The sequence below is a fragment of the Maridesulfovibrio zosterae DSM 11974 genome (assembly GCF_000425265.1).
GTDB classification, from domain to species: Bacteria; Desulfobacterota; Desulfovibrionia; order Desulfovibrionales; family Desulfovibrionaceae; genus Maridesulfovibrio; species Maridesulfovibrio zosterae.
In genome coordinates, this window is record NZ_KE384342.1 from 930,931 (window position 1) to 988,601 (window position 57,671).

The window sequence follows — 57,671 nt, forward strand, 5'->3', positions numbered from 1 at the left end:
TATTTTACAAAAAAGCGGGCAGCCATTTTTCAAAAACTAACGTCATTATATACGCTAAAAAAAATCAGGCTTAAATATCTATTTAAGCCTGATTTCTAAAAAATTTATTGATCACTTTACTTTTTATCTTCCAAAACATCTTTAAATTCTTGTCCGTATATATGCAGCATAACCATTAAAAAGCTCAAAATAAGAGGGCCATAAAGTATACCGATAGGCCCGAAAGAACTCAGCCCGCCCAAAATAGCCAAAAAAACATATACAGTTGAAACTCTTGCTGACTCCCTCACAATTATAGGACGAAGCACGGTATCAATACCAGTAACCAGAATACCACACCATAGCAGAAGAAAAACAGCCAGTTTCATCTTACCAACTATAAGTAAGTAAATAATAGCCGGTATCCAGATAATTCCAGTTCCAAGAACAGGAATCAGAGATGTGAAGCCCATCATGGTTCCCCAGAATATTGCAGGAATACCTGCAATAGCCAAACCTATTCCACCAACAATGCCCTGTAATACCGCAATAAAGAAACTTCCGAAAAGAACTGATTTAGAAACTTTACGTAAACTTGAAATTATAAATTCTTCCTGCTCAACTTTTAGAGGCGAAAGAGCACTTATTTTCGCAAAAAAATGATCACCGTCTTTAAGAAAAGTAAAAACAAGAAAAATCATAATAAAAAAATGAGCAACCATACTCGCCATGTTTCCGGCAAGCCATGTTCCAGATGTAAGCATAGACTGTCCAAATGTCCGAGATATTTCCAAAATTTTGGTTTGTATATCACGGGAATTAACCTCAATAAACGGAAAATGCTCTTCAAACCACTTAATATAGGAATTGTAATGCTCAGTATTGAGCAATGTAGAGAAATCAGTGCTTCGTATCCAATCATTAATGGCAGATACAGAATGGATTCCCTGCCCGATAAGTCCTAAGAAAAAAACAACCGCAGGAATAATTATAGCAAAAACAATAATACAAACAGTCAAAGAGGCTGCCAGACCCCTGCGATTTCCTAAGCGGTTGCTGATTTTACTGGTCAAAGGATAAAAAATGACAGTCAGCACCATAGAAAAAATTATAGTGTTCAGAAAAGGCTTGGCAACTGAATATCCTAACGCAACAGCTGCGATGAATAATAGAACCAGAAAAAGTGTATAAATTTTTGGAGACTTGATAATCTCATTATCTGGAGGAGTCATATACCGATCCGTTAATCGTGTTGATATAAATTGGAGTTATTTTTTTCAGATAATGAGCACTGGCACAATTAAAATCAGGATGATCTGAAAATATAATCAGCCATTGCTGTTAATGTATTATCCGCTTCACTTCTTAAACTTGAGACTAAAACTTCAACTTTGGAGATATTTTCATTTTTTAGATATCTTTCTATCTCATCGGCCAGGGAACTTATTTTATACGCACCAACATCAAGAGCAAGCCCTCTTAAAAGTATAATTTCATTATGTAACCCGTTCAAATCACATTTATTGGCATATGACTCTACTTCTCGAATATGCTTGGGAACAAGTTCAATAAAATGAACATAAATATCACGAACAAGGGAATCATTGCCATCCATCCGGGCAATAGTACCACGAAAGTCCAGACAAGAAGACCCATCAAAGACTTCAACATGATTATCTTTAATTATATTCTTGCGGTTATCCCCTTTCATAACAGCCACCATTGCCTCCATAAGGCTAGATGAACTAAATGGTTTTGAGAGATACCCATTCATTCCCACTTCAAGACACCGCTCCCTATCGCCTTTCATGGCATGCGCTGTAAGAGCCAATATAGGAGTAGATGGATCGATGTTCTCAATATGTCCGGAACGGATCAAACGAGTTGCCTCAAGCCCGTCCATCACCGGCATCTGAACATCCATAATAACCAGATCACAAGGTCTTTCCTGTATGGCATCAATAGCATCTCTACCATTTTCTACCATTTCAAGTTCACAATTTGCATTTTCCAGAAAAGCAGAAACCACCCTGCGTGTGATAATATTATCATCAGCAAGAATTACCCGTTTCATATTCTTAAAGACCCGACACTCATGAACAAGAAGACCGTTATCATCCGCATTCTCGCGCTGAACCTGCTTGAAAACGGCTGTAAACATAAAGCTACTGCCATTTGCCGGAATTGTTTCAAGCCACATAGACCCTTTAAGCATGTTAACAAGACTATAAGAAATTGTCAGTCCAAGACCTATCCCGCCATGCTTTCGGGTCATATAATCTTCAAGCTGTGTGAAACTTTCAAAAATACAATCTGCTTTATCACGTGAAATACCAAGACCGGTATCGCTGACGATAAAAAGAAGTCTGGTACAACCTTCAGGGTATGGATCAGATTCAAAATCATCCAGCATTACCTCAACTATAATTCCACCCTCATCTGTATATTTTATAGCATTACTGACCAGGTTATTGAGAACTTGCGTAAGTCTGCCGGAATCGCCCTGCAATTCACTGGAAATATCTGGATGAACACAGCATTCAAGATGTAAACCTTTCTTTATAGCCAGCGTGTTATGAGTACTCATAACCATACCAATTATCTGACGTACATTAAAACGACCTTCTCTTAACTCAAGAATACGGCGCTCAATTTTAGAATAGTCAAGCAGGTCATTTAAAACACGCAGCAATGAATTGGCTGAACCTTTAATCAGTTCAACGTACTCCAGTTGTTCAGTATTAAGTTCGGTACCAAGCAATATTTCGCTAAGCCCCAGAATTCCGTTCATAGGAGTTCGAAGTTCATGGCTTATAGTTGCAAGAAAAGAACTTTTCGCTTCGTTAGCAGCTTCTGCATCATGTACAGCCTGCCTGAATTCCTGCTCCATACCGTGTTTATATAGAGCGATTTCAATAGCAGAGCGCAAATCACGCTCTTCAAAAGGCTTTAAAAGATAACCGAAAGGTCCGGATAATTTTGCTCTGTTAAGAGTCTGATCGTCTGAGTAGGCTGTAAGAAATATGACTGGTATATCATAAGATTTGATAATAAAATTTGCAGCTTCAACCCCGTCCATTTTACCACGGAGTTTAATATCCATGAGAACCAGATCAGGTTTTAACTCAGCTGCTTTTTCAATGGCTTCAGCACCGGATACAGCATCACCTACTATCGTATAGCCAAGACGCCTGAGAGTCGCTTGAATATCTAGATTTACAATCAGCTCATCATCAACGACCAGTATCCGCTTCCCTTCCATCAACAACTCCACATTACTATAAAATTAAATTTGATGTTTCGATGATATAATAGATATTCCAAGAAAAGCAAAGATCTTCTGAGAGTTAGAAATAAAAAAGCCGGATCTGAAAAGCAGAACCGGCTGAAGCTGACACATTATAATTTACAGAATCTGATCCAGAAACTGTTTTAATCTGGGATGTTCAGTATTATCAAAAAACTCGCTGGGAGGAGCATTCGCAATCATCCGACCATCTTCCATAAACACTATCCTATCTGCAACTTCACGGGCGAATCCCATTTCATGGGTTACAACTACCATAGTCATACCTTCACGGGCAAGATTCTTCATAACATCAAGAACCTCGCCAATCATTTCAGGATCAAGTGCAGACGTAGGTTCATCAAAAAGCATTATCTTAGGATTCATAGCCAAAGCACGGGCAATAGCGACCCTCTGCTGCTGTCCGCCGGAAAGCTTTGATGGATATACATTGGCTTTTTCACGGATACCTACTTTTTTAAGCAGATCAACAGCAATAGCTCTTGCATCTTCTTTTTCGAGTCCTTTAAGCCTGATCGGAGCCATAGTCAGGTTTTCCAGAACTGTCTTATGCGGAAAAAGGTTAAACGACTGGAACACCATACCAAGCTCCTGCCTGATACAGTTAATATCATTATCTTTATCATGAACATCGAGACCATCAACGATAATCGAGCCTTTGTTGATCTCTTCCAGACGGTTGATAGAACGCAGCAGTGTACTTTTACCTGAACCGGAAGGGCCAATGATTACAACTTTTTCACCTTGCTTAATATCAAGAGAAACATCACTGAGCGCAGCCAGATCACCAAAGAATTTATATACATTCTTTATTTCAATAATAGGATTAGCGGTCATAGTGGTTCAACCTCGCTTCCATGTGACTTACACCTTTTGACAATATCAATGTAATCAGAAGATACAATAAGGCGATCATTGTATATGTTTCAAAATACTGAAAACTTTCTGCAGCAAACTCGCGTCCACGCCTTAAAATATCGGCAACAGCAAGAATGGAAACCAGAGAAGAATCTTTCAGCAACGCAATAAATTCGTTTCCAACAGGTGGCAGAATGGTTCTCCAGGCCTGAGGCAAAATAACAAGAAACATTGTCTCTCTTTTGCTAAAACCAAGAGATCTGGCAGCTTCAGTCTGACCTTCGTCAATGGATTCAATACCAGCACGGAACACTTCGCCCATATATGCTCCATAACATACACTCATAGCAAGAATTGCCGAAAGCATATCCTGAACCTGTAACACCCTTCCCATTGCGTAATAAATATAAAAGAGCTGTACTAAAAGTGGAATACCCCTAACCACCTCAACATACGTAGAGGCAATGAGGTTAATAAATTTATTACTCGATATTCTTCCAAGTCCTGTAAAAAGACCGATTATCAATGCTCCGATAATTGAGCAGATTGTAACCTCAAAAGTTACTATAATTCCATCAGGAACAAAAAGGAGAATATTCCTGTATGGATCTGGTTTGCTTATTACCAGATATGCAATCATCCCGATAGCACCTATAAAAGAAACCCACCACGCATTAAACATACTGGGATCCTGGCTATCAGGAATACTGGCTCCATCCGTTACTTCAATTTTAACTTTTTTTTCGCTCATATTTATTTTTACCCGACCTGCAGAAAAAAGCCGGGATCATGTCGACCCCGGCTCATGTTTATACTCAAGCCTTAAGTTTTAGCAGTTTAGTTACTGCCGAACCATTTAGCTTTAATTTTATCATAAGTGCCGTCAGCTCTAACAGCTGCAAGCCCTTTATCTATAAGGCTGAGAATTTCTGTATTGCCTTTTCTCACTGCTACGCCAAGATATTCAGCTTTATCACTTTTTACAGTAAAGGCAATTTTAAGTCTTTTAGCATAGTCTGCTTGCTGTAAAGCAAAGTCAGCTGCAATAGGATCATCACAAACAACAGCTGAAATACGACCATTATAGAGGTCTTCCATTGCAAGGCCGATTTCATCATATGATTTAGGTGTAACACCTTCTACTGTTTTAATCGCAAAATATCCTGTAGTACCGATCTGAGCACCAATATTTTTACCCTTAAAATCATCTAAGGTCTTAGCATTAGAATCTTTGTTGGTGACTACAGACTGCTGTACTTCAAAATATGGAGCCGAAAAATCCATTACTTTTTTACGTTTTTCGTTAATTGTAACGGAGGAGCAGATAGCATCATATTTTCCGGCGGCAAGTCCGGCAAAAATGCCATCCCAGGCAACGTTTTTAATTTTCACATCATAACCGGCCGCTGTAGCACAGGCTTTCATAAGATCAACTGAAAAACCAACAATCTGCTTATCCTTGTTTACAAACTCCATTGGTGGCCAGGTGCAGTCAGAAGCGATTGTAACGACAGGAGCTTTACTACCTGCCATAGCCGGGAAAGCAGTAAAAATAGTCAGCATCAGAGCGACGATGATCTTCTTCAACATAAATATTCCTCCAAAAAAATTGTTAAAACACCCTTAAATAACGCAGATAAAAATTATATAAATTGCGCATTCTGTCAATATAGGTTTACTGACACGAACTAACTTTATAGTATTCTTAGCGTTGTAAAAAAATGATATCTTGAATTTTATTCTTAAAAAGGTTAGTTTTCCAGATTATTTTTTCTAAGGGGCATTACTCATGAAAAAGAAAGTCAAAGAAGAAAGACAGGAAGCTGTAGAGGTGATCTGTCCTAAATGTCGAGAGACCCGTATTGTTTACTTCCCAAAAGAATCAATGCCGATCTGCTCTCTATGTAAAATAGAAATGATTGTTAAAGAAGTTCTGACTGAAGGTAAGTACGGTTAAATCGAAAACCTTATTGATGTACTTTGACTTACTTTAAGACAATAATTTTAAGGAGAAAGCTATGAAAAAAATTTGCATGATGCTGATGGCTTTAGTGCTCTGCTTTGCTATGAGTGCTAATGCTTCTGACATTGATCTCGCCAAAAAATCTACTCTCAACTCTATACTGAAAAGTGGAGAACTGCGTTGTGGTATCGCTTCCGGTTACATCCCTTTTCAGATGACTGACAAAAAAGGCCGCATCGTTGGTTTTGAAATTGACCTTGCCCGTGAAATGGCAAAAGCAATGGGAGTTAAATTTGTTCCGGTCAATATGGAATTTGACGGAATTATCCCTGCACTGCTTACCAATAAAATTGACGTTATCACAGCAGGCATGACAGTAAACCAGCAGCGCAACCTGCAGATTAACTTTGCAGAACCTTTCATGGTTGTCGGACAGACTGCACTGGTTAACAAAAAACTCGAAGGTAAAATCAAATCTTACAAAGATCTGAACAGCCCAGAATACACCATTGTTTCCAAACTTGGAACAACAGGTGAACAGGCTGCAAAACGTTTTCTACCTAAAGCAAAATATAAATCTTTTGACCTTGAAACAGATGCTGCACTTGAAGTTCTTAACGGAAAGGCATCAGCTCTTATTTACGACCTTCCTTTCAATGCAATCTTCATGGCTGAACAGGGTAATGGAAAACTCTTTTTCCTTGACAAACCATTTACATTTGAACCTCTTGGCTGGGGTGTACGTAAAGGTGATCCTGACTTCCTTAACTTCCTTAATAACTTCCTGCATCAGATCAAAAATGACGGACGCTACCAGAAGCTGTACAATAAATGGTTTGAAAGTACTGCATGGCGCAAAAGCATCCAGTAACAACTTTATTGCTTGAAATTATTCCGGGGGCGGATTTTCCGCCCCTTTAATTTTTTCAACGAATGTTAAAATTATAAAATCGGCTTAAATATTATGAGTGAAACATCACTAAGGGCTCCCGGCAAAGGCCGCAGCTACGAAATTTTCTGGAAAACGGTATTTTATATAGGCCTATTTGCAACTATTTTAGGGCTATATTGGGCAACACAGCAAGTTGACTATGTCTGGCGCTGGAAACAGATCCCAAACTATTTTTATTACGAAGAAGAAATAGATATAACATCTATGATTGAAGGCTCTGTATCTTCAATTGCTGAAAATGGTAAGACAGCAATAATCCTCGTAAAAGGCGAAGGAACAGACTCCGAACAATACGAAGTGCCTGTATCCGGGGTACGTGTCTATGAAGGTGATACCGTTTTCGCAGGTGACACTCTCGGCATTAAAAAAGAGTGGGAAATGGGTGTCATCCTTGAAGGACTTCTAGTCACGCTCAAGGTCAGCGCCATAGCAATAATTTTCGGCATCGGATTAGGCCTTTTTACAGGACTAGCCAGGATTTCACAAAACCCGGCACTAAGGCTTTCAGCCATTACTTATATAGAACTGATTCGCGGAACTCCGCTGCTTGTACAAATGTTTATCTGGTACTTCGTTCTTGGAACGCTAATAAACAATCTGCTGGACAAATATGCTATCCCCCAGATTCCACCTTTGTGGTTCGGAGTTGCATCCCTTGCTATTTTCGCTGGAGCTTATGTTGCGGAAATAGTTCGCGCCGGGATTCAATCGGTTCACAAAGGACAGATGGAAGCAGCTCGTTCACTTGGTATGTCAAAATATCATGCAATGAAGCAGATCATCCTTCCGCAGGCGTTCAGAAGAATTCTGCCACCACTTGCAGGTCAGTTTATCAGCATGATTAAAGATTCATCACTACTTGGAGTTATTGCAATCAGAGAACTGACCAAAGCAACACGCGAAGCAGTCTCTACAAGCCTGCAGCCATTTGAGTTCTGGTTTCTTTGTGCGCTACTCTACTTAGTCCTTACTTTTGCTTTCTCAATGTTTGTTCAATATCTTGAGAAAAGAATGGTGCAAAGATAATGATAGAAGTAAAAAATATATACAAAACTTTTTATGTACCTCACGAAGTACAAGCTTTGTCTGATGTTTCACACACAGTCAAAAAGGGTGAAGTTGTTGTTGTCGTTGGTCCTTCAGGGTCAGGAAAATCTACTTTCCTGCGCTGCCTGAACAGGCTTGAATACGCTGATTCAGGTCATATATATATTGATGGGGTTGATATCCTTTCCCCCAAGACTAATATCAATAAGATCAGGGAAGAAGTAGGAATGGTTTTCCAGTCTTTTAATCTCTTCCCTCATAAGACAGTACTTGAAAATCTGACAGTAGCTCAGACTGTAGTGCGTAAAAGGTCTAAAAAAGAGGCTGGCGAAATAGCCATGCAGCTACTTAAAAAAGTAGGAATTCATGACAAAGCAGGAGTGTACCCCACTCAGCTTTCTGGCGGTCAGCAGCAGCGTGTAGCTATTGCAAGATCGCTTGCAATGGAGCCTAAGGTTCTGCTGTTTGATGAGCCGACTTCAGCTCTCGACCCAGAAATGGTCGGTGAAGTTCTTGATGTAATGAAGACTGTAGCAAAAGAAGGCATGACCATGGTGGTTGTAACTCACGAAATGGGATTTGCCCGTGAAGTAGCTGACGAAGTTCTTTTTATGGACAGAGGGATGATTCTGGAAAAAGGAACCCCGGAGCATTTCTTCACCAACCCAGATTCAGACAGAACCAAACTCTTCCTCAGTCAGATTCTATAAAAAACAAAAAGGACCGCCAAGTTAGTACATGGCGGTCCTTTTTTAAAATATAAATACAGAGAGAGAATAAGACTAAACCTCTGTATCTTTTTTATCCCTGACATTCTTCATTGTAAGCCCACCAATACATCCAACCAGCATACCAAGCAATAAAGCCCGCTGAAAATCCATAAAAAACCATCCCGCAATGGCTCCTACAGAACCTCCTACAAGAATCCCGCGAGCCATACATTCCAGCAGTCTTTCGAAATTTTTATCTACCTTCTTCTCACTCATTTCACACCTTCTTGCCCTGAATCAATTTTTCCAGCTGTTCAGACTGTCCATCAGAGATATTTAAAAATTCAACTCCGATACCGGGAATATTTGAAGTCTTTCCCCACACCACAACTCTTTTCACCTCGGCCTTGATTGGAGTTTTATCTGTAAGTTCTTTGAAAATTGCCCATACAGGATCTTTTTCTTTCCATATTGCTACAGAATAAAAAAATGCCCCTTCTGATGAAAAATTAATAGTTATACTTTTTTCAACAGCCCCTGCAGGAGAATGAAGGTTTCGATTCAAAAGGACATTCAAAACATTTGTCCCACGCCGAGTTCCGCGCAAAGAGCGCGGGATAAATTTATAACAATTGTTCAGCAAAAATTCTTCTAGAGAATTTCCATACCCGGAATACTTTCCAGTCGGGATACAGCGTACTCCGTTAGAAGAAGTATAGCTGACTCTAAGCACAGGAAAATTATCAATCAAAAGATTAATTTCAGATTTATCTACAGCCTTTAAGCGCAACAAAGTAGGAACATCCAGTAAGAAACCGTGATACCTTACTTTGCCATAATTCTCATACACTTCATAAATAGAACTGACAACATCTACATGAACACCAAAGCTTTTGATAGCTTTCAGATACACTTCTCTGCTTTCCCCTGCAGCGGCAATCAGAATAACATTTATATTTTCCACGCAGCAACACTCCAACCTTAAATCAGTACTTGGCTATTGGTTCATATCTATATATACTGATAAAATAAAAAAAAGGCATTATTATTAGAACTCTCAATGTTTAATTTTTATTAAACATCAAAAGTATGTGATGTTTCTTAAATAATACTGCAATCAGACCGTTTTGCAAGAATAAGTCAGAAACCATACTGCAAATGGAAAAGTTAATGGAAGAGTCAACTAAAATACTGACTATTGATGATGATGAAAGTGTTAGAATTTCCATAGCGCACTATTTAGAAGATAGTGGGTATGAAGTACTTCAGGCAAGTAATGGCTCTGAAGGACTGAATATATTTAGAAAAGAAGAACCGGAAGTAGTCCTCCTTGACCTGCGTATGCCGGAAATGGATGGTCTGGCTGTATTGAAAACACTTGGACAGGAAGCTCCGCAAACCCCGGTAATTGTTGTTTCCGGAACAGGTTCATTTGAAGATGTTATAGCAACCGTCAGGCTGGGATCGTGGGATTATATTCCAAAACCGATTACCGACTTAAGTGATCTTGAAAATGCCGTTGAACGCACCAGAACACGTGCCAGGCGTCTTGTTGAGAACGAACGCTATAAAGAAGAGCTCGAAAAGAAAATCAGTGAGCGAACTGACGAACTAGAGCGTATGAACAAAATTCTTTCCGAAGAAATCACTGCCCGCAAAAATTCTGAAAAGCTGGTCCGAGCATCACTTGCCGAAAAAGAAGTTATGCTTAAAGAAATTCATCATCGTGTTAAAAATAATTTGCAAGTAATTTCAAGTCTTTTGAGTCTGCAAAGCGGTTATACCGAAGACATTGAAGCGAGTAATTTACTACGTGAGTGCCAGCACAGAGTCAGGTCTATGTCCATGCTGCACGAAAAGCTATACCGCTCTGAAGACCTTACACGCATTGATATGAATGAATATGCACTGACTCTTATCGATTTCCTGCTACGCTCTTACTCAGTAGATGGTAAAATAGAACCCAATGTTGATATTCAGGATATTCATCTCAGCATTGACTCTGCAATTCCGTGCGGGCTTATCATCAATGAACTGGTCTCAAATTCCTTGCGCCATGCATACCCTGGCGGCGAGAATGGTGTTTTAAGAATTTCAATGCGTAAAATCTCCGGCAAAATCAAACTCGATGTTTCAGATGACGGTATAGGTATTCCTGATGCATATACTATAGGAAGCACAAAAACCCTTGGCATGACTCTTGTTGATACTCTTGCGCAGCAGCTTAATGGGGAGTTTAAATTTTTTAATAGCAATGGTGCTACGTTTGAAATAATTTTTCCGTGCGAAACACATACTTGCTAGAATTTAAAAGGAGGTGTAGCTTCCTACACGTGATCCTTTTAGTAGAACCACATCATAATAAGGAAGAAAAATGGAAATTAGCTTTAAACAGATTGATGAAATAACCGTCGTAAAAATTAACTCTCAGGAACTGAACCATGTAGTCAGCCATGAATTCCAGCGCCAGCTTACTCCTCTTTTTGATGAGAAAAAATTTAATGTTGCTCTAGATATGGGCAGTATAGATTTCATGGACAGCATGGGAATTGGGACCCTAATCACCCTGCGAAATAAACTTATGAAAGAAAAAGGCTGTATTGCCATGTTCAACATAAGCGATCGGGTAAAGAAAATAATCGATATCGCGGCCCTGCATAAAGTTTTTGATCTGTACGACACAGAAAATGACGCAATTGAAGGCCTTAAAAGTCAAATGCTGGCCTAATTTTTTTGCTAAAACCGGGCAGGCACTATTGCTTAGCCCGGTTTTTTATTTTCCTGCCTAGTATCAAACCTACCCAGAACAATGACAAAACCGCAATCACTATTATCCGTTGCCACTTCTACAATTAAAGATGCTATCCGTATCAGCCTTGACCTATTCAAAATCATGGTTCCAGTTATAATTATTGTTAAAATTCTACAAGAACTGAATCTGATAGGTTATCTTGCCGCCCCTCTTGCGCCATTCATGAAACTGGTAGGACTACCGGGAGAGATGGGCCTTGTATGGGCAACGGCTCTGATCAACAATATATACAGTGGACTGATCGTTTTTTTAAGCCTTGTTCAAGATCAACCTCTGACTGCGGCGCAAGCAACAATACTTGGAACAATGATGCTGGTTGCTCACGCTCTACCGGTTGAACTGCGTGTTGTGCAAAGCTCCGGGCCTAAATTAATTTTTCAGCTTATCACCCGCTTTGCAGGGGCATTTATTTTCGGCCTGCTACTTCATTTGATCTATGACAATTTTAATCTTTTACAAAGCCCAGCCAATATTATTTTGACACCTGAGAATGCTGCTGTAGATAAAACAATCTTACAGTGGGCATTTGGTGAGATTAAAAATTTAATCTCAATTTTCGGGATTATTTTATCACTACTAGCTGTAATGAGAATTCTGGCAAAGCTCAGGATTCTTGCAGCAATGGACTTCCTGCTACGCCCGCTACTGACCTTAATGGGCATTGGCTCTAAAGCCTCAGCTCTAACCGTAGTAGGACTGACTATGGGGCTCTCCTACGGCGGTGGTATGATCATTCATGAAACTAAATCAGGTCGTATTGATAAGAAAGACGTATTCTACTCACTTACACTCATGAGTCTTTGCCATAGTTTAATTGAAGACACTCTACTCCTCACCATGATAGGCGGACACATTTCCGGCCTTTTCTGGGGACGTTTGATTTTTTCAATTATTACAGTAGCAGCCATTGTGCAAATAACAAAAATTATACCGGAGTCATTCTCCGATAAATATTTATGGGGACTTCCCAAAAATCTTGTTACTGAAAGAGGATAAAAAAATGATCGTAACGACTGTAAATACTGAAAATGCTCCTGCGGCAATTGGCCCCTATTCACAGGCAACAATTTACAACGGACAGGCTTTCGTAAGCGGTCAGCTAGGCTTATCTCCTGCAACAGGAGAGTTTATTGCAGATGACGTTGAGGCTCAGACCCGTCAGGCTCTCGAAAATTTAAAAGCAATACTTACAGCATGTGGTTCATGCCTTAATAAAGTAATATCGGTTGATGTTTTCCTCACCAACATGGACGATTTTGCTAAGGTTAATGCAATATATGCTGAATTTTTCTCCAAACATAAACCAGCCAGAGCTGCAATTGAAGTAAGTGCCTTGCCTAAAGGCGGACTTGTTGAAATTAAATGCATTGCTGCAATTTCTTAGACATATTTAAAAATCCGGCAATACATATCTTCCCTAATCATGCACTATAAAAGCTTGATAAAACGGCCTGACTTAAGTTTAAGTCAGGCCGTTTTATCAAATGTCATTTTTTAGACATTTTTTCCTACATGCATCTAACAGATATTTTTTTGCAAACATATTACAATGCAATTACAATATATTATGTTTTAAAAGTAGTATTTGGCACACTACATGCTTAATAAAAAATAAGACGAGTAAAAAGAACTGACTAAACACAATATAAAAAAAGGCGAAAGCCATTAAAAATAAGAGTCATTCTTAAATCCGTCTTCAAAAAAATGATCTGGAACAATAGGCGAGTGCAGGACTCGGCAGAAACGAACAGCTTAGAAAAATATAATTAACACAAGCGATTCTGCCTCCCTCCCGCGATTGATCCGGACATTTTTTATTTCAAAAAAATATGATTTTATAGTACTGATTTACAAAACAGCTAAATCAAATATTGCCCTGATTAAATTCTCCTGATATCGATTCCTGCCATGACACAGGAAAAATTTACAAATCCTTTCAGCATCGTACTTTTCGAACCTGAAATTCCACCGAATACAGGAAATATTGCCCGACTCTGCGCCGGAACAGATACTCCTCTTCATCTGATTAAGCCTCTTGGATTCTCTATCTCAGATAAACACCTTAAGCGTGCAGGCCTCGACTACTGGCCAAGCGTAAAACTATCTGTATGGGAAAACTGGCAGGAATTCAAAGATAACGCTGAAATTGGCAGGCTCGTAACCACCAGCTCTAAACGCGGAACCTCTTTATTCAAATTTAATTTCGAAGCTGGTGACTGTCTTGTCCTTGGACCGGAAACCCGTGGTCTGCCAGAGTGGATGTTTGAAGAACTTAAATATGCAGTCAATATACCCACCACGAACAATGTGCGTAGTCTCAACCTTTCCACTTCAGCAGGAATTCTGCTCTATCAAGCGCTATCCTGCCTTGATGTAGATGTCAGCTTCAAGTAGAGTTAACAACTGCTTATGCTGACTTTTTTAGCTCATAAAATGGCCAGGAAAAGCTTAACAACTCTTCATAATATATAATATATTCAGTATATTGAACTTAATATTGCACTTTCTTGCATAACATAGCTTCAAGCGGTATGTTGCCCTTTGTAATCAAATTCATTCTGGAGATTTTATGCGACTTCTTATTACCGGCGGATGTGGTTTTATCGGGACAAATTTTGTTTACCTCATGCAGGAGAGACACCCCGACTGGAAGATTTTCAATCTTGATAAGCTGACCTATGCCGGGAATCGCAAGAATCTGCTGAAGCTGGAACAAGACAATGACTCTGACTACACATTCATTCAGGGTGATATCTGCGATAAAAATTTTGTTACGTCCGTATTACACGATTATAAAATCGAAGCGGTTGTAAACTTTGCCGCGGAATCACATGTAGATAGATCAATTAATGATCCAGCACCTTTTTTGACCACCAATACCCTCGGTGCGCAAAATATTATGGAATGTGCGCGTAAAGCAGGTATTGAAAAATTCGTCCATGTTTCAACGGATGAAGTATATGGCACACTCGGCCCAGATGATCCGGCATTTACTGAAGAAAATCCGCTGGTACCGAACAGCCCTTATTCCGCATCCAAAGCTGGTGCCGATCTCATGGCCAGAGCGTACTTTGAAACATACAAATTTCCTGTATCCATCACTAGGTGCTCCAATAACTACGGTCCCTACCAGTTTCCTGAAAAACTTATCCCGTTAATGTTCATCAAAGCTACAGCAGATGAACAACTGCCCATATATGGTGACGGCTCTAATATCCGTGACTGGATTTATGTTGATGACCACTGTACAGGCGTAGAACTCACCCTGCTGAAAGGTAAACCCGGCAGCGCTTATAACTTTGGCGGAGCAGCTGAGAAAACAAATCTTGAGCTGGTTAAAGAGCTTCTTACTATTCTCGGAAAAGATGAATCTCTGATAACCTATGTCAAAGACAGACCCGGGCATGACATGCGTTATGCCATGGATTACACTCTGGCAGAAAAAGAACTTGGCTTTAAACCCGCCATCTCGTTTGAGCAGGGCATTCGTAAAACAGTTGAATGGTATCAAAACAATACAACGTGGCTTGACGATGTTCGCAGCGGGGCATACCGCGAGTTTATGGACAATTGGTATGGAGAGCGATAATGATTGATTTAGCAGGTAAAAAGGCAGTTATTTTAGGTGGACGTACAGGACTTCTGGGACAATCCCTGACAGAAAAATTACAAGATCATAAAGTTATAACTGTCCCCCTTTCCCGTAAAGACTTTGATCCCTCAAATATGGACTCTCTGGCAGCACTTCTCGAAAGAGAGAATCCTGACTTTATCTTCAATACTGTGGCCTATACAATGGTCGATCAGGCTGAAGATGAAGAAAACAATGCCCACCTGCTAAACACAACCCTGCCCGTAACGATCGGAAGACTAGCCAAACAATGCAACTGCAAACTGATTCATTACAGTACAGACTTTGTTTTTGACGGTAAAAAAGATTCACCATACACTGAAGAAGATAAAACAAATCCGCAATCTGTATACGGATCAACCAAGCTTGACGGAGAAGAGAAACTTCTTGATCTAAATTATGATAACATCCTCATAATCAGAACTGCATGGCTGTTCGGCCCTAATAAAACAAATTTCGTACACAAAATTTTGAACTTCGCCAGAGAACGTGAAAGCCTGAGCGTTGTTCATGACCAAACAGGTTCTCCAACCTACACTCCGGACCTTGCGGAGTACACAATCGCACTTATTAAAAATGAAGCTGCCGGAGTCTTCAATGTTGTTAATTCCGGCAAGGCCAGCTGGTGCGAACTGGCTACTGAAGCGGTCAATTGTTCCGCAATTAACTGTCGTGTTGATGCTGTACCTACAAGTGCCTACCCAACTAAAGCAAAGAGACCGCCCTACTCAGTTCTGGATACCTCAAAATTTACAGAGGTAACTGGAATTACTCCGCGCCCGTGGGTTCAGGCTATGAGAGATTACATCTACAACGATCTCAAAAACCATCCAGAAGATCGATGAATTAAAAATGAAAAAAATATCCCCTAAACTTCTGCGGGATTCTATCCAGCTTGCAATGACATTGTTCTGCATCTGGGTAGGATACCGCTTTTATCTTTTCTACGAGTTCATGATTGGAAAATCAGACATAGCCGTAGCAAAACCGGGTGCAGTAGAAGGTTTTCTTCCGATCAGCGCCCTTTTATCACTTAAACAACTCATAACAAAAGGCGTATTTGATGAAGTTCATCCCGCAGGACTGACTATCTTCATTGCCGTCATAGTCATGAGTCTGATCGTGCGCAAAGGTTTTTGCGGTTATCTATGTCCTGTTGGATTTATTCATAACCTGCTCAACAAAATCGGTCGTAAGATGAAAAAGACCGTAACAGTCAAGGGCAAAATTGAGTTAATACTTCTAATTCCCAAATATATTCTTATAACCCGCTTAGTTTACGGCATCTTCGTAAAAATGAGCGGCCGTGAACTGGATACTTTTATCCATTCCTCATACAATTTCACAGCGGAAGCAAAAATGATGCTTTTCTTCGCTGACTTAAGCATCAAGCCTGCTATAGTAATCTCTATTCTGCTAATTCTTGGTATAATTATACCGTACTTCTGGTGCCGATTTATTTGCCCTTACGGGGCATTACTCGGCATTTTTGCCAAAATATCACCCGTCGCAATAAAACGTGATACGAAGTCTTGTATAAGTTGTGGAAAGTGCAGTAAGGCATGTCCCGGGGGCATAGAGGTAGATATTAAAGATACTATCAATTCAGCTGAATGCATAGGCTGCGTCCAATGCATAAATGCCTGTCCGGTTGATAACTGCATAACACTGACAGACAGACTCAGCCGTATTAAACTTCCGTGGTACACCGTTGCCGCAGGATCAGTATTCATACTGCTGATATACTACTTTGCTGCAAGAATAACTAATCACTGGGACTCTCCATATCCCATAGAGATGTTACGTAATTACTATATGCAACTTTAATAAAATGGGCAGATTCTGAAATTATATTTCAAAATCTGCCCTTCTTTATGTCTCACATTCTAATGTAGAATCACCTCGAAACGGCCCAGTTTAAACTGGGCCAAACGCTCTTAGCAAAGTCTACTTAATATTTTCACTACGCCATGCTTCAAATAATTCCATAGCGCGTTCACCGTAAAGTTCTTTGCGAATTCGTTTAGGTGCTCGTTTTTTAAGTGCGGGCATCAATCCGAATTGTACATTTGAAGGCTGAAAATTTTTCTTTTTCTCGCGTAAATGGCCAAGTAAAGCTCCCATGGATGTTTCCTGCGGAGGAGCTGGCAGTTCGTTACCTTTAATTTGCTCAGCCAGCATTAACCCAACCCATAAACCGCATGCAGCAGATTCAAGATAACCTTCTACACCTGTAATCTGTCCAGCGAGATGAATCCTCGAATCAGATTTAAGGGCTAAGTGTTCATCAAGAACCTCAGGAGCATTTACATAAGTATTACGATGGATAGATCCCATACGTAAAAATTCAACATTTTCAAGACCGGGAATCATACGAAAAATTCGTTTCTGCTCGGGATATTTGAGTTTTGTTTGAAAACCCACAAGGTTGAAAGAAGTTTTCTCTTTATTTTCAGCACGAAGCTGGACAACAGCATAAGCCTGCTCTTCAGTACGAGGATCGATGAGGCCCACGGGTTTAAGTGGACCGAATGAGAGAGTCATATCGCCGCGATCAGCCATTTCTTCAATAGGCAGACATCCTTCGAAATGAATTTCTTTTTCAAATTCGCGTGGCACAACTCGTTCACCGGATTTAAGTTCTGTAAGAAACTCAAAATACTGCTCTTCTGTCATGGGACAGTTTAGATAATCATCATCTTCAGGCTTGTAACGTGAGCCATAAAAAGCAACATCCATGTTAACGGAATCACGGCTGACAATAGGAGCTATGGCATCATAAAAATATAAACGCTGATTACCTATCTTTGAAATCAGGCTGTCAGTAAGCGATTTAGAAGCAAGCGGTCCTGCGGCAACTACAATCTTAGCGTAATCAGCCAGAGCAGGGTCATCAATAGAGGTTATCTCTTTCCTGATGACGTTGATAAATTCTTCTGCTTCAATGGCTTCAGTAACCAGTTTTGAAAAGATTTCCCGATCAACGGCAAGAGCTGAACCGGCAGGTACACGGGACTGCATAGCGGCTTTCATAAGCACAGAATCAAGAGATTCCATTTCTTTTTTAAGCACACCGATAGCTGTGTTCAGCTCGCCTGACCGCAATGAATTTGAGCAGACAAGTTCAGCCAGTCCCGGCAGATGGTGAGCCTCCGAATATTTATCCGGCTTCATTTCATAGAGATCAACATAAATTTGAGCTTTTGCAAGCTGCATAGCACATTCACACCCGGCCAGACCGCCACCGATTACAGCAATTTTATCCACTTAACGTACTCCAAAGTCGATTGAATTTTTCAGTTATCTAAATTACTACTTAGCTAAGAAGTAAAAAGTTTGTACATTCGCCTTCTGCGCAGCAAAAAAAATTTAAAATACAGGCATATTTTGTTTATGACCGCACCAATATTACAAATTAAAAATCTGACAACATCATTTGCAACTCCTAACGGGATCATCAAAGCTGTGGATAATGCCACTATCGACTTAGGGCAAGGAGAAACTTTAGCTGTTGTCGGTGAATCGGGCTGCGGCAAGACAGTTCTCTCACTTTCCATCATGGGGCTTATACCCGATCCTCCGGGTAGAATAACAAATGGAGAAGTCATTTATCAAGGTAAAGACCTTGTTAAGCTCAGTGAGAAAGAAATGCAGAAAATCAGAGGAAATTATCTTTCCATGATTTTTCAGGAACCCATGACTTCGTTAAACCCAGTTTTTAAAATAGGTGATCAAATCGGTGAAACACTAAGACTACACAAAGGTCTTACGAAAAAAGAAGCTCAAGATGCAGCCGTTGATGCCTTAAAGCTGGTAGGTATGCCCAATCCTCATAAACGTGTAAATAATTTCCCTCATGAGCTTAGCGGCGGTATGCGCCAGCGGGTCATGATTGCTATGGCTCTGGCCTGCTCTCCTGAAATACTTATAGCTGATGAACCGACCACTGCACTTGATGTAACCATACAGGCTCAGATATTGCGATTGCTCGACGAGATGAAACACAAAATGAACGGTTCACTCATGCTGATTACTCACGATTTAGGAGTGGTAGCCAGAGTCGCGACACGTGTTGCTGTAATGTATGCTGGACAACTGGTTGAATGCGCGAACATAAGAGATCTTTTCAAAACCCCGCTGCACCCATACACACAAGGATTACTGACTTCGGTTCCCGTACTGGGGAACAAAGCAGAACTAAAGCCCATACCGGGAAATGTTCCAGCTCTTAACAATCTCCCAAGTGGATGCCGATTTAACCCGCGTTGTAAAGCTGCCATGGATATATGCCGTGAGCAAGCCCCGCAATTACAAATGAAAGAAGGCAGAACAATACGCTGCTGGCTTCATGAATAGGTATACTGGAATACATAATGAGTAAGAATATCCTCGAACTTAAAGATATTAAAAGACACTATCCTGTTAATAACGGTATTTTTTCACTATCAAAGGCAACGGTAAAAGCCGTTAACGGTGTTACTTTAGTTGTCAAAAGCGGTGAAACACTCGGACTTGTAGGTGAATCAGGGTGCGGCAAATCCACTCTAGCACGTTTACTTACAGGACTGGAAGTACCGAATTCAGGCTCTATCATTTTTAAAGATAAAAGTCTGAGTGACTGGCCTGCATCAGAACGCAGCTCCATGATACAGATGGTATTTCAAGACCCATACTCGTCTCTCAATCCCAGACAGAAAGTTGGTAAAATTATTTCTGAAGGGATGCGCATCCATCACACAGGAAGCAGAAAAGAAATTAACGAACGAGTGGAAGAATTGCTGATACAGGTAGGTCTGAGGCCTGAGCATTCCAAGCGTTATCCACATGAATTTTCAGGTGGTCAACGCCAGAGAATCGCAATTGCCAGAGCAATAGCCATGAATCCTGACCTGATTGTATGCGATGAACCTGTCTCAGCCCTGGATGTTTCAGTGCAGGCTCAGGTACTTAATCTGCTGAAAAAAATTCAAAAAGAATTTGACCTCAGCTACGTTTTTATATCTCATGACCTTTCCGTTGTTTCACATATAAGCGACCGCGTAGCAGTTATGTATCTGGGAATGCTTATGGAGATTGCCCCGGTCGAAGAGCTGTACACTACCCCGCTCCATCCATACACACAGGTATTACTTAAAGCCGTGCCGATTCCTGATCCTGATTTGCCGGCTGACGATGTAAAAATTTTGGGAGACATGCCCAGTCCAATTTCACCGCCTTCCGGCTGTCCATTTCATCCACGCTGTCCTAAAGTTATGGGAATATGTTCTCAGAAGCCGCCTGCGTTAAAAGAAATGGAAAACGGTCATTCAGTATTCTGCCACTTGTACTAAGTAAAATTCAAATAATTTTAAAAATATTACCCCAGAAACAGGAGAAGCAAATGATATCCAGAGATGATGCGTTTAAACTGCTTAAAGACAATACTCCCGAAGAAAATCTGATTCATCATGCTCTTGAATCAGAAGCTGTAATGGGTGCGCTGGCAGAAAAACTTGGGCAGGACATTGAATTATGGTCAAGAACAGGACTCTTACATGATCTAGACTACAGTTCAACATCTGACCAGCCGGAAAAACATGGCCTTATCTCAGCTGAAATGCTCGAAGGTAAATTGCCTGAAAATGCTATTAAAGCCATCAAAGCACACAATGGAGAGATGACCGGGGTTCAACCTGAAAGCGATTTTGATTATGCCTTACGCTGTGGTGAAACCGTAACAGGATTGATTCACGCCAATGCACTAATTCGCCCTGAAAAGATGGAAGGGATGAAAGCAAAGAGCTTAAAAAAGAAAATGAAAGCCAAAGCATTTGCTGCCAGTGTCAGCCGTGAAATTATAAATGAATGTGAAAAGATAGGTCTGGAACTTAACGATTTTTTCACTATTTCCATTGCAGCTGTAAAAAATATCGCACCGGAAGTAGGTCTCGGATAACGAACGAAAAGCTATGAACGAAAAAGTCCCCGGAAGCTTATGCCTCCGGGGACTTTTTTTAGAATGTCTGCTTAAACAAATCTTCACTTGAACCTGTTCCGCTGCCTCCGGAATCACCATCCGCTCCGACAGACGTCTTGGTCGGTTGCGTTCCTTCCTTAAAAGGCAGAAAGAATGTTTCTTTAGAGTCCGGTCCGGCAAGAAGCCCGGAAGCGGAATCAATTTTGGATATGACCACTCCGTCAGGCTGCGGAAAATCAGCATAAGGATAATCTTTTTCAACTTTCTTACGGTAGGAAACCCAGATAGGGCTTGCTGCACGTGATCCTGTTTCCCATTTCCCCATCGGGGTAAGCTGATCAAATCCGACAAAAACTCCAGTCAGCAGATAAGGAGAAAATCCCATATACCAAGCATCCTGCTCATTATTTGTCGTTCCGGTTTTACCTGCAACAGGTCGTTTAAGAACTTTAGCGCGCCACCCAGTTCCGTGCTGCACAACCTCTTTAAGCAAAGAGCACATGATATATGCAGTCTGCGGGCTGATAGCTTCGGTAATTTCAGGCTTGGATTCATACAAGAGATCTCCCCATGCGCTATTTACAGAAAGAACCAAGCGTGCATTTACCCTTGATCCACCTCTTGCAAAGGTTGAATATGCTTCAACCATATTAATAAGTGTTACGGATGCTGAACCGAGTGCAACAGATAGATCTCTTGGAAACTCGGTTTTGAGTCCCATATCTTTTGCCCGCTGAATAATTTTATCAATACCCAGCTTACGGGCCAATCTGATGGTTACCAGATTTCTGGATTTTACCAGAGCTGTTCGCAGTAATGTCGGGCCATAAAAGACACCTTCAAAATTTTCAGGCTTCCAGAGCTTTCCGGCTTCCATATCGGTATAAACAAACGGCGCATCCATCAGAATTGAAGCCGGAGTAAAACCATTATCCATTGCTGTTGAATAAACAATTGGTTTAAAGGCAGATCCGGGCTGTCGTTTAGCCTGTACAGCTCGGTTAAACTGGCTTTCGCCAAATGAATACCCACCGACCATAGCAAGAACTTCACCATTTGTGGGGTCCATGGAGACAAGTGCGCCCTGAACAACAGGCTTTTGAACAAGAGATACAAGCCAGCTCACATCACCAAGTTTATCTGTATCAGGATCAACCTGATTAAAGTTTACTTCGCTGCCGTCTTTGAAAAAGGCTTTATCCAGCTTTGCCCATACAACATTACCTTTTTTCAAAACCTTAGTTGCATCTTTGACAGGACGGACATCTTCCGGTGCTTTTTTAATATCAGGAGTACGGCACCATTTCATGGATGTAACAGGCATTTTTGCCGCATATTTACCGAATTTAACTAAAGCTTCTTTCTTGGAAACCTTGGTGACCAGAACTTGAACCCATTTTCCGGGCCGAAGTTCAGATTCAGGAACGATCTCAGAGCTTAAAAATCCAGCATACTCAGCAGGCTTGAGTTCCTTAAGAGGACCTCTGTACCCACGACGCAAAGCCGAATTTTCAAGTCCCGCTTTTACTGCAGCTTCCGCAGCATCCTGATGCTTCAGATCACAGGAAGTATAGACATTGAGTCCGCCGTTATAGACAGTGTCCTCGCCGAATTTCTCAATAAGCCAGCGACGAACTTCTTCAAGGTAGTATGCTCCATGTTGCCATGAAGGATCTTCCATACTCTTATAAACCAGCGGCTGATCGACGGCGATATTATACTGGTCTCGACTGATCCAGTTATGTTCAAGCATCTGGCCCAACACATAAAGCTGGCGGGCTTTTGCCTTTTCAGGATGCTTATACGGGTCATAGCGACTCGGAGCCTGCGGTAAACCTGCAAGAAGAGCGCACTCTGCAACAGTTAACTCGCTGACGTGTTTACCAAAATAAATCCGCGAAGCAGCTTCAACACCATACGCCCCTGCACCAAGATAAATCTGATTAAGATAAATGGTCAGGATTTCATCTTTTTCAAGATAATGCTCCAACCGAAAAGCTAAAATAGCTTCTTTAAGTTTGCGTTTATAACTCTTTTCAGGAGAAAGCAGTAATCTTTTGATAATCTGCTGAGTTATTGTACTTCCTCCCTGTGTGCGGGAACCTTTCTTAAGGTTAGCCACGAATGCACGAGAAATAGCAGTAAAATCAACGCCATCATGGATATAAAAAGAAGCGTCTTCAGCGGCGAGAAAAGCCTTAGGCAAAAGCGGTGTCATTTCATCCATACGGACCAGAAAACGCTTCTCTTTATAAAAATATCCCAAGACATTGTTGTTACGGGAATAAACGGTAGTAACCAGAGGGGGATTGTAATCGGTAATATTTTTAAAACCGGGCAGATCACTGGAAGCCCAGTAATATAATCCGCCAACAGCACCTACTCCGAGGATTCCCATTATCAACAGAAAAAGAAGTGAAATCTTATATATTTTTTTCATCTGTAATTCTCATAGAGAAGCTGTGAAAAGACAGCTTTCAGATACAGTATTAAATTTGAGCCAGAAATTTTTATGCAGCGTTATTATTCTGAATGCGGCGCAAAGCCCCATGCAATTCGAAGCTCGCTGTGTAGTAAACGAACTTTTGACTGTGAAGTTGCAAAGGCGTTAAAAAGTTTCCCCGGACTTTTATTTTCCTGCTGTGCGAGACATCTATCAATCTCAAGAATTGTTATCTGTCCATTTTCAGCAGTCCAAAAAGGAAAAAGACGACAGTATAAAGGACGAGCCTTCTGCGGTATCATACACCCCTGCTCACCTAAAAAAACACATCGTCCCATTCTGTCCACTTCCAGCCGGTAATGCATACCGCCCGGAGGGAAAACATCCCTGATCGTTCGGCGCTGATCAGGAAAAAGTCTCAGTAAATTTTCAATAAACAATGCGGTATTCGGCTGCGAAGCAAAACCGCCTAAATCGGGAACGCATTCTTGAATGCGTTCCCGTTCATAATCAGATACAGGAAAACAGACTTCCTCAGTTCCAGGAGTAAGTTCACAGCATGTCGGCCCCTTGGCTCCACAGCGAGCACATACAAATGGGTCTTTCATCTAGATAACCACCCCTCAAAACCTAAGATTACATTCCGTCCTCAAGACACATCTTACGATGCCCTTTACAAGGAGGAATAGGATATTCACCGGTAAAACAGGCAAGACAATATGAATCACGTTCTCCAACAGAACTCAGTAAACCGTCAATGGAGAGGTAGTGCAAGGAATCAAGTCCGAGGAAACGTGCAATTTCCTCTTCAGTGCTGTTTGCGGCTATAAGTTCACCCTTGGATGAAAAATCGATACCGTAGTAGCATGGAAAGCGGATTGCCGGGCAACTTACACGCATATGAATTTCACGTGCGCCGAGTTCTCTAAGCTTTTTGATTCTTGTACGGGTGGTTGTTCCGCGCACAATAGAATCCTCAACAATCATAATGCTTTTACCCTTAATCATGGACTTAACAGGATTAAGCTTCACGCGTACGCTGAAGTCACGCATATCCTGAGAAGGCTGAATAAAAGTTCTGCCCACATAGTGGTTACGAATCATAGCCAATTCGAGAGGCAGACCTGATTCCTGAGAATAACCGACTGCGGCATAGTTTCCCGAATCAGGAAACGGCATGACGAAATCAACATCCTGCGGCATCTCGGTTGACAGAACTGCCCCCATCTTCTTGCGACGCTCATAAACAACTTCACCGAAAACAGTGGAGTCCGGGCGGGCAAAGTAGATAAGCTCAAAAATACACTGACGCTTAGGAGCAGATTCACAGTAAGTATAAGAAGTCAGTTTACCGCCTTCTACAACAACCATTTCGCCCTGATTAAGAGGACGAATTTCTTCTGCATCGATAAGATCAAATGCACAAGTTTCAGATGCAAAAACATAATTATCACCAACACGGCCGATTGCCAGAGGGCGGAAACCATGCGGATCTTTTACAGCGATCATTTTATCATTGGCCATAATCAACAGTGAAAATGCACCCTTAACCTTGCGGCAAGCCATCATAATAGCTTCTTCGATGGTGTTTTCACCAAGATTTTTGGCAATAAGATGAACAAAAACCTCAGAATCCATAGTGGTCTGAAAAATAGACCCCTGAGCCTCAAGTTCTTCACGAAGTTCCATTGTGTTCACAAGGTTTCCGTTGTGAGCGATAGCCAGACGCAAATCACCGAAACGGACAATGAAAGGCTGAGCATTTCTAATGAGAGATGCCCCGGTAGTGGAGTAGCGAATATGGCCGATGGCGATATCACCTTTAAGCTCTTTACCCAGATGACGTTCATTAAATACGTCCGCAACAAGGCCCATACCTTTCTGTTCACGAATTGTACCGCCGTCCCAGGTTACAATACCGGCAGACTCCTGTCCGCGATGCTGCATTGCATAAAGGCCGAAATAGGTCATTCTTGCTGCTTCGGGATGTCCGTAAATTCCGAACAGTCCACAATATTCTTTTTTCATCTTCTTTGCTCTTGCATTAACTGCGTGTTAGAAAATATTATTCCGCTTATCAAGATAGTCTTAAAATTATAAATTTAAGTGTCCTGACAAAAAAAGGAAAAGGACCGGAGCTTTACGCCCGGCCCGTTATTTTCCAGTTTATAAATTTTAGCTACATGTTGTGATAGCGCTGCAGGCACTGCACATCAAGTCCCTTACCGCGTTGCTCCTTGATTGCCAAACTCATGGCATGAGCACCCGCGACAGTCGTCGTATATGCTAACCCGTATAGCAAGGCAGTCTGTCTGATTTCTTTCGAGTCAGTAACTGTCTGCTTACCGGATGGCGTGTTAATTAATAAGTCGATATCGTTATTCTTAATAAAGTCAACGACATGCGGTCTTCCTTCATTCACCTTAAGAATTTTTTCAGTTTTAATGCCTTTTTCATTAAGAAAATCAGCAGTTCCACCTGTTGCCAGAATCCTGAAGCCAAGTTCCTGAAAGTTTTCCGCTGTGGGCAGAACGGCATCTTTATCCCTGTCTTTTACAGAGATAAACACTGTTCCCTCAAGTGGCAACTTAATTCCTGCTCCAAGCTGTGCTTTCATGAAGGCCAGTCCGGGAGTGTAGTCCATACCCATGACTTCGCCTGTAGAGCGCATTTCAGGTCCGAGCATTACATCAACGTTAGGGAATTTATTGAAAGGGAAAACCGCTTCTTTAACAGAATAAAATCCTTCTTTACGCATGGACCAAGGGTCGAGATCTTTGAGTTTCTCGCCCAGCATCACTTTAGTTGCCATCTTGGCAAGCTGGATTCCAGTGGCCTTACTAACAAAAGGAACGGTCCTTGAAGCTCTGGGATTAACCTCGATGATGTAAACAACATCATCTTTAACAGCAAACTGAATATTCATAAGACCGACAATATCAAGTTCTTCAGCCAGAGCTATAGTTTGCCGTTCAATTTCTTTTACGATTTCATCACTCAGAGTATGCGGAGGAAGTACACAAGCGGAGTCACCGGAATGAATTCCAGCTTCCTCGATATGCTCCATAACTCCTGCAACATAAGTCTGCTCACCATCAGAAAGAGCATCAACATCAACTTCAACCGCATTCTCAAGAAATTTATCAATGAGAATTGGATGCTCAGGTGACAGAACCGCAGCTTCACGGAAATAGGTATCAAATTCTTCATCGCTGTATACGATATCCATACCACGACCGCCAAGAACGTATGAAGGCCTTAGCACCAGAGGATAACCGAGGCTTTTGGCAATTGTCTGCGCGTCATCAAGCGACATTGCAGTACCGTTCTCAGGCTGTTTGAGATCCAGTTTTTCAAGCAGTGCCTGAAATCTTTCCCTGTCTTCCGCACGGTCAATTGAATCAGGAGAAGTTCCGAGAATGGGAACTCCTGCCTTGAGGAGCGGAATTGCAAGGTTAAGCGGAGTCTGACCACCGAACTGTACAATTACACCTTCAGGTTTTTCAAACTCAATAATATTAAGCACATCTTCATAAGTAAGAGGCTCAAAGTAAAGTCTGTCTGAAGTATCATAGTCAGTCGATACTGTTTCAGGGTTGGAGTTAACCATGATGGACTGAACACCCATTTCATTCAGTGCAAATGAAGAGTGGCAGCAGCAGTAGTCAAACTCAATTCCCTGTCCGATCCTGTTAGGTCCGCCGCCAAGAATCATTACCTTACGGTCAGCCATTGCAGCAGCTTCCTGACCTGATTCGTATGTGGAATAAAAATATGGTGTATATGCTTCAAACTCTGCAGCACAGGTATCCACCAGATAATATGTGGGGATCAATCCGAGATCTTTTCTGAAATTCCGGACATTCTCCTCAGTTTCTCTCCACATGGATGCTAATTGCGGATCAGAGTAGCCATATTCTTTGGCCTTTTTAAGCATGACAGGAACCTGTGCATCGCCTGAATACATACCAACTTCGAGAGTAAACTTCTTAAGTTCATTCTCAAAAGTGATCAAATCTTCAAACTGATGCAGGTACCAAGGGTCGATTCTTGTTAGATCAAAAATCTCTTCAAGGGTCATGCCGCAAAGAAAAGCTTCGCGTACAGCAAAGATACGCTTGGAATTAGGCTTACGCAAAAGTCCGGTCAGAACTTCGCGGTCATAATCACATTTATCAAATTTCTTACCGAAGCCTGGCATTCCAACTTCAAGAGAACGCAAACCTTTCTGTAGGCATTCTTTAAATGTACGGCCGATTGCCATGGTTTCACCGACACTCTTCATGGCGGTGGTGAGGTAATCTTCAGCTCCGGGGAATTTTTCGAAAGTAAATCTTGGGATCTTGATTACGCAGTAGTCAATGGTAGGTTCAAAAGAAGCCATTGTCTCGCGGGTAATATCGTTAGGAATTTCATCAAGAGTATAACCCACTGCCAGTTTGGCTGCAATTTTAGCAATCGGAAATCCTGTTGCTTTGGAAGCCAGAGCAGAAGAACGGGAAACACGGGGGTTCATCTCAATAATTGCAAGCTCACCATTTGCAGGATTCACTGCAAACTGAACATTGGACCCGCCGGTTTCAACACCGATTTCGCGCATAATAGCAAGAGAAGCGTCTCTCATAGCCTGATATTCAACATCAGTCAGGGTCTGAGCAGGAGCAACAGTAATTGAGTCTCCGGTATGAACACCCATTGCATCGATGTTTTCAATAGAACAGATAATTACGCAGTTATCCTTGCGGTCACGCATAACTTCAAGTTCATATTCTTTCCAGCCGAGGATAGACTCCTCAAGCATGACTTCACTTTGCAGACTTGCAGCAATCCCATTCATGGCGATTTCTTCAAGATCTTCCATATTATAAGCAACGCCGCCGCCAGTTCCGCCAAGAGTAAATGCAGGACGGATAATAATGGGAAAACTGATTTCCTTTCCACAGCGACGAACATCATCAATATTGCGGGCAATTCTGCTGGTAGGAACTTTAAGACCTATTTTGTCCATAGCTGCGCGGAAAAGTTCACGACTTTCAGCCTTCTCAATAACATCTACAGATGCACCGATAAGCTCAACGTTGAATTTTTCCAGCACACCCATCTCCGCCACAGCAAGAGCTGTGTTCAGAGCTGTCTGACCGCCAAGAGTAGGCAGAAGAGCATCCGGTCTTTCCTTCTCAATAATTTTAGCAATTGTGCCCGGTTCAATGGGCTCGATGTAGGTTCGATCCGCGAGGTGCGGATCAGTCATAATTGTAGCAGGATTCGAGTTTACGAGAATTACCTCGTAACCTTCTTCTTTAAGAGCTTTAAGAGCCTGAGTCCCGGAATAGTCGAACTCACAGGCTTGACCGATGACAATCGGCCCGGAGCCGATGAGCATAATTTTCTTGATATCAGTGCGTTTAGGCATGAACTCCACCCAAATAATGGTTTGAGATATTGGCTTTGCTGTCCTGTTCAATAAATAATACAGACTGAAGCCTGTGTAGGACTTGTGAAGAGACAACGAGTCATAAATTATTATTTAAAGATGAGCAAGTACTGTCTTGCCCATTCAAATTAATAATTAATACTGTCCCTCCATTGACAATCATCAAAATTGAATTTAAATATCAATTGCAATGAACGCACTAGCAAATACAACTAAACCAAGAGCACTCTGTTGCTACGGCAACGGAGTTACAGTCCGTGTCACCAGTCTTGAAGGTGAAAAATGCTGTAAGAGCAGGATGTTAGCTCTTGGGATCATTCCTGGAACCATTGTAAATATCCTTAACAGTTGCGGCAGAATGACCATACAGGTTCGCTCTTCTCAGTTTGCAATAGGATGTGAGATGGCGAAAAAGATTATGGCTATCCCCGTATGTGACTGCTGCGAGTGCGTCGATTCATAAAATTATACACATAAGCTTAAATTAATAAACCCTATTAAGAGATTTTAACATGGATTCAAATTTCAAATGGAGATCCATAGAAATCCTTGCTAACGACACCACACGAACATCTCTTCATCTTCTTGAGATGAAAAAACTTCACGACCGCTTACAAAGTACTTTCGGAGTCTGGTCCAGCACTCAGGACACTGTTGCCACACTGAACTCTCTCAAAAATTATAAAGAATTTATCGAGCGCACTGAGGGGAGAATAGTCAACATCGTTATAAACGGTGCAGACGTCCCTTACGATCTCCCCAAAAAGACAAAAGCATAACTCCCGCCGTCCTTACCTCTTTATATAAAGTAAGCTTCTGTTTGCTAATGGCTCTCTCTTCTGGCATTTTCATTTCTATGAGTGATACCAAACAAAATGAATTAAGAATCGAAAATCTTGAAATGGCTCTGGCACTTCAGGATCAGACTGTTGAAGAATTGAATAAATTCATCATTGCCCAGCAAAAACAAATTTCTGATCTTGAAAAAAAGGTTGAAATTATGATGCGCCACATGAAAGAACTAAGAGAATCTGTGGCACACGAGTCACCCTCTGATGATGTTCCTCCTCCACATTATGGGCAAGTTTAATTATTATAAAATGAACCAAGCTGCTATTTCCCCAGCAAAGCTCTATGGACTGCCATGCCATGAATAAAATAGATGTGCTTATCAATGCATATGGTAAACCATATCAAACAGCCCTTTCACTTCTTTCTCTTAATAAACACAGTGGGAAATGGATTGATAAAATATGGTTCGTTCGGGATCGGCCCGAAGAGACAAAAGAATACGGGAAGCAATTTATCTTACAACTGCTTCCCAATATTATTCTTTATGAACCTACAGACTGGCGCTGGATTAATCACATTGATGAAAAAATGCTGACTGATACAGATTACCGTCATTCTATCCGTTATCAGTATGGTTGGGAAAAAACAGATAAAGACCACGTACTTACCATTCACAATGATGTATACTTTACAGGTGATGCTGTAAGCATCCTTTTCAGTGCACTAGGTGACCACATCGCTGCAGGAGAAATAGGTTTATGCTGCCAGTGTCCTGCATTTCATCACAAAAAATGTTCACCGGAAAAATATCTTGAGTACCGCCCGACACTCAAAGAATTCCTAATCATGGCTAAAGATCCGCAAGGATATATACCCACTGACGTTACAAATTACATGGTTTGTCCCAGTCTGCGCAAGCAGCCCTGGCCTTTGCCTTCATGCAGGGTAAATGAATGGTGTGCATTGGTTGATCTAAAAAAAGCAAGACCAATCACGTCTCCCTTCGGCCCGGCCAGACCATTTGGAGCTCATGTCTTCGATGGTATCATGGGAGAACGTGAAGAAAACGAGCCATGGGTGGAATTTAAGAATAATTTGGGAATTGTCTTTGATACAGCTATGGCATGGTTCCGAGATGTCCATAGACTCGGCCATACATGTGCTCATCAAGATCTAAAAAGTATTACCCAACACTGGAGTGGGCACAAAGCATTGTTTAATATGGAGCTGTATAAAATAAACGAAGAACGCGCCAAGAATATCCTTGAAAAAGAATTCAACCTTAAATTTTCTTGATAATCGCCGATAAAATCAAAATACACTGATCATATCTTGTACATGACCATAAAAAAGGCAGCCCATCTGGACTGCCTTTTTTTAATTACTTATAAATCAGCTGTCTATGATACTTTACAACCATTTCCAACAGGTGCAGTAACAGTCATAAGCTGCATTTCTTCACCATTGCGAACGGCTAAAATCATGCCTTGTGAAGTTTCACCACGGAGCTTGCGAGGCTTAAGGTTTACAACAACGATAACCTGACGACCTTCAAGTTCTTCTGGTTTGAAAAATTCAGCAAGCCCGGCAACAACCTGACGTGGTTCTTCATCACCAGTATCAATTTTTACCAGCAAAAGTTTATCTGCGTCAGGATGCTTTGCAACAGAAAGTACTGTTCCAACACGCATATCCACTTTCTGAAAATCAGGAAACTCAATTACACCGGGAATCTCAGTCTGAGCTTCTGCTGATTTCTTTTTGGACGCTTTAGATTCTTTCTTTTTCTTAGGTGCAGTTTCCTTTTTGTCGAGTTCAACTCGGGGAAACAGGTTAGACTTGCTGGCTACTTCAGTACCGTGTTCAAGAAGTCCCCAAACATCAATTTCACCCTGCAGGTTAACCTTTTCAGGAATAAATTTAATACCCAGCTGTGCCAGCATCTGTTCACTTGCTTCCGGCATGACAGGCCAGAGATGTACAGCTATTTTACGCATATTTTCAAGCAACACATACATTACTGTACCAAGTCGGGACATGTTTTCTTCTTTAAAGAGAGTCCACGGCTGAGTTGTATCAATATACTTATTAAGCCCGCGTACAAGCTCCCATAGCCCTTCAAGGCCACGTGAAAACTTGGCTTCAAGGAAATTATTTTGAAAATCAGCCATAGCTTTACGGCCAATATTTTTAATATCGCAATCTTCATCGCCTTCTTCACCGGGGGCGGGAACAAGACCGTTGAAATACTTATGGGTCATAGACAAAGTACGACTGAATAGATTGCCCAGATCATTGGCAAGATCAGCATTAAGACGGCCGACCAGAGCATCTTCAGAAAAACTTGAATCATTACCGAAAACCATTTCACGCAACAAAAAGTATCTGAAAGCGTTTACACCGTACTTATCAGCCATTTCAAGCGGTGATACTACGTTTCCAAGAGATTTTGACATCTTAGTATCTTTAATAAGCCAATAACCATGCACGTTAAGGTGCTGGTATGGTTCAATTTCAGCAGCTTTCAGCATGGTAGGCCAAAAGACAGCATGAGGCTTGAGGATATCTTTTGCCACGAGATGGTTAGCACTGGGCCAGAACTTTTTATATTTCTCACCTTCAGGATAATCAAGAGCTGTAATATAGTTGATAAGAGCATCAAACCATACATAAGTCACAAAATTTTCATCAAAAGGAAGTTCAATGCCCCACTCAAGGCGGGTCTTAGGACGGGAGATGCAAAGATCTTCAAGAGCACCGGACTTAAGCAGACTCAGTACTTCATTACGGTATCTTTCAGGACGGATAAAATCTGGATTGGTATTAATATGACCAATGAGCCAATCCTGATATTTGGACATTTTGAAAAAATAGTTCTTTTCGGCAATATATTTAGGAACAGTTTCATGCTGAGGGCATTTACCATCCACCAGTTCTTTTTCAGTATAGAATCTTTCACATCCGAAGCAGTAATGACCACCGTATTCACCAAAATAGATGTCACCTTTATCGTAAACTTTCTGCAAAACTTCCTGAACACATTTAATATGCCGCTCTTCAGTTGTTCTGATAAAGTCATCATTTTCAATCTGCAAACCGGGCCACAATTCGCTGAACATTGAGCTGATTTCATCAACGTATTCACGTGGTGTCTGTCCGCCCTTTTCGGCAGCCTGCACGATTTTATCACCGTGCTCGTCTGTTCCGGTGAGAAAGAAAGTTTCATCTCCCAACAGCTTATGAAACCGATTCATGGAATCAGCAAGAATTGTTGTATAAGCATGCCCTAAATGAGGTTTGGCATTAACATAATAAATGGGAGTTGTAATAAAAAACGAATCCAAAATCGGTGTCTCCTGTTATGGTGATAACAATCGAAATTTTCAGATTTTAATCTCAGTAAATAATTTCAGCTGACAAATAAAAATCCGAATCTATACGGCATTAAAAATCCGGCAGCCGGGTGAGAATAGTGATATTTTCATCCGGCCGCAAGATTGTGTGCGCTACATGCAATGAGCCCTATAGCGGACAACTCGAAGATTAGCAAATTTTACTTGCTCTTAGGTCCTGAAGGCTTTTTCCGGCGTCTACGTCTTGAAGGACGACGCCCCTTTGAAGAAGGTTTTTTATCCAAATTACCAGAGGATTCATTCTTCTCAATAGCCCCTGCATTTGCATCAGTAGCAGGTCCACTCTGAATATCTGTATGTTGCGGACTACCTTTCGGCTTTATTGGACGTTTCTTACGTTCCGCCCCGGAACGATCAGGTCTGGACTTATTTAATTTAGGTCGGTCTGACCTGGAACGTACCGAATCCGAACGTTTCTGATTGCCACGCTCAGGTGTAGAGCTATCCATCTGTCCGGAACTGGATATACCTGATCCATCTAAAGGAGTATTATCTTCAGGGCTAGATGTCCCGGCAACACCGGGCTTTAAATGCCTAGGCCTGGGACTGCTTTCTTTATCAGCAGAAATAAGGCTCTGTTTTGCCCTTTTGAAATCTGTACTAGACTCATTTGGTAAATCCGCACGAGAACGATTAGTTCCCCCACTTTCTGTAGAAGGCTGACGTAATACATCTGGCCAGTCATCAAGAGAAATTTCGATTTCATCACCCTTTTCAGGAGCCACAGTCAGAGCATTACTGAAAAAATTTGTTCTGGTGACACGAACACTTCCATGAATTGTGTTATACCGTTTACCTATTTTAGGACATTTTTTGTGGAACTGCTCATAATTTTCCTGCTCAAAAGACAGACAGCATAAAAGACGACCACAAATACCGGAAATTTTGGTAGGATTCAAAAATAAATTCTGCTCCTTAGCCATCCGAATTGTCACCGGCATAAATTTACGCATAAATCTTCGGCAGCAACAAATCTGTCCACAGTTACCAATGGCTCCCAACATCTGGGTTTCATGGCGGACACCGATCTGACGCAATTCAATGCGTGTACGATATTCTTTAACTAAATCCTTAACCAATTCGCGAAAATCAATTCTTCCCGGAGCTGTAAAATAAAAAATTATCTTGCTTCGATCAAAAAAGACCTCAACATCAACAAGCTTCATCTCCAGCTTTTGCTGGTCGATACAGTTCTTGCAGAATTTATGAGCTGCACGGGCCAACTCTCTATTTTCGGCATCGGCAGTAAGGTCTTCTTCACCGGCAAGGCGATAGATAGTTTTGACAGAATCCTCGGTCACATCTTCCGGCAGATCCTGCTGTACAACAGAAACCCTGCCAAGCCCCATGCCCTGCTCAGTCTTAACAAGAACAGAATGACCTTCTCGCACCACAAAAGGACCGGACGAGAAATAATATATCTGCCCGAAATCATTAAACTTAACACCTAAAATTTGAGACATTATTAAAAACCTTATATAAAACCGTCATTATCTGACGGATAAAAACTTGATATGAAGCCAACACAATAGACCACTTCCAGATGAACTTCAATTGTGTTTTTAAGCTCTAATCACTTTGAATAATACAATATATAATATTTAGCAAAAAAAATCCGCAGCAACTGCTGCGGATTTACTAAGCTTTTATCAGCACAAACATTTTTCAAATACTAAAAAAATAAAATTTATAAAAATCACTGAAAATCTTTATTCCAGATTAAAACCTAAATTATTAAGCTCCTTAAGAAGCTTATTTTCTTCAATCGGCTTAACCAGATAAGAAGTTGCACCACCGAGAAAAAAGGCATCATGAGTTTCCTTGCGGTCATCAAGCATAGTTGTAACGATAACCTTCACGCCACTATCGCCTTCTACGCTGAAATCTTTCTCTATAGAGCGCATCTCACGCAGTGCCTGTTGACCATCCATCTCCGGCATCACGAGATCCAGACAAACAAGATCGTAAGCTTTGCCGTCCTCAAGCCCCCTTTTAAAGGCAAAAACAGCTTCTTCCCCGTTAACGGCAATGTCACACTGTGCATATGGTTTCATGATCTCATGCAACATATTGCGGCAGTAAAAATCATCATCTACAATCAGCACTCGCATGCAGTCAGACCTCCGTATGTATTTACACAACTAAATATACAACCTACTCAGGAGCAGAGTCTCACTTTTGTATACTAAAATCAAGTTATTCAGTTCAGACTAAAAATAAAATATTTCCTATCATTTTTATTCATACGAAAGCTATTATTGTCAAACCAAATATTAAAAATGTGACCATTATTCGAAGTCGTATAAAGCTTGATTTTTCTATGAGCCAATTCAGACTGTACTTTTTTTGAGACAAAATTGAAACGATTTAAAAATCCACAAGCGGCAAGTGCAATTCGAGGATTAACTTCACTGTATAAATCAGTGGAAAAAGATCCGGCACTTCCGTGATGAGGAAGAATAAGTACATCAGATGAAAGATCCATCCCGCTTGCAAGGAGTGAATCTAACCCCCGTTTACCCAAATCACCTGCGATAGTTGCCAATGGTTTTCCATTCCATAACAAGCGCAAATAAAGTGAGCGATCATTCTTGCTGCCTTTAAAATTCTTTGAGGGATGCAGCACTTCCATGACCAACCCATCCTCCAACTCAACTATATCACCACAAGACAACTCTTGCGGCTTTATATCGTTTTCTAAAAATGCGTTCTTAAACCTTTCACCTATTTTTCCAGACGGAATATCTCCATTGGAATAAAAATTACCCACAGAAAATTTTTCGAGCAAAAAAGCCAGCCCACCAGCATGATCGCGATCACCGTGGGTCATAAAAATATTATCCACACGCGGCAGATGCCCACTGCACAGCCATGGTCCAACAATAGAACGCCCCATATCAAAGCTATTTCCAAATCCGCCGCCGCCATCAACAACAGTGCGTGATCCCTGCGGGCCGGTAACAACTATGCATTGAGACTGCCCGGTATCAAGAAGATCCAGCCGAACTCCATTAGTTTCAGCCTGACCGTAAACCCTGACACAGATTAACACCAGTATGGGTAAAATAAAAAAAACAGCAACTTTAATTTTTCGATTGATAATGAAAAAAATCAGACCGACAATTAAATAGTAAACTAATAAATCTTCCCATAAGGGCCGGTAAAAAGCATATTCTAGTAAACATCCAGCTTCTAATGTTAAACGCACAATAGAAATCAATCCCTCAAAACATGAGGCCCCTGCTCCGAATAAAATTTTTGAAAAATAAGGACTGACATATGATGTGACCAGCCCCCCCATACCACATACAGGCATAATAAAAATACCAAGCAAAGGAATAAAAATGACATTAAAAAGAAGATTTGGAGTGAGAACACCGAAGTTCCAGACTAAAACAGGAAGCAGAAAAATGTTCGCACAAAGACTTACGTATAAAATGCCCAGCAGGAATTTGAAAAGCTTGATTACAAAATTTCTGCCATGAGGGAGCAAACCCCTGAACAATGGATAAAATAAAGCAATACCTGCTACAGCTAAAACAGAAAGCTGAAAACCAAGGTCGAAGATACTTAACGGGGCAAAGACAAGAATTATTCCCACAGCTAGAAACAAACCGTCCAGTAGCACTCTGCCTCTATCCATAAGTAATAAAATCCCCCAGAATCCAAACATACAAGTCGCCCTCAGCAGCGAAGGCGTGAATTGTCCAAGCCAGAGATAAAAAAGTACAGGGGGAATGGAAAACAATACTCCGAGTTTCAGCCGTGGAATTTTCAAGTAGATTGAAGGGGCAAAAAGACCAATCAGCCACGCCAGCCCAAAGCCGATGGAAACAATAAAGCCGACATGCAATCCAGACAATGCCAGTACGTGTGAGACTCCAGCCCGGCGAATAAACTCAACAGTATCGTTGGAAAGATAAAATCTATCTCCGGTAAGAAGAGCAGGAAACATTGCCCCGCCCTGTGTAGGAGGAGCATTCTGCAATATATGCGTGAGAAGTGAAGTGCGGATTTTCTGTAAAGAATCAGGCTGATAATGCCTAAGGCCGACTCCCTTGAGTGGACCTCTGCTATACGTTCTATAAAAAATATTTTTAGTAAGGTTGTAGAAATCGTAATCCCATAAGCCATCATTTTTGAAACCATGGACAGGTTTAATCCGCCCGTAAAGAAAAACTTTCTGACCGACAAAGGGGGTACGGTCAGGCTTATCCCAGGTCCAGTTTAAATACCCGTTCAGCTGCATCAGTCCGGAGGTTGAATTGCAGACCACATTTTTTAATAAAATTTTGTATCTGTTTCCCGGAACACCCCGCACACTTTCTATTTCACCAGAAAAATCAACCTTCTTACGTTCAGACATCCATTCAGGCATGGCTACGGATCGCTCAGGCATGGAATATCCGGCGTACCAGTTTCCTATACCGAACAGAAAAACCAGCAAAACAATAGTGCCCTTCTCCAGCCGAAAAATTATAAGGATAAAAATATAGAGTAAAAAAGCAATAAATGCGGGAAGCATCCACTTTATGGAAAGTAGACCTAAAACAAAAGCCGGAATCAGCTTTTGCCATAAAAACAGGCCCGCCAAAACGGGCCTGTCTGTAATTACTGAATAATCATCAGGAGAATTCATAATCAGCTAATTTGCCGATTACTCTTTTTCCCGCCAGATTCGAGCACCTACGGCTGAAAGTTTATCTTCCAGTTTTTCATACCCTCTGTCGAGATGATAGATACGCTGCACATCAGTACGTCCGGATGCGGCAAGTCCTGCGACAACAAGTGATGCACTTGCACGCAGATCAGAAGCCATCACAGGTGCTCCGGTAAGTCTTTCAACTCCGCGAACCATCGCAGTACGGCCTTTAAGTTTGATATCTGCTCCCATGCGCATAAGTTCCTGCACATGCATGAAACGATTTTCAAAAATTTTCTCTTCAATGGTTCCAGCACCGTCAGCCAGACACATAAGGGTCATAAGCTGAGCCTGCATGTCAGTTGGAAAACCCGGAAATGGCTGAGTAGTGATATCAACACCGATCAGATTACCGTTTTTACGGCGCACCCTTACTCCGCCTTCTTCCTCTTGCATAAAGACGCCCATCTGTTCCAGCTTGTAAACTACGGAGTCCAGTTCCAGAAAAGGACAATCTTCAATAAGAAGATCACCGTCTGTCATTGCAGCGGCAACCATATATGTTCCGGCCTCAATGCGGTCCGGCATAATTTTGTAATCACAACCGTGCAGTGAGGAAACGCCCTCAACCTTAATAAGACTGGTTCCATGTCCGGTTATTTTAGCACCGCAGGCATTTAGAAAATTTGCAAGGTCCACAACTTCAGGTTCGCGAGCAGCGTTTTCGATAATAGAATCACCCTCAGCAATCGAAGCAGCCATAAGCACATTCTCTGTTCCACCCACAGTTGGAAAATCAAAATGGATATGTGCCCCTTTTAATTTATCGCAGCGTCCATGAATGTAACCTGAATCAAGATCAAAAGTTGCCCCCATCTGCTCAAATGCAGTTAGATGCAGATCAACGGGCCTTGCGCCGATAGCACAACCACCGGGGAGAGCTACCTTAGCTTCACCTTTAAGAGCCAGCAGAGGCCCCAGGCAGAGCACTGAAGCACGCATTGTTTTTACCAGATCATAAGGGGCCTCAACTTTGAGATCACAAACAGTGCTGGTAACGTTGTTTCCGTCAAATGAAGTTTCACAACCGAGAATATCAAGAAGTTTAAGAGTGGTATGAATATCTCTTAAGCGTGGTACATTTGTAAGATTGACCTGTCCCTGAGGCAGAATACATGCAAGAAGAATCGGCAGAGCCGCATTTTTAGAACCGCTGACTCTGATGGGACCATGAAGAGGAACTCCACCCTCAATAACTAATTTATCCATTTTTATTCCTTATTTTAATGAATAGATGCTATACACTCAGACAGGTAATTTAGCCTCATCGGCTGGTGGAAAATAAACTCCTTTAAAATCGCCTGACTGTTTTAATAATATTTTATGTAAAATGTTCGTTGCATATTCTGGCTGAATAGTGAACACGGCAAATAAATTATTTTTCGTCTAAGCGCAAAGCAAGAATTTCATATAAATTTCGTTTTTCATACTTGAATGGATCCTTTATGCTCTATTTTTCATTTTTTTTCAAAAACTTCTTGACCATATAGCCGTGCTTGTTTAAACACACTTCTCACACGCGGTGGGTGTAGCTCAGTTGGTAGAGCACTTGGTTGTGGCCCAAGTGGCCGAGGGTTCAAGTCCCTTCACTCACCCCATATTTCCACAATAGATCAGTAAACTCTGATCACTTTTTTGCGGTGGGTGTAGCTCAGTTGGTAGAGCACTTGGTTGTGGCCCAAGTGGCCGAGGGTTCAAGTCCCTTCACTCACCCCATAAAAAAAGATCAAAGGACCGGATTTTCATCCGGTCCTTTTTTTTTGCTTTTTAAAAACATCAGGTTGAAATAATCAGCTTATCCCTTTTCTTTGAGGCCTAAACCATTACTTCATAAAAAGATGATTATGATTTTGCTAGGCTGAGCTTACAAATGGATAAAGAAAGAAATATAATCCAAGAAATCCAATAATTACGCCCGCTACTTTCCGGAACAGAAATCCGCCTCGTTGCCAATTAGAATTAGCAAGAAGCTTCTTGACCATGGCTGCTGATCCACCAGCCACAACGATAGGTATGCAGTGCCCGATACCGAAAAGTACAATGAAAATGACACCGGTAATAATATTCTTCTGTATAGTGATGATAGCCAGAATGGGAGCTATAAAACCAAAAGTACATGAACCGGAAAGCACTCCATAGGCAAGCCCGAGGATAAATGCTCCGGACTTGCCTTTTACTTTCAATTTGCCCATCAGCCCGCCGGACATGGAACACCGTGCTATGCCGAGCATATCCAAAGCGACCCAAATAAGTATCAGTCCCACCACAATGGTCCAATAAGGACCTACATCACCAAGCATGCGTCCGAGCAATGAGCAGATCAGGCCAATCACAGCGATAGTAATAAACAGCCCTGTAGTAAAAAGGACCGCATACATCGTCGCCAGTCTACCTTCGATGACTTTCTCCTGGCCGGCAACATATCCTACAATAAGAGGAATGGATGCCAGGTGACAGGGACTGAACAACACGCTGACCATACCCCATAAAAAGCATCCCAAAGCGCCGACCAGCACTCCTCCAGTCATCCATTGGTTAATGATGATGAAAACCTGATCCATGAACTACCGCACGCCCAGACGCTGCAGAACTTTAACAACAGATTGTTTGTCCATAAAGCCTTCATGCCTGTACTGTTCTTTTCCCTGTGCATCATAGAAGATCTGGGTGGGAATCGCTCTGATTCCAAATTGCTGCGGGACATTGGAGTTCTCCCACACATCAATAAATACGATAGCCGCCCTGCCTTCATACTCAACAGAAAGTTCCTTGATAACAGGAGCCATCATTTTGCATGGAATGCATTTATGGGCTCCCAGATCAATCATAGTGACTGTTCCTTTTACAGGAACTTCCTGAGGAGCTCCGGAAATTAAATCTGCGGCAGATGTTGAACTGGCAAAAGAATCGACCGTTCCGAATACAAAACTCAAGCTAACCGACATTGTCACAACGCAAAGCAGCAATACAACAAAATTATGCTTAACCACTATTCTGCTCCGATAATATTGTTCACTTCAGACACAACAAGTTTAATATTTTCAGGAATAACTGCAGGAGCCCCTTTATACATGTGAAAGAACCTCTGAATTAAAGATTATTTAATCCAGCTTATTACGTCTTTCTTACTAGGCACTTTTCCCATTACTTTAACTTCGCCATCAACGGCCACTGCCGGAGTTGAGAATACTCCGAATGAAGCTATTTCCTTAAAATCAGAAACCTTGATAACTTCGGCGTCTACGCCAGATTCAGCAACAGCTTCTTTTACAATTTTTTCCACTTGTTCACATTTGGAGCATCCAGGGCCCATTACTTGAATTTTCATTGTTTTCTCCTTGAGAATCAGTTTAGATGATTGCGTTGAACAGATAGCCGACAAACAAAATGCCGCATCCGACAACTCCGATGAATATTGAAATTAAGCGAGGTTTAAGTACCTTTCGCAGAATAACCATTTCAGGAAAAGATAATGCTATAACACTCATCATAAAGGCCAGAACTGTACCAAGTGCAGCTCCTTTGCCAAGCAGTGCTTCGACAATTGGAATAACCCCGGCTGCGTTCGTATACATGGGAATGCCTATCACTACCGAAAAAGGTACAGACCACCAGGAAGAGTTGCCCATAATACTGGCCAGATACCCTTCGGGCACGTAACCATGAATGCCAGCACCAACGGCAATACCGATGACAACGTATTTCCAGACCCGCCCCACAATGTCCTTCACGGAATCAAGGGCATATTCAAAGCGCTGCTGCCATGTCATCTTCTGATCGCTTAATCCGCTTTCCCCTGCGCGAATTTCCATGACCCAGTCTTCTACATATTTCTCAAGCTTCATTTGTCCCATAACCCATCCTGCGACGACGGCCACGCTGATACCTGTTACGAAATACAAAGCTGCAATCTTCCACCCGAGCAAGCCATATAAAAGAACAAGGGCTATTTCGTTTACCATTGGTGCAGAAATGAGAAAAGAAAAGGTCACGCCGAGGGGAACCCCAGCTGTCATGAATCCTATAAACAGCGGTACCGCCGAACAGGAACAAAACGGAGTAACAACACCTAGCAGTGCTGCAAGGACATTACCAACTGATTCCTTCTTTCCGGCAAGGACGCGGCGTGTCCAATCAACCGTCACAAACGATCTAAGAATGCCTACGAAAAAAACGACAATCAACAGGAGCATGAGAACCTTCGGAGTGTCGTACACAAAAAACTGTACGGCAGAGCCAAGATGGCTATCAGCTGACAACCCTAAGATTGAGTAACTAAACCATTCTGAAAAACTTAGAAGCTGGCTGTATATTGCATACCAGATTCCTACACAGACGGCACCAATCAGGATCATTTTAGCAATCCCTGATTGTACTCCTTTGCCATAGTCTTCCGGCTCTTTTTTGCATGAACATTTTGTGGTATTTGTTCCGTCATCTATCATAGCTACTCCATTTGGCGATTTCGCCAATTGTTCAGGAAAATTTTTTTATTTATTGTTCGCTGCAACAACTGATTCTATGCAATGAAAAAAATTCAAAATACATGGAACCTTAAGTCTATAGTACGCTTGTTTTCCCCGCCTTTCATCTTCAACTATGCCAGCATCCTTTAATATCCGCAGATGTTTGGAGACTGTTGAGATATCATGACCGACAAGTTCAGTCAGTTCGCACACACATTTTTCGCCATGAGACAAAGAATCAACCATCATCAACCTTGACGGGTGAGCCATGGCTTTCATTATCTTGGCTCTAGCCTCATAATGACACAGAGGCTTCATCACATTTATTGATTTCATTATATCTCTTCCTTTCATTTGGCTATTACGCCAAACGTTTTATGTTGTCAAATCCTAATCAACATAAATATACACCATTCTGTTCATTCGAGATACCTATATCAAATTATAATGGGATAATTTATGCAGACAAACCAAACATGAGAAAATGAAATAATCCGCCTCGTTTAAATCAATTTCATACACCCTCTTGATTTTAAGAATGAATGAACACAAATAAACGACATAAAAAAACCGGATTCAAAATGAATCCGGTTTTCAAAGTTATATTTTAAAAGTTATTTTAATTCATTGATATCAATACCAAGAGCATCGGCAACACCCTTACCATAAGCAGGATCGGCTTTGAAACAATTTCCGACATGCCTCTTCTTGATTTCCATGGGAGCATCCCCCATAGCACGGGCAGTATTATCAAAAAGCACCTGCTTCTGCTGAGCATTCATCAGATTGAACAACAACCCCGGCTGGGTGTAATAATCATCATCTTCGCGATGATCCCAATGATCTGCTGCCCCTTCGATATCAAGAGGCGGTTCAGAGAAATCAGGTTGTTCTTCCCATTCACCATAACTATTTGGTTCATAAGCAAGAGTACTGCCGTAATTACCATCAACACGCATAGCTCCGTCACGACTATAGCCGTGCACAGGGCAGCGGGCTGCATTAACTGGAATAAGGTGATGGTTAACCCCAAGACGGTAACGCTGAGCATCTCCGTAAGAGAACAAGCGGCCCTGAAGCATTTTATCCGGTGAAAAACTTATACCGGGAACGATGCTTGCGGGATTGAAAGCAGACTGTTCCACTTCAGCAAAATAGTTTTCAGGATTACGATTGAGTTCAAACTCACCGACTTCAATAAGTGGATAATCTCCACGATACCACACCTTAGTCAGATCAAACGGGTTGTGCTTATAAGTTGCAGCATCCTTTTCAGGCATAATCTGGACAGACATCTTCCAGCGTGGGAAATCCTTATTTTCGATTGAATCATAAAGATCGCGCTGATGACTTTCGCGGCACATACCAACTGTCTTCATTGCTTCTTCATCAGTAAGATTCTCAATTCCCTGCTGCGTGTGGAAATGAAACTTCACCCAGAAACGTTCATTTTCAGCATTGATAAAACTGAAAGTATGGCTTCCGAATCCATGCATGTGGCGATAGCTCTTTGGAATACCACGGTCACTCATAGTAATAGTCACCTGATGCAATGCTTCAGGCAGTGAAGTCCAGAAATCCCAGTTATTTTTTGCACTGCGCAGATTTGTTCTTGGGTCACGCTTTACAGCATGGTTAAGGTCAGGGAATTTCAGAGGATCACGCAAAAAAAAGACCGGAGTATTATTACCGACGAGATCCCAGTTTCCCTGCTCAGTATAGAACTTCATAGCAAAACCACGAATATCACGCTCAGCATCAGCTGCTCCACGCTCCCCTGCTACAGTGGAGAAACGCACAAACATTTCTGTTTTCTTACCTATCTCCGAGAAAAGAGCTGCTTTTGTATATTTGGTAATATCGTGAGTTACTGTGAATGTTCCGTATGCACCGGACCCTTTGGCATGCATCCGCCGCTCAGGTATGACCTCACGGTCAAAATTAGCAAGTTTCTCAAGAAACCATACATCCTGTAAAAGCATCGGTCCTCTGGGTCCGGCAGTCATAGCATTCTGATTATCAGGAACCGGCGCGCCGAAATTGGTTGTTAATTTTTTTTTAGCCATTTTAAACTCCTTTTTAAATGATCTTAAGAATTTTTCGATGGGTCATGGATAAATTCAACATAATCAAAGACAATTATGAATAAACATTATTTACAGATAATGATTATCCATTACCAACGCAAGCTCTATTAGCTTTATTATCCCAATAAGATCAAAAAAGTAAGCTTAATTTCGACAGGCTGGGCATAAACCGTAAATATCGAATCTATGTCCCTGAATTTTAAACCCTGATTCTGCAGTCATCTTATTAATAAATTCATCAAAATTTTCCATATCAGAATCTATTACAGCGCCGCATTGGGTGCAGACGAGATGTGGGTGTGGATAAGGTTTACGACCATCAAAACGGCTTCCTTCATCTCCGAATTCAAGTTCCAGAATTTCACCTGAATCCTTAAGCAATTTGATAGTCTTGTATACAGTTGCAAGGCTGGTTGTAGGAAAATCGCGTTTAATTTCAGCATATACCTTTTCTACGCTGGGATGTGAATCATCCTCAACAATAGCAGAGATTATGGCAATCCTTTGCGGAGTAAGACGATTACCCTGCCCACTCAAAACTTCCAGTATATGATTTAAACGCTTCTTCGTATCCATAATACACCTATATCTTATAAATAATCATTATCCACAATTAGACAATTATATAAATTTAAAGACGCCGGATTCATATGGAATCCGACGTCTTGTATTTAACAGTACTAGATCTGTTTTCTAAGCCTGCGCTTATCGCCCACACGCATAGTAAACTTCTCTTTATCCATAAATTCCAGCAACGGAATAGAGAACTTTCTAGATAGACCTACAAGTTCCTTAAAATCCTGCGGTCCCAGTTCATCGTGGTCTGTGAAATAGCCCTCAAGAGTCTTTTGCAGGCCATCAACAGCAGATTTTGAAAAATACATATCCTCTTTAATTCTAACCAGCAGACCTGCATCCTGCAACAGTCTGTATACTGAAGCAGCCTCTTTAAAAGTCAGTTCCAAAGGTTCAAGTACATCTTTAATATTTGGAGGTGTCAATCCACCTTTTTCATACACTTCAAGTAACGTATCTCTTAATTTCTGCTGGTCAGAGGCCAGTGAGACCTTATGACCGGGCAGATGCAGAATTTCCTGAACTGCAACAATGTCATTTTTCTTCAGCAGTTTCTCGACTATGGCATGAAACAACTTAGATGGCAGTTTTTTACCGAATGTCGAACCAATTTCACCTCGCGATACACCAGATTTCATAGGCTCGTTTTTATGAAATTCTTTTAAGTGCTCTATAAGCCCCTGCGCAAGCAGGTCATAATGACCGCCAAAAACAAAGCTTCTTGTTTCCTTATCAAACAGAAAAACTTTCTGCTGACCGCCCAGACTCTGCAACATTTTCTCCAGCGGCTTGGATGCTACATTGGTCAAAATAGAAAGTTCCTGAAAAGTAAGTCCGGCATTTCCCGCAAGTTCGAGCTGAGTCAGAATCAAATCTTCAGGATCTGCGTCAATCAATGACTCCAGTCTTTTCACGTCATCCGAGAAACGTTTAACTTTACGCCCCAGCGGATTAATAATACTGCCGCCGGCAATGGTTCTGAGAGGCGAAAAGGACCTGAGAACAATACGGTCCCCGTAAACTCCGGTCATAGGCTTATCAAAGCGCACCTGACAAACGGCACTCTCACCTTTTTCAAGTTTTTCACGATCAAGAAAATATACCTTCGCCATAACCTCTTTCGAACCATGATGAAAATGAATCTCTTTACGATGTTTAAGCGACTTGGGTGAAGACGGCAGGCATGTAATCTCTACATCCCACACAGTTGATGGAAAAAGCGTACCGGGACGGCCAAGAACTTCTCCACGCTCAACATCATCCACGTCCAGACCATGAAGATTTACAGCAGTCCTACGACCTGCCGGAGCAGTTTCCACGCTGCTGCCATGCGACTGTAGGCTGCGGACTTTGGTTTCCGTCATTTCAGGATAAAGCACGACATCATCACCCACAGAAAGCTTACCGGAAATCAATGTTCCGGTAACTACGGTTCCGTGCCCTTTCATAGTAAAAACCCTGTCTACAGGCAGTCGGGCCAGATCGGTACGTCTTTTAGGAGCGAAATCCTTCATGAAAGTTGCGATCTCAGTCTTAAGCCCATCAAGCCCCTGTCCTGTATGGGAAGACACAGCGTGAACAGGAGCATCTGCCAGAAAACTGGGCGCCAGAAATTCCTTCACATCCTCTTTAACGAGTGCAAGCCATTCCTCATCAACCATATCAACTTTAGTCAGAACTACGAAACCCTGCTCAATACCAAGCAGCGTACAAATCTCAAGATGCTCACGGGTCTGAGGCATTACACCCTCATCAGCAGCTATAACCAGCAATACAAAATCAATCCCTGCTGCTCCGGCAACCATATTTTTCACAAACTTCTCATGGCCCGGCACATCGATAATACTCAGCGAATCAGAACCGCCAAGGTCGAGACTGGCAAAACCAAGCTCAATGGTAATACCACGCTTCTTTTCCTCAGCCAGACGGTCACAATCTGTACCGGTCAACGCTTTGATCAAACTGGTCTTACCATGGTCAATATGACCAGCCGTCCCCATTACTACAGGCATCTAGCCTCCAATTTTTATAAGCCTCCGGCGGCCAGAGAGGGGAAACTTTTGAAAAGTTTCCCCTCTCTGGACTCTCCCCTTCAAAACTTTTTAATATGCTGCCGCTCTGAGTTACATAAAAGCAACTCAGATTTATTAAATTTTAGATCCAGCCTAAACTAATAAAAGTTTTGGGAATTCTTAAACACTTTTTTCAAAAAGGGTTTAAGCCCCCGGAGGGAAAATCAAACCATTCTTAATCCTAGTTCTTCAAAAAAGTCCTGAAAGCCAGTTCGGTTGCGTAAAGGTCAGCCTTACTGGTCAACTCAAACGGACTGTGCATGGACAGTACAGGAGGGCCAAAATCGATAACATCCATTCCGTAGAGAGCAAGAAACTTAGCAACAGTTCCGCCTCCGCCGAGGTCCACTTTGCCGAGCTCAGCCATCTGCCATGGAACCTGTGCTTCACTGAGTATTTTACGCAGCCATGCCACGAACTCAGGATGAGCGTCATTGGCTCCTACTTTTCCACGATGCCCGGTAAATTTACAAAAACAGGGACCGTAACCGAGGTAAGCTGAATTAAATTTTTCATGAACATCCTGATAATCCGGATCGATAGCGGCATGTACGTCTGTAGAAAGAGCTTTACCGGCCATCATTACCCGTGAAAGCTTGGCATTTGGTTCCCATGCTTCGATTAAATCTTCGAGGCAATATTCAAAGAAAAGAGATTTAGCACCAGTTGAACCTTCAGAACCGATCTCTTCCTTGTCATAAAAAAGCACAACCTGTGCATGTTCCGGCTGCGGAGCATTGAGAAAAGCTTCAAGAGCCAGAAATACGCAAGAACGATCATCCTGCCCGTATCCACCAACTACAGATTTATCGAGTCCCACGTAACGGGCCGGTCCGGCAGGTACAATATGCATTTCAGCACTGAACAGATCTTCCTCGATAATACCGTACTTTTCATTTAAAATTTCAAGAACTTTGCGTTTTACGGATGTTTTTGTTTCACCTTCTTTCTCCTCATCTTTGGAGAACGAAATGGAATGCCCCATAAGAATATTAAGCTTTTCAGCTTCAAATGCATCAGAGACTTTCTTTTCAACCTGCTTATAGGCAAGGTGCGGCAAAAGATCGAGAATCGTCAAAACCGGATCATTAAGATCCTCACCGATGACAACATCGACTTTCTCCCCGCTTTCTTTGATCACTACACCATGCAAAGACAAAGGCCGTGCCAGCCACTGATATTTTCTGATACCGCCATAATAATGAGTTTTAGCCATGCTCATGCCGAGATCTTCGTACAGAGGATGCTGTTTAAGATCCAGACGGGGAGTATCAGCGTGTGCGCCGATTAATCTGAATCCCTGCGAAAGAGGATTCTTACCTTTACGGGCAATAAAAATTGTTTTGTCGCGGAAACTGCGGAAGCATTTATCAGACCCGATAAAATCATCAAATCCAGCTTCTTCAAGTTTTTCTTCTACATACTTAATTGTCTCACGCTCTGTTTTGCAGCGGGTAAGAAAATCAATATAACGGGCAGCAAGATCATCCATTGCCTGCTGGTGCTCATCAGCCTGATAAAGCTCCCAACAACTTTTAGTTTCATGCTCAAGTGATTTATTCATTATTTATTCCTTAATATAAAATCTAATTATTTCGGCACAACAGATTTAACCAAGTGCCTGAGAAACAGTTTCTGCTGCAAGCTTATATTCTTCCCGCGAAAGGGTACGCGGGTCAAGACAGAATGCATCTAATTCAATTCTTGCCACCAGAGGCGGTTCTGTTGAGAGCAGACGCTCTTTAAGTAACTCAACAGAGATATTATTCTGCGGAACAACGGTAACCAGAAAAGTTTTCAAATCCTGCTCTGGAAAAGCGCCACCACCCACACGGGACACGCCTTCACGTACTCCGATGATAACCTTCTCACCCAGTACACGCCGCATAACACGGGCCAGAGACTGAGCCTGAGCTTTAAGATTTTCCGGTTTCTCGGTAATCATGCGTACAGTTGGAACCTCACGCATCGCAGTTTCAGGATCAAGGTATAGACGCAAAGTAGCTTCAAGAGCTGCCAGTGTCATTTTATCGATCCGCACAGCCCGGTTAAGCGGATTTTTCTTAATCATGTCTATATACTTTTTACTGCCGACAATGATTCCCGCCTGCGGTCCACCCAGAACTTTATCTCCTGAAAATGAAACCACATCTACGCCCTCGGCAACAACTTCCTGTACAGTCGGTTCACGCATAAGCCCTAAACCTGAAAAATTGGTCAGATTACCGCTGCCAAGATCTTCATATACGGGAAGTTCATATTTTCGGCCGAGTTCTGCCAGTTCACCGCCTGAGACTTCCTTGGTAAACCCGATCACTCTGAAATTTGAAGTATGCACTTTCATGAGCAGTGCAGTCTCTTCATTTATGGCATTCTCATAATCATGCAGATGAGTGCGGTTGGTAGCCCCGACCTCACGTAAAACTGCCCCGCTCTTGGTCATGACATCAGGTATTCTGAAAGACCCGCCGATCTCAACCAGCTGTCCGCGCGAAACAACAGCTTCACGACCTTTTGCAAGGGTTTCAAGGGTAATTAAGACAGCAGAAGCATTATTGTTAACCACCAGAGCAGCTTCAGCACCGGTAATTTCGCAGATCAGCTTCTCAACATGACTGTAACGGCTGCCCCGCTCTCCGGTCTTAAGATCAAATTCAAGATTGGAATAACAGGCACAAGCCTCCGTCACGGCTTTAACTGCCGATTCTGCCAGCAGAGAACGCCCAAGATTGGTATGCACAACAACTCCGGTAGCATTAAGCACCCTGCGAAAATGAGGTTTAGCACCGGCGCGCACATGACAGGCCAGACGGGGAAAAATATTTTCACTGGAAAGCTGCTTTTCCTCCGTAATAATGCCGCCTTTGATTTCCTCACGGCAGACATCAAGAAAACCATTAACCAGATCACGTGACAACGCACGTGGCAGACCATCAATTACACCCTCTTCCTCCAATTTGTTCAGGACGGAATCAACAGAGGGCAGATATTTAAAAAGATTGGACAAAGAATGCCTCCGGCGGCCCTTCCGGTAAACCTTTAAAGGGTCCAGATTTAATATTAAACAATAATTTTGCTTTTAAACCGTATAAAAAAACAATCTATCTATTACGAACAATTTCTCACAAAACTATTTTTTTAAAAATTCTGGATATCTTGTATAAAAAGCTGCGAGTAAATACAAGGAACCGCAGACTAGTACTGTTTTTTCATCAGAACCTAAAAGAGACAATGCTTCATCAATATTTGCAGCCGCTTTTGAACTGTTTCCAAGGGCCTCGGCAAGCTCTTTATACAGAAACGCCCGTTCGTTACCGGGTATGCCGCAAGCGATCACAGGGCCGTCAGTCAAACGGAAAAGAGTTTCCTTCACAGGCTGAAGATTTTTATCTTTCATACAACCGAAGATTATTGCATCAGGTTTAGTTGCTGAGCTGGAAAGTTCTTTTTCAAGAGCCATGAATGCGTGTGTATTATGAGCACCGTCCAGTATAAATGTACGGTCAGATTTTATTGTCTGCAAACGTCCGGCAATAAAAGCCTGTTCAACTCCCACACGCACTGACTGCTCATTAAATTCAAGTCCACCTTTTTCGCAAAAAAGACGCCATGCGCAACAGGCCAGATGTGCATTCTGCTTTTGATGCTCACCGGAAAGAGCCGGTTTTAAATCAGCAACACATTGCAACTTATCTGTAAAATTTAATTTGCAATTAAGCTCAGCTGCCCGTGATTTAAGAACCTTCAGAGCTTCAGGAACCTGAGCGGAAGTGACAGCAAGGCCATTTTGCCGCATGGCATCGGCTTTATCCGCTGCTATAAGCTCAATGGTTGATCCGAGGAGCTTTTCATGGTCAAGACCTATAGGGGCAAAAACAGTGAGGTCAGGATCAACTGTATTGGTAGCGTCAAAGCGACCTCCAAGTCCGGCCTCCATTACGGCAAGGTCGACTCCTTTATTCTTAAATATCACCAATGCCATACAGGTCAGCAGCTCAAAGTAAGTAAGCCCGGCATCAGGAACAATCTCCATCACCTGATTAGCCGCCTCGCACCACTCATCTTCTGAAAGCATAGCCGAGTTTATTGTTACGCGTTCACGGGGAGTAATGAAATGCGGTGATGTATAGGTTCCGACCTTGAGTCCTGACTGCTGCGCAATTGATGATATATATGATGAAGTTGACCCCTTACCATTCGTCCCGACAACATGGATCACCGGAAAGCTGTTTTTTCCGCCCCAGTTGCGTACAAACTCTTCCATTCTGCCAAGGCTTAAATCCATATGAAACAGCCCAAGCTCATCCAAATAACGGCTAAATTTAAAATAATTACTAAATTTCAACTTTTTTCCTTTTTTTTACTTGACCGCAATCTACGGTTTGTATAAAAGAAGCATCTCTTGAGCGGCAGTAGCTCAGTTGGATAGAGCAACGGCCTTCTAAGCCGTTGGCCGAGAGTTCGAATCTTTCCTGCCGCACCAAGCATATTCAAAGGCTTACGACTTAAACGTTGTAAGCCTTTTTTTGCGTGCTTTGATCATCCCACACATAGGGTAAAAATCATTCACATATTCAGGGAGCATAAAAAAACATATTTTCTTCTGCGGGCTGCAAAGTACACAACTACTTAAATGGATTCAAGAGATAAACGTTGCCATGATCTATGCGATTTTCATCGATTGTTTGTGGGATATGCGTAACTAAGATTAAAAATTGGATTACTATTATCAATCGGAATAATTTTCTTTAAATCCAGTATATCATTAAATTTGGAAGTTATCCTGCTTGTTTAAATCTGGTACTCGGGTGGAGATATTTTTTAATTTTTTATAATTATTCTGGCATGTTCTAGATTATTCAAAATCATGATCAAAAATATTTATATTAAAGTGCGACTTCAATTCTCGATAAGCTCTCAGTTCATTTTGAAAATACAGATCCTTGCTAAACATCGCACTATTCCATTCACTTACTTTCCTGTACATCGTTTATATCTCAGCCCACTTCCCCGTGGACATAGCCCATATATTCCAGTCTGATGAGTAGTTATTTTAAAGTCTTAAATCCCCTCTCATATTTTGAAACGAGAGTATCTTGAAGCGAGACTATGTATTATATAAATACATTCGGTCAACCTAACCCGCCCAACATAAGTTGGCACATCTAAAATTTATCAAAGTCTCTACAAAGAGTAAGCTCATCTTTAAGGAGAATTTTATAGTCATTACCAAGACGCTTTGTCATATATTCGGACTCAAAATGGGATGCAGTGTCAAGAAACCCTATCTCATTTTTAGCAGTACTATGGTAGATATGCCTCATCACAACCTGATGATCTACTACAACAGGACATCCGGCCCGGTGCAATGCAAGGGTATTCCACACATCAACTCCATAACCGTATGGGTTGCCTTCGTAGTCCAAGCCTCCGATACTTTTGAGGCTTTCAATCCGAAACAAGGGGGCGATACCGTCAATATACGGAACAATGGAATACTGCATTTCAGGCTTTTCAATCATTTGCGGATGATATTGATTTTTGTATGTAGAGGGAGAATAAACTCCTACTGGTCCGAAACGCGAATCAAGAAGCTCAAGACGCTTCCAGGCACGCTGTATATGCGGAGACTTTGAGCCGAACAATATATCGTTATTAAGAAACCAAAGATGACTGTACCCCATGTCACTGAATTTGTTCAGACAATAATCTAAGGCACCGGCCCAATAAATATTTTTTTCAAGTCTAAGCCATGAATCAGGAAAAGGACATGGAGCATGATTATCCAGAACGAAGATATTTTCGGCCCATTTGGGATCTGTTCTTTTGAGTTGTTCTTTCACTCTCGCAGTCAAATCAGGGTCACCATAGTGAAGAATAACAACAGCCAAACGCCTCTCCGACATAGTAAACTCCTTGAAAACATACGGGTTAACGAGTATAGTTATTTATTAAAAGCAACTGCTAAATATATCAAGGGCAATATATATGGAAACACTCTGGACAAGTCTTCCTCAAGAGCTAACGGTAAACTTACTTGCCGGGGGCATTGGGCGCACACATCTAACCGAGATCGGCTACCAGTGTATTAAATTCAGCCAGACGGAAACCGATCAGCGTGCCCTGTACTACAGGCTTGCTTGTGAGACCATGCTGGCAGCATGGAACCATGACCCCTTAAATATCCAAAGCGCACAATTAGCAAGTTCCATACTGGGAGCAGACGCCCTTCAATCTCCAACAGGAAAAATGCTATCCCGCATAGCCAAAGAATCAAAACCGGTTAATTTAGCCCCGCAGGAGCAGCGTATACGCCGCCTGATTCATCGGGGACTCCATGACGAAGCAGCAGACATACTTACCAGTCTGCTTGAAAATAATCCTGAAGGCATAGCGACTTTAAAATTAGCCCTTGAAATGCAGGAATTATGTTTCGAAAAACCTTTCCGGACTTTGGCCAGAAGGCAACTTGAAAAAATGGACATAGAGGATATGAAACCTCTTCAACATTTTTTAGAAGCCAATATGGCATTTGCACAGAAAAGATATGATCAGGCTGCAACTAAATATATCAAAACACTTAACTATGGAACTTTCCCGGAAGCTCGGGTGCGGCTTGCAGAATGTCTGCTGCGTACTGGTTTAAGAGATGATGCTATCAATGAATATGCCAAAGATATTTCAGACCGTCCTTGGTACATAAACAGCCTGCTGCGAACGTCAGAACTACTTGAAAAAAGTGATCAGGAAAGCTGTAATCCTCCGGGAAAAGTCGCCATACTAATCTACAGTTACAACAAGGCAAAAGAACTGAATGCAACGCTTGAAGCCGTTTTTGCGGCCAGATATGAAAATACTTTCATCGCTGTTCTTGATAACGGAAGCACTGATAACACTGCTGCAGTAATTAATAAATGGGAAAGCATATCCAGGAGAAGAGGCGATCTTCCTATGAAACGCTTTGACCTGCATGTCAACATAGGAGCCCCGGCTGCACGTAACTGGCTGCTATACCACCCCCAAATATCCAAAGCTGAATTTGCAGCTTTTCTTGATGATGATGCACTGCCTCCAACAGACTGGTTGCAGAAACTTGGAGCGGCTATCAACAGATACCCAGATGCCGGAGTATGGGGATGCAAAGTGGTAGATGCAAACTCATCACACAAATTACAAAGTGTGGACCTGCATTTAAAAGCAGGCTCAAAAGCAAAGAACGAATTAGGTTACCACTATCCCCAACTACGCCCTACGGACATTCATCACCAGACACAAGACTACGGACAATTCGACTACGTTCGCCCTTGTGTATCAGTTACCGGATGCTGCCATATTATGCGAATGTCTGATCTTGAAAAAATCGGAGGATTTGACATTAGATTCTCCCCGTCCCAATTCGATGACGTAGACCGGGATTTAAGACTCTGCCTGCAAAGAATGACGCCTGTATACCAGGGACATCTACGTGTAAGACACCTAAAATGCTCTGGAACATCCGGAACTGTCGATAAAAAATCAGCTGCATTGCAACTTGGAAACCAGTTGAGATTGGACATGAAATACCAACTCAATGACCTGCAAAAAATACGCACTAACGACTATGAAACAACCCTCTCTGATGCCATGCATAAGAGAAAAATTGTGCTGGATATTTTAAAAAAACAGTAAAAAGCCACGGGCCGAAATCAAAAATCCCATGCATTTCACATAAGCCTTTGCCGGGCTAGCATCCATGTTCCACCTTTTGATCTTGCAACAACCTGAAATATCCAGCTATTTGGAATAATAAAATTAATAATAGAGCAATGCGCCCTATGAGTTTTAAAAAGCACGGGCGCTCTTAAGCTGGACTGGGCTAAATAATAAAATTAAGCTTGGACCAGTTTTAAAATACGCATATTATAAACAAACTGACAAAGTTTTTATCACTATCCAATCGAACAGGATTTCAAATGAGAATTTATAGAAATTTATATGTAAGCATCATGCTTGCCGGTCTTTTACTGCTTTCGGCCAATATCGTTTTTGCAGAAAGTGAAAGCATCACCAGCGCTGCAAATATTGAAAGTGCGGAAATAACGGCCAGTGCATTTCAAAATCCAGCTCAGGCAGAGACTCTTGCAAACCTGCTGCAATACAAATCGGAATTGAAAAGTCAGCTTAAAGCTGCAAAAAAAGTACGGAAAAATATTACGCATCCAGTAGATAAAGAAGCTATTTCCGCCAAAATAAACGATCTTAAAAACCAACTTAGAAAAGTTCATCAAAACTTTGTGAAAGTTGCTACAGGAATTGATTCATCTGTTTTCAATGAAGAAATACAACAACATTTCCAATGGCAGGAAGAAATTGAAACTTTAATTAAACCTCTCTTTAACGAACTAAAAGAGATGACCAAAAGACCTCGCCAGATAGAGCGTCTAAAATCAAGAGTTGCATATTTTGAAAGCAGGCTGCCAAGTGCAAATGAAGCTGTAGCAAACATCGATAAACTTATATCCGCCGCCAAATCCGAACAGCTCAAAGAGGAGCTGCAAAGACTTAAAATTGAATTTGAAAAAAAGAAGACCAATATCAATAATCAGCTTGATGTTGCCCATTTTGAGCTGAACGAACTGCAAAAAGAAAAAAAATCGTTCTATGAATCGACAATGAAAGTGATGGCGGTTTTCTTTAAAAGCCGTGGTAAGAATATTTTCATTGCGCTGTTAACCTTTATCGGTGTTTTTCTTGCCTTCAGACTTTTTGATCGTGGATTCAGAAGAATTCATCCAGCTTTTAAAACAAAAGAACGTCCATTTTACATACGCCTTATTGAAGTAGTTCTACTCTTCATGACGGTTATGGTGGCGACTGTTGCTTCTCTTTTTACTCTTTATATTTCAGGCGACTGGTTTTTGTTAAGCATCGCTTTCATTTTCTTGATCGGTGCGCTCTGGACTGCCAGAGAAGGCTTTACCCGCTACTATGAACAGGTAAAACTGATCTTGAACTTAGGATCTGTACGTGAAAATGAGCGAATTATTCATAATGGTGTTCCATGGGAAGTTGAAAGGCTGCAACTTTTCACCAAACTGAGAAACCCGGCGCTGAACCCGAGTGTAATAAGACTTCCTATTGAAAAGCTTTCAGGCCAGATTTCACGTTCATTCAGCAGTAACGAGCCTTGGTTTCCCTGCCGCGTTGATGACTGGGTAATCCTTTCTGACGGCACCCGCGGAAAGGTCATCAGCCAGTCTCCTGATATGGTCGAACTGATCCAGCGCGGTGGAACGTATGTGACATATCAGACTCAGGATTTTCTGGGCCTCAGCCCAAAGAATCTCTCACGTAATTTCCGCTTGAAATCTGTTTTCGGTATTGATTACGCACATCAGGCGGAAAGCACCAATTCAATTCTTGTTCAGGCAAAAGAATTCATTGAAGTTAAGCTTCAGGAAGATGGATATGAAAAGCATGTTCTGAGTCTCAAGGTTGAATTTGAGTCAGCCGGAGCGTCATCATTAAACATTGTAATTATCGTTGATTTCAATGGAAGTGTTGCCGAACTTTATGGTCGCTTAAACAGAGCCTTGCAACGCTATAGTGTTGACGCCTGTACCAAGTTCGGATGGAACATACCATTTGATCAGCTCGTTGTTCATAAAGCTCAATAGCCGGTTAAAACTCAATAAAAAAGGTTCACAGGTAATGCCCGTGAACCTTTTTTAGATAAAAATCAGCTGAATATTATTTCTAAAATTCAGTTTACCGATGATAAATAATAATTCTTTACCACTTTTCCTTGTCATGGCTTTTAGCTGTATCCGGCCTATCAATTTTGTCATCATCAAATGTCTCACCACGGATAGTTGTCCCTTGAGTCTCTTCAAGTTCATATCTGGGTGAAAAAAAATTAATCCGATCATAAACACTGTGCCAAAACCCCTGCTGTGCATCATCACGAACACAGCTGACCTCTGTCGGTTCATTGACTGTAACCGGAGAACAGTCATTGGAACTGTATTCCAAAATAACGCAATCTTTTTTCAGTGGAATCAGGTAGTCACCATTTTGAACAGGCATATCCTGATATAGACTGTTAACCGTCCGGCCCCCGCGGTGAAGTTCATATGCATCTGAAGGAGCAGTATCCCAGCTGTCCACATGTACGTATCCGACTGCCCCTCCGGCAGCAGCAAGAGAAATAAAACCTAAGATACAGATCAAAAATATTATGGCAGAAAAGGTATATTTACTCACTATTCCTCCAGAGATAAAAATCTCTCAATAACATATTCACTGACGTTATTTACATAGTCAAAAAAACTTATTCCAGCCAGAAGTAACAGCGAATTAAAAAACAGCCCATGTTCAATAAAAAGGTATGCACTCAGCGGCCTGAAAGCCATATAGGCAAGAATAAGCAGTAAAAGATCAAAGATGGCTGGCAGATGTGCTACTCCTAAAGACACAACGAGCACGGTAATGA

53 protein-coding genes and 3 tRNA genes (2 of these 56 only partly in view) are annotated in these 57,671 nt (G+C 41.7%); 25 read left to right on the forward strand and 31 right to left on the reverse strand.

Annotated elements, in window-relative coordinates; genetic code table 11:
- A protein-coding gene (locus H589_RS0115885; protein ID WP_027722937.1) for a bifunctional metallophosphatase/5'-nucleotidase crosses the window boundary here: on the forward strand, positions 1-40 show its 3' portion. It extends 1,592 nt beyond the left edge of the window; the window shows 40 of its 1,632 coding nt (coding positions 1,593-1,632); its start codon lies beyond the left edge, outside the window; its stop codon occupies positions 38-40.
- A gap of 76 nt (positions 41-116) precedes the next feature.
- Here H589_RS0115885 and H589_RS0115890 read toward each other — a convergent pair whose 3' ends face one another.
- The 5 genes from H589_RS0115890 to H589_RS0115910 form a co-directional block, all read right to left on the reverse strand.
- Positions 117-1,211 (reverse strand): AI-2E family transporter, encoded by a 1,095-nt coding sequence (locus tag H589_RS0115890; RefSeq protein ID WP_027722938.1) that lies wholly within the window; start codon positions 1,209-1,211, stop codon positions 117-119.
- 74 nt (positions 1,212-1,285) lie between these two features.
- Complete coding sequence (locus H589_RS0115895) at positions 1,286-3,241, reverse strand: hybrid sensor histidine kinase/response regulator (RefSeq protein WP_027722939.1); 1,956 nt, start codon at positions 3,239-3,241, stop codon at positions 1,286-1,288.
- 144 nt (positions 3,242-3,385) lie between these two features.
- Positions 3,386-4,123, reverse strand: coding sequence for an amino acid ABC transporter ATP-binding protein (locus H589_RS0115900; RefSeq protein ID WP_027722940.1), 738 nt, complete (start codon positions 4,121-4,123; stop codon positions 3,386-3,388).
- Positions 4,113-4,895, reverse strand: a complete 783-nt coding sequence (locus tag H589_RS0115905) for an amino acid ABC transporter permease (protein WP_027722941.1) — start codon at positions 4,893-4,895, stop codon at positions 4,113-4,115. The genes H589_RS0115900 and H589_RS0115905 overlap by 11 nt, the downstream gene beginning before the upstream one ends.
- Before the next feature lie 86 nt (positions 4,896-4,981).
- Positions 4,982-5,734 (reverse strand): basic amino acid ABC transporter substrate-binding protein, encoded by a 753-nt coding sequence (locus tag H589_RS0115910; protein WP_027722942.1) that lies wholly within the window; start codon positions 5,732-5,734, stop codon positions 4,982-4,984.
- Between the two features lie 199 nt (positions 5,735-5,933).
- Here H589_RS0115910 and H589_RS20965 point away from each other — a divergent pair, with 199 nt between their 5' ends.
- From H589_RS20965 to H589_RS0115930, 4 genes are all read left to right on the forward strand, one after another.
- On the forward strand, positions 5,934-6,101 hold the full coding sequence (locus H589_RS20965) for a hypothetical protein (protein WP_169433128.1): 168 nt from the start codon (positions 5,934-5,936) through the stop codon (positions 6,099-6,101).
- 61 nt (positions 6,102-6,162) lie between these two features.
- A complete protein-coding gene (locus H589_RS0115920; RefSeq protein ID WP_027722943.1) occupies positions 6,163-6,978 on the forward strand; it encodes a transporter substrate-binding domain-containing protein in 816 nt (271 codons plus the stop codon).
- A gap of 93 nt (positions 6,979-7,071) precedes the next feature.
- Positions 7,072-8,085 carry an amino acid ABC transporter permease gene (locus H589_RS0115925; RefSeq protein ID WP_027722944.1) on the forward strand — a complete coding sequence of 338 codons (1,014 nt, stop codon included), beginning with the start codon at positions 7,072-7,074 and terminating at the stop codon, positions 8,083-8,085.
- Positions 8,085-8,816 (forward strand): amino acid ABC transporter ATP-binding protein, encoded by a 732-nt coding sequence (locus H589_RS0115930; RefSeq protein WP_027722945.1) that lies wholly within the window; start codon positions 8,085-8,087, stop codon positions 8,814-8,816. Before H589_RS0115925 ends, H589_RS0115930 begins: the two co-directional genes overlap by 1 nt.
- 72 nt (positions 8,817-8,888) lie before the next feature.
- Here the strand turns inward: H589_RS0115930 and H589_RS0115935 are convergent, their stop codons facing one another.
- Both H589_RS0115935 and H589_RS0115940 read right to left on the reverse strand, forming a co-directional pair.
- A complete protein-coding gene (locus H589_RS0115935; protein ID WP_027722946.1) occupies positions 8,889-9,092 on the reverse strand; it encodes a hypothetical protein in 204 nt (67 codons plus the stop codon).
- A gap of 1 nt (position 9,093) precedes the next feature.
- Entirely contained in the window at positions 9,094-9,780 is a 687-nt protein-coding gene (locus H589_RS0115940) for a PilZ domain-containing protein (RefSeq protein WP_027722947.1), read from the reverse strand.
- Positions 9,781-9,986: 206 nt separating this feature from the next.
- Between H589_RS0115940 and H589_RS0115945 the strand changes: the two genes are divergently transcribed.
- The 8 genes from H589_RS0115945 to H589_RS0115980 all read left to right on the forward strand — a co-directional run bounded on the left by H589_RS0115945 (position 9,987) and on the right by H589_RS0115980 (position 17,086).
- Positions 9,987-11,120: a sensor histidine kinase gene (locus H589_RS0115945; protein WP_051249777.1), complete on the forward strand. Its 1,134-nt coding sequence runs from the start codon at positions 9,987-9,989 to the stop codon at positions 11,118-11,120.
- A 70-nt stretch (positions 11,121-11,190) separates the two neighbouring features.
- Entirely contained in the window at positions 11,191-11,544 is a 354-nt protein-coding gene (locus H589_RS0115950) for an STAS domain-containing protein (protein WP_027722949.1), read from the forward strand.
- Between the two features lie 81 nt (positions 11,545-11,625).
- Positions 11,626-12,624 carry a nucleoside recognition domain-containing protein gene (locus tag H589_RS0115955; RefSeq protein ID WP_027722950.1) on the forward strand — a complete coding sequence of 333 codons (999 nt, stop codon included), beginning with the start codon at positions 11,626-11,628 and terminating at the stop codon, positions 12,622-12,624.
- Between the two features lie 4 nt (positions 12,625-12,628).
- Positions 12,629-13,012, forward strand: a complete 384-nt coding sequence (locus H589_RS0115960) for a Rid family detoxifying hydrolase (RefSeq protein WP_027722951.1) — start codon at positions 12,629-12,631, stop codon at positions 13,010-13,012.
- Between the two features lie 524 nt (positions 13,013-13,536).
- Complete coding sequence (locus H589_RS0115965) at positions 13,537-14,022, forward strand: tRNA (cytidine(34)-2'-O)-methyltransferase (protein ID WP_027722952.1); 486 nt, start codon at positions 13,537-13,539, stop codon at positions 14,020-14,022.
- A 175-nt stretch (positions 14,023-14,197) separates the two neighbouring features.
- Complete coding sequence (gene rfbB / locus H589_RS0115970; RefSeq protein ID WP_027722953.1) at positions 14,198-15,217, forward strand: dTDP-glucose 4,6-dehydratase; 1,020 nt, start codon at positions 14,198-14,200, stop codon at positions 15,215-15,217.
- On the forward strand, positions 15,217-16,104 hold the full coding sequence (gene rfbD / locus H589_RS0115975; RefSeq protein ID WP_027722954.1) for a dTDP-4-dehydrorhamnose reductase: 888 nt from the start codon (positions 15,217-15,219) through the stop codon (positions 16,102-16,104). The genes rfbB and rfbD overlap by 1 nt, the downstream gene beginning before the upstream one ends.
- A gap of 7 nt (positions 16,105-16,111) precedes the next feature.
- Positions 16,112-17,086: a 4Fe-4S binding protein gene (locus H589_RS0115980; RefSeq protein WP_027722955.1), complete on the forward strand. Its 975-nt coding sequence runs from the start codon at positions 16,112-16,114 to the stop codon at positions 17,084-17,086.
- A gap of 120 nt (positions 17,087-17,206) precedes the next feature.
- On the opposite strand, the gene trmFO is transcribed toward H589_RS0115980, so the two are convergent.
- Positions 17,207-18,526, reverse strand: coding sequence for a methylenetetrahydrofolate--tRNA-(uracil(54)-C(5))-methyltransferase (FADH(2)-oxidizing) TrmFO (gene trmFO, locus H589_RS0115985; RefSeq protein WP_027722956.1), 1,320 nt, complete (start codon positions 18,524-18,526; stop codon positions 17,207-17,209).
- 126 nt (positions 18,527-18,652) lie between these two features.
- Between trmFO and H589_RS0115990 the strand changes: the two genes are divergently transcribed.
- The 3 genes from H589_RS0115990 to H589_RS0116000 are packed head-to-tail and all read left to right on the forward strand — an operon-like array spanning position 18,653 to position 21,194.
- On the forward strand, positions 18,653-19,615 hold the full coding sequence (locus tag H589_RS0115990; protein WP_027722957.1) for an ABC transporter ATP-binding protein: 963 nt from the start codon (positions 18,653-18,655) through the stop codon (positions 19,613-19,615).
- 17 nt (positions 19,616-19,632) lie between these two features.
- The gene (locus H589_RS0115995) at positions 19,633-20,589 is read left to right on the forward strand and encodes an ABC transporter ATP-binding protein (protein ID WP_027722958.1); all 957 of its coding nucleotides are present in this window, start codon (positions 19,633-19,635) and stop codon (positions 20,587-20,589) included.
- A gap of 50 nt (positions 20,590-20,639) precedes the next feature.
- Positions 20,640-21,194: an HDIG domain-containing metalloprotein gene (locus H589_RS0116000; RefSeq protein ID WP_027722959.1), complete on the forward strand. Its 555-nt coding sequence runs from the start codon at positions 20,640-20,642 to the stop codon at positions 21,192-21,194.
- Positions 21,195-21,252: 58 nt separating this feature from the next.
- Here the strand turns inward: H589_RS0116000 and H589_RS0116005 are convergent, their stop codons facing one another.
- The 4 genes from H589_RS0116005 to carB form a co-directional block, all read right to left on the reverse strand.
- Complete coding sequence (locus tag H589_RS0116005; RefSeq protein ID WP_027722960.1) at positions 21,253-23,655, reverse strand: penicillin-binding protein 1A; 2,403 nt, start codon at positions 23,653-23,655, stop codon at positions 21,253-21,255.
- An 83-nt stretch (positions 23,656-23,738) separates the two neighbouring features.
- Complete coding sequence (locus tag H589_RS0116010) at positions 23,739-24,266, reverse strand: YkgJ family cysteine cluster protein (protein WP_027722961.1); 528 nt, start codon at positions 24,264-24,266, stop codon at positions 23,739-23,741.
- A gap of 28 nt (positions 24,267-24,294) precedes the next feature.
- Positions 24,295-25,686 (reverse strand): amidophosphoribosyltransferase, encoded by a 1,392-nt coding sequence (purF, locus tag H589_RS0116015; RefSeq protein ID WP_027722962.1) that lies wholly within the window; start codon positions 25,684-25,686, stop codon positions 24,295-24,297.
- 151 nt (positions 25,687-25,837) lie between these two features.
- A complete protein-coding gene (gene carB / locus H589_RS0116020) occupies positions 25,838-29,071 on the reverse strand; it encodes a carbamoyl-phosphate synthase large subunit (protein ID WP_027722963.1) in 3,234 nt (1,077 codons plus the stop codon).
- Positions 29,072-29,282: 211 nt separating this feature from the next.
- Here carB and H589_RS19970 point away from each other — a divergent pair, with 211 nt between their 5' ends.
- From H589_RS19970 to H589_RS0116035, 4 genes are all read left to right on the forward strand, one after another.
- Complete coding sequence (locus H589_RS19970) at positions 29,283-29,555, forward strand: FeoA family protein (protein ID WP_035076219.1); 273 nt, start codon at positions 29,283-29,285, stop codon at positions 29,553-29,555.
- A gap of 49 nt (positions 29,556-29,604) precedes the next feature.
- Positions 29,605-29,871: a hypothetical protein gene (locus tag H589_RS0116025; RefSeq protein WP_027722964.1), complete on the forward strand. Its 267-nt coding sequence runs from the start codon at positions 29,605-29,607 to the stop codon at positions 29,869-29,871.
- Positions 29,872-29,948: 77 nt separating this feature from the next.
- On the forward strand, positions 29,949-30,182 hold the full coding sequence (locus H589_RS0116030) for a SlyX family protein (protein WP_027722965.1): 234 nt from the start codon (positions 29,949-29,951) through the stop codon (positions 30,180-30,182).
- 59 nt (positions 30,183-30,241) lie between these two features.
- Positions 30,242-31,180, forward strand: a complete 939-nt coding sequence (locus H589_RS0116035) for a hypothetical protein (RefSeq protein ID WP_027722966.1) — start codon at positions 30,242-30,244, stop codon at positions 31,178-31,180.
- Positions 31,181-31,284: 104 nt separating this feature from the next.
- On the opposite strand, the gene metG is transcribed toward H589_RS0116035, so the two are convergent.
- The 5 genes from metG to murA all read right to left on the reverse strand — a co-directional run bounded on the left by metG (position 31,285) and on the right by murA (position 39,208).
- The gene (metG, locus tag H589_RS0116040; protein WP_027722967.1) at positions 31,285-33,228 is read right to left on the reverse strand and encodes a methionine--tRNA ligase; all 1,944 of its coding nucleotides are present in this window, start codon (positions 33,226-33,228) and stop codon (positions 31,285-31,287) included.
- Positions 33,229-33,437: 209 nt separating this feature from the next.
- Positions 33,438-34,760 (reverse strand): PSP1 domain-containing protein, encoded by a 1,323-nt coding sequence (locus tag H589_RS0116045; protein ID WP_027722968.1) that lies wholly within the window; start codon positions 34,758-34,760, stop codon positions 33,438-33,440.
- 246 nt (positions 34,761-35,006) lie between these two features.
- Positions 35,007-35,408 (reverse strand): response regulator, encoded by a 402-nt coding sequence (locus tag H589_RS0116050; protein WP_027722969.1) that lies wholly within the window; start codon positions 35,406-35,408, stop codon positions 35,007-35,009.
- 89 nt (positions 35,409-35,497) lie between these two features.
- Positions 35,498-37,936, reverse strand: a complete 2,439-nt coding sequence (locus H589_RS0116055; protein ID WP_027722970.1) for a DNA internalization-related competence protein ComEC/Rec2 — start codon at positions 37,934-37,936, stop codon at positions 35,498-35,500.
- Positions 37,937-37,954: 18 nt separating this feature from the next.
- Complete coding sequence (gene murA / locus H589_RS0116060; protein WP_027722971.1) at positions 37,955-39,208, reverse strand: UDP-N-acetylglucosamine 1-carboxyvinyltransferase; 1,254 nt, start codon at positions 39,206-39,208, stop codon at positions 37,955-37,957.
- Positions 39,209-39,521: 313 nt separating this feature from the next.
- Here murA and H589_RS0116065 point away from each other — a divergent pair.
- Together H589_RS0116065 and H589_RS0116070 are read left to right on the forward strand one after the other, a co-directional pair.
- Positions 39,522-39,597, forward strand: a tRNA-His gene (locus H589_RS0116065).
- A 42-nt stretch (positions 39,598-39,639) separates the two neighbouring features.
- Positions 39,640-39,715 (forward strand) — tRNA-His (locus H589_RS0116070).
- A 137-nt stretch (positions 39,716-39,852) separates the two neighbouring features.
- On the opposite strand, the gene H589_RS0116075 is transcribed toward H589_RS0116070, so the two are convergent.
- The 11 genes from H589_RS0116075 to H589_RS0116130 all read right to left on the reverse strand — a co-directional run bounded on the left by H589_RS0116075 (position 39,853) and on the right by H589_RS0116130 (position 51,545).
- Complete coding sequence (locus H589_RS0116075; protein ID WP_027722972.1) at positions 39,853-40,560, reverse strand: cytochrome c biogenesis CcdA family protein; 708 nt, start codon at positions 40,558-40,560, stop codon at positions 39,853-39,855.
- A gap of 3 nt (positions 40,561-40,563) precedes the next feature.
- Positions 40,564-40,944, reverse strand: coding sequence for a thioredoxin family protein (locus H589_RS0116080; RefSeq protein ID WP_027722973.1), 381 nt, complete (start codon positions 40,942-40,944; stop codon positions 40,564-40,566).
- Between the two features lie 152 nt (positions 40,945-41,096).
- Positions 41,097-41,327: a thioredoxin family protein gene (locus tag H589_RS0116090; protein ID WP_027722974.1), complete on the reverse strand. Its 231-nt coding sequence runs from the start codon at positions 41,325-41,327 to the stop codon at positions 41,097-41,099.
- A gap of 22 nt (positions 41,328-41,349) precedes the next feature.
- Complete coding sequence (locus tag H589_RS0116095) at positions 41,350-42,444, reverse strand: permease (RefSeq protein WP_027722975.1); 1,095 nt, start codon at positions 42,442-42,444, stop codon at positions 41,350-41,352.
- A gap of 45 nt (positions 42,445-42,489) precedes the next feature.
- Positions 42,490-42,801: an ArsR/SmtB family transcription factor gene (locus H589_RS0116100; protein ID WP_211225347.1), complete on the reverse strand. Its 312-nt coding sequence runs from the start codon at positions 42,799-42,801 to the stop codon at positions 42,490-42,492.
- A 278-nt stretch (positions 42,802-43,079) separates the two neighbouring features.
- A complete protein-coding gene (locus tag H589_RS0116105; RefSeq protein WP_027722977.1) occupies positions 43,080-44,531 on the reverse strand; it encodes a catalase in 1,452 nt (483 codons plus the stop codon).
- A 165-nt stretch (positions 44,532-44,696) separates the two neighbouring features.
- Positions 44,697-45,128, reverse strand: a complete 432-nt coding sequence (locus H589_RS0116110) for a Fur family transcriptional regulator (protein ID WP_035076225.1) — start codon at positions 45,126-45,128, stop codon at positions 44,697-44,699.
- Positions 45,129-45,232: 104 nt separating this feature from the next.
- Positions 45,233-47,140, reverse strand: coding sequence for a selenocysteine-specific translation elongation factor (gene selB / locus H589_RS0116115; RefSeq protein ID WP_027722979.1), 1,908 nt, complete (start codon positions 47,138-47,140; stop codon positions 45,233-45,235).
- Between the two features lie 241 nt (positions 47,141-47,381).
- On the reverse strand, positions 47,382-48,764 hold the full coding sequence (locus H589_RS0116120) for an aminopeptidase (RefSeq protein WP_027722980.1): 1,383 nt from the start codon (positions 48,762-48,764) through the stop codon (positions 47,382-47,384).
- Positions 48,765-48,809: 45 nt separating this feature from the next.
- Positions 48,810-50,207: an L-seryl-tRNA(Sec) selenium transferase gene (gene selA / locus H589_RS0116125; RefSeq protein ID WP_027722981.1), complete on the reverse strand. Its 1,398-nt coding sequence runs from the start codon at positions 50,205-50,207 to the stop codon at positions 48,810-48,812.
- A 123-nt stretch (positions 50,208-50,330) separates the two neighbouring features.
- Positions 50,331-51,545, reverse strand: coding sequence for a bifunctional folylpolyglutamate synthase/dihydrofolate synthase (locus H589_RS0116130; protein WP_027722982.1), 1,215 nt, complete (start codon positions 51,543-51,545; stop codon positions 50,331-50,333).
- A 61-nt stretch (positions 51,546-51,606) separates the two neighbouring features.
- Between H589_RS0116130 and H589_RS0116135 the strand changes: the two genes are divergently transcribed.
- Positions 51,607-51,683: transfer RNA gene (locus H589_RS0116135), tRNA-Arg, on the forward strand.
- 682 nt (positions 51,684-52,365) lie between these two features.
- Here H589_RS0116135 and H589_RS0116140 read toward each other — a convergent pair.
- A complete protein-coding gene (locus H589_RS0116140) occupies positions 52,366-53,106 on the reverse strand; it encodes a glycosyltransferase family 2 protein (protein WP_027722983.1) in 741 nt (246 codons plus the stop codon).
- Between the two features lie 82 nt (positions 53,107-53,188).
- Here H589_RS0116140 and H589_RS0116145 point away from each other — a divergent pair, with 82 nt between their 5' ends.
- Positions 53,189-54,868, forward strand: a complete 1,680-nt coding sequence (locus H589_RS0116145; protein WP_027722984.1) for a glycosyltransferase — start codon at positions 53,189-53,191, stop codon at positions 54,866-54,868.
- A gap of 284 nt (positions 54,869-55,152) precedes the next feature.
- On the forward strand, positions 55,153-56,856 hold the full coding sequence (locus H589_RS0116150; protein ID WP_027722985.1) for a membrane protein: 1,704 nt from the start codon (positions 55,153-55,155) through the stop codon (positions 56,854-56,856).
- 115 nt (positions 56,857-56,971) lie between these two features.
- Here the strand turns inward: H589_RS0116150 and H589_RS0116155 are convergent, their stop codons facing one another.
- Complete coding sequence (locus tag H589_RS0116155) at positions 56,972-57,442, reverse strand: hypothetical protein (protein WP_027722986.1); 471 nt, start codon at positions 57,440-57,442, stop codon at positions 56,972-56,974.
- On the reverse strand, positions 57,442-57,671 hold the end of the coding sequence (locus tag H589_RS0116160; protein WP_027722987.1) for a CHASE2 domain-containing protein. The gene runs 1,189 nt beyond the window's last position; only the last 230 of its 1,419 coding nucleotides appear in the window; its start codon lies off the right edge, out of view; its stop codon occupies positions 57,442-57,444. Before H589_RS0116160 ends, H589_RS0116155 begins: the two co-directional genes overlap by 1 nt.

Bases quoted from the DNA above. Each gene is read 5' to 3' on its own strand.
- H589_RS0115890 (WP_027722938.1), bottom strand. From the start codon at position 1,211: ATGACTCCTCCAGATAATGAGATTATCAAGTCTCCAAAAATTTATACA.
- H589_RS0115895 (WP_027722939.1), bottom strand. From the start codon at position 3,241: ATGGAAGGGAAGCGGATACTGGTCGTTGATGATGAGCTGATTGTAAAT.
- H589_RS0115900 (WP_027722940.1), bottom strand. From the start codon at position 4,123: ATGACCGCTAATCCTATTATTGAAATAAAGAATGTATATAAATTCTTT.
- H589_RS0115905 (WP_027722941.1), bottom strand. From the start codon at position 4,895: ATGAGCGAAAAAAAAGTTAAAATTGAAGTAACGGATGGAGCCAGTATT.
- H589_RS0115910 (WP_027722942.1), bottom strand. From the start codon at position 5,734: ATGTTGAAGAAGATCATCGTCGCTCTGATGCTGACTATTTTTACTGCT.
- H589_RS20965 (WP_169433128.1), top strand. From the start codon at position 5,934: ATGAAAAAGAAAGTCAAAGAAGAAAGACAGGAAGCTGTAGAGGTGATC.
- H589_RS0115920 (WP_027722943.1), top strand. From the start codon at position 6,163: ATGAAAAAAATTTGCATGATGCTGATGGCTTTAGTGCTCTGCTTTGCT.
- H589_RS0115925 (WP_027722944.1), top strand. From the start codon at position 7,072: ATGAGTGAAACATCACTAAGGGCTCCCGGCAAAGGCCGCAGCTACGAA.
- H589_RS0115930 (WP_027722945.1), top strand. From the start codon at position 8,085: ATGATAGAAGTAAAAAATATATACAAAACTTTTTATGTACCTCACGAA.
- H589_RS0115935 (WP_027722946.1), bottom strand. From the start codon at position 9,092: ATGAGTGAGAAGAAGGTAGATAAAAATTTCGAAAGACTGCTGGAATGT.
- H589_RS0115945 (WP_051249777.1), top strand. From the start codon at position 9,987: ATGGAAGAGTCAACTAAAATACTGACTATTGATGATGATGAAAGTGTT.
- H589_RS0115950 (WP_027722949.1), top strand. From the start codon at position 11,191: ATGGAAATTAGCTTTAAACAGATTGATGAAATAACCGTCGTAAAAATT.
- H589_RS0115955 (WP_027722950.1), top strand. From the start codon at position 11,626: ATGACAAAACCGCAATCACTATTATCCGTTGCCACTTCTACAATTAAA.
- H589_RS0115960 (WP_027722951.1), top strand. From the start codon at position 12,629: ATGATCGTAACGACTGTAAATACTGAAAATGCTCCTGCGGCAATTGGC.
- H589_RS0115965 (WP_027722952.1), top strand. From the start codon at position 13,537: ATGACACAGGAAAAATTTACAAATCCTTTCAGCATCGTACTTTTCGAA.
- rfbB (WP_027722953.1), top strand. From the start codon at position 14,198: ATGCGACTTCTTATTACCGGCGGATGTGGTTTTATCGGGACAAATTTT.
- rfbD (WP_027722954.1), top strand. From the start codon at position 15,217: ATGATTGATTTAGCAGGTAAAAAGGCAGTTATTTTAGGTGGACGTACA.
- H589_RS0115980 (WP_027722955.1), top strand. From the start codon at position 16,112: ATGAAAAAAATATCCCCTAAACTTCTGCGGGATTCTATCCAGCTTGCA.
- H589_RS0115990 (WP_027722957.1), top strand. From the start codon at position 18,653: ATGACCGCACCAATATTACAAATTAAAAATCTGACAACATCATTTGCA.
- H589_RS0115995 (WP_027722958.1), top strand. From the start codon at position 19,633: ATGAGTAAGAATATCCTCGAACTTAAAGATATTAAAAGACACTATCCT.
- H589_RS0116000 (WP_027722959.1), top strand. From the start codon at position 20,640: ATGATATCCAGAGATGATGCGTTTAAACTGCTTAAAGACAATACTCCC.
- H589_RS0116005 (WP_027722960.1), bottom strand. From the start codon at position 23,655: ATGAAAAAAATATATAAGATTTCACTTCTTTTTCTGTTGATAATGGGA.
- H589_RS0116010 (WP_027722961.1), bottom strand. From the start codon at position 24,266: ATGAAAGACCCATTTGTATGTGCTCGCTGTGGAGCCAAGGGGCCGACA.
- purF (WP_027722962.1), bottom strand. From the start codon at position 25,686: ATGAAAAAAGAATATTGTGGACTGTTCGGAATTTACGGACATCCCGAA.
- carB (WP_027722963.1), bottom strand. From the start codon at position 29,071: ATGCCTAAACGCACTGATATCAAGAAAATTATGCTCATCGGCTCCGGG.
- H589_RS19970 (WP_035076219.1), top strand. From the start codon at position 29,283: ATGAACGCACTAGCAAATACAACTAAACCAAGAGCACTCTGTTGCTAC.
- H589_RS0116025 (WP_027722964.1), top strand. From the start codon at position 29,605: ATGGATTCAAATTTCAAATGGAGATCCATAGAAATCCTTGCTAACGAC.
- H589_RS0116030 (WP_027722965.1), top strand. From the start codon at position 29,949: ATGAGTGATACCAAACAAAATGAATTAAGAATCGAAAATCTTGAAATG.
- H589_RS0116035 (WP_027722966.1), top strand. From the start codon at position 30,242: ATGAATAAAATAGATGTGCTTATCAATGCATATGGTAAACCATATCAA.
- H589_RS0116045 (WP_027722968.1), bottom strand. From the start codon at position 34,760: ATGTCTCAAATTTTAGGTGTTAAGTTTAATGATTTCGGGCAGATATAT.
- H589_RS0116050 (WP_027722969.1), bottom strand. From the start codon at position 35,408: ATGCGAGTGCTGATTGTAGATGATGATTTTTACTGCCGCAATATGTTG.
- H589_RS0116055 (WP_027722970.1), bottom strand. From the start codon at position 37,936: ATGAATTCTCCTGATGATTATTCAGTAATTACAGACAGGCCCGTTTTG.
- murA (WP_027722971.1), bottom strand. From the start codon at position 39,208: ATGGATAAATTAGTTATTGAGGGTGGAGTTCCTCTTCATGGTCCCATC.
- H589_RS0116075 (WP_027722972.1), bottom strand. From the start codon at position 40,560: ATGGATCAGGTTTTCATCATCATTAACCAATGGATGACTGGAGGAGTG.
- H589_RS0116080 (WP_027722973.1), bottom strand. From the start codon at position 40,944: ATGTCGGTTAGCTTGAGTTTTGTATTCGGAACGGTCGATTCTTTTGCC.
- H589_RS0116090 (WP_027722974.1), bottom strand. From the start codon at position 41,327: ATGAAAATTCAAGTAATGGGCCCTGGATGCTCCAAATGTGAACAAGTG.
- H589_RS0116095 (WP_027722975.1), bottom strand. From the start codon at position 42,444: ATGATAGATGACGGAACAAATACCACAAAATGTTCATGCAAAAAAGAG.
- H589_RS0116100 (WP_211225347.1), bottom strand. From the start codon at position 42,801: ATGAAATCAATAAATGTGATGAAGCCTCTGTGTCATTATGAGGCTAGA.
- H589_RS0116105 (WP_027722977.1), bottom strand. From the start codon at position 44,531: ATGGCTAAAAAAAAATTAACAACCAATTTCGGCGCGCCGGTTCCTGAT.
- H589_RS0116110 (WP_035076225.1), bottom strand. From the start codon at position 45,128: ATGGATACGAAGAAGCGTTTAAATCATATACTGGAAGTTTTGAGTGGG.
- selB (WP_027722979.1), bottom strand. From the start codon at position 47,140: ATGCCTGTAGTAATGGGGACGGCTGGTCATATTGACCATGGTAAGACC.
- H589_RS0116120 (WP_027722980.1), bottom strand. From the start codon at position 48,764: ATGAATAAATCACTTGAGCATGAAACTAAAAGTTGTTGGGAGCTTTAT.
- H589_RS0116140 (WP_027722983.1), bottom strand. From the start codon at position 53,106: ATGTCGGAGAGGCGTTTGGCTGTTGTTATTCTTCACTATGGTGACCCT.
- H589_RS0116145 (WP_027722984.1), top strand. From the start codon at position 53,189: ATGGAAACACTCTGGACAAGTCTTCCTCAAGAGCTAACGGTAAACTTA.
- H589_RS0116150 (WP_027722985.1), top strand. From the start codon at position 55,153: ATGAGAATTTATAGAAATTTATATGTAAGCATCATGCTTGCCGGTCTT.